59 protein-coding genes and 1 pseudogene (1 of these 60 cut by a window edge) are annotated in these 54,592 nt (G+C 67.0%); 27 read left to right on the top strand and 33 right to left on the bottom strand.

Annotated features, from left to right (window positions below; genetic code table 11):
* From ABZ824_RS00005 to ABZ824_RS00025, 5 genes and pseudogenes are all read right to left on the bottom strand, one after another.
* Positions 1-392: pseudogene (locus tag ABZ824_RS00005) on the bottom strand (DNA-directed RNA polymerase subunit beta); the annotation flags it as partial.
* A 332-nt stretch (positions 393-724) separates the two neighbouring features.
* A complete protein-coding gene (locus ABZ824_RS00010) occupies positions 725-1,924 on the bottom strand; it encodes a Cmx/CmrA family chloramphenicol efflux MFS transporter (protein ID WP_356960702.1) in 1,200 nt (399 codons plus the stop codon).
* Between the two features lie 251 nt (positions 1,925-2,175).
* Positions 2,176-2,802: a hypothetical protein gene (locus ABZ824_RS00015; protein ID WP_356960703.1), complete on the bottom strand. Its 627-nt coding sequence runs from the start codon at positions 2,800-2,802 to the stop codon at positions 2,176-2,178.
* Positions 2,803-2,832: 30 nt separating this feature from the next.
* Entirely contained in the window at positions 2,833-3,099 is a 267-nt protein-coding gene (locus ABZ824_RS00020) for a hypothetical protein (RefSeq protein ID WP_356960705.1), read from the bottom strand.
* Between the two features lie 71 nt (positions 3,100-3,170).
* Positions 3,171-3,614, bottom strand: a complete 444-nt coding sequence (locus ABZ824_RS00025) for a hypothetical protein (RefSeq protein WP_356960706.1) — start codon at positions 3,612-3,614, stop codon at positions 3,171-3,173.
* A gap of 161 nt (positions 3,615-3,775) precedes the next feature.
* Here ABZ824_RS00025 and ABZ824_RS00030 point away from each other — a divergent pair, with 161 nt between their 5' ends.
* The gene (locus ABZ824_RS00030) at positions 3,776-4,651 is read left to right on the top strand and encodes a helix-turn-helix transcriptional regulator (RefSeq protein ID WP_356960707.1); all 876 of its coding nucleotides are present in this window, start codon (positions 3,776-3,778) and stop codon (positions 4,649-4,651) included.
* Positions 4,648-4,860 (top strand): DUF397 domain-containing protein, encoded by a 213-nt coding sequence (locus tag ABZ824_RS00035; protein WP_356960708.1) that lies wholly within the window; start codon positions 4,648-4,650, stop codon positions 4,858-4,860. Before ABZ824_RS00030 ends, ABZ824_RS00035 begins: the two co-directional genes overlap by 4 nt.
* Positions 4,861-4,955: 95 nt before the next feature.
* Here ABZ824_RS00035 and ABZ824_RS00040 read toward each other — a convergent pair whose 3' ends face one another.
* Entirely contained in the window at positions 4,956-5,375 is a 420-nt protein-coding gene (locus tag ABZ824_RS00040; RefSeq protein ID WP_356960710.1) for a hypothetical protein, read from the bottom strand.
* 255 nt (positions 5,376-5,630) lie between these two features.
* On the opposite strand from ABZ824_RS00040, the gene ABZ824_RS00045 reads away from it, so the two are divergent.
* From ABZ824_RS00045 to ABZ824_RS00065, 5 genes are all read left to right on the top strand, one after another.
* Complete coding sequence (locus ABZ824_RS00045; protein WP_356960712.1) at positions 5,631-6,161, top strand: DUF3558 domain-containing protein; 531 nt, start codon at positions 5,631-5,633, stop codon at positions 6,159-6,161.
* Between the two features lie 16 nt (positions 6,162-6,177).
* Positions 6,178-6,561 (top strand): hypothetical protein, encoded by a 384-nt coding sequence (locus tag ABZ824_RS00050; RefSeq protein WP_356960714.1) that lies wholly within the window; start codon positions 6,178-6,180, stop codon positions 6,559-6,561.
* Positions 6,561-7,901 carry a hypothetical protein gene (locus ABZ824_RS00055; protein WP_356960716.1) on the top strand — a complete coding sequence of 447 codons (1,341 nt, stop codon included), beginning with the start codon at positions 6,561-6,563 and terminating at the stop codon, positions 7,899-7,901. The genes ABZ824_RS00050 and ABZ824_RS00055 overlap by 1 nt, the downstream gene beginning before the upstream one ends.
* Before the next feature lie 8 nt (positions 7,902-7,909).
* Positions 7,910-8,683 (top strand): ESX secretion-associated protein EspG, encoded by a 774-nt coding sequence (locus tag ABZ824_RS00060; RefSeq protein ID WP_356960717.1) that lies wholly within the window; start codon positions 7,910-7,912, stop codon positions 8,681-8,683.
* 191 nt (positions 8,684-8,874) lie between these two features.
* Positions 8,875-9,528: a Uma2 family endonuclease gene (locus ABZ824_RS00065; RefSeq protein WP_356960718.1), complete on the top strand. Its 654-nt coding sequence runs from the start codon at positions 8,875-8,877 to the stop codon at positions 9,526-9,528.
* A gap of 232 nt (positions 9,529-9,760) precedes the next feature.
* On the opposite strand, the gene ABZ824_RS00070 is transcribed toward ABZ824_RS00065, so the two are convergent.
* Positions 9,761-11,242, bottom strand: coding sequence for a nitrate/nitrite transporter (locus ABZ824_RS00070; RefSeq protein WP_356960720.1), 1,482 nt, complete (start codon positions 11,240-11,242; stop codon positions 9,761-9,763).
* 194 nt (positions 11,243-11,436) lie between these two features.
* The gene (locus ABZ824_RS00075; RefSeq protein ID WP_356960722.1) at positions 11,437-12,108 is read right to left on the bottom strand and encodes a FadR/GntR family transcriptional regulator; all 672 of its coding nucleotides are present in this window, start codon (positions 12,106-12,108) and stop codon (positions 11,437-11,439) included.
* 65 nt (positions 12,109-12,173) lie between these two features.
* On the opposite strand from ABZ824_RS00075, the gene ABZ824_RS00080 reads away from it, so the two are divergent.
* The gene (locus ABZ824_RS00080) at positions 12,174-13,430 is read left to right on the top strand and encodes an MFS transporter (RefSeq protein ID WP_356960723.1); all 1,257 of its coding nucleotides are present in this window, start codon (positions 12,174-12,176) and stop codon (positions 13,428-13,430) included.
* A gap of 105 nt (positions 13,431-13,535) precedes the next feature.
* Here the strand turns inward: ABZ824_RS00080 and ABZ824_RS00085 are convergent, their stop codons facing one another.
* Entirely contained in the window at positions 13,536-13,694 is a 159-nt protein-coding gene (locus ABZ824_RS00085; RefSeq protein WP_356960725.1) for a hypothetical protein, read from the bottom strand.
* Between the two features lie 85 nt (positions 13,695-13,779).
* On the opposite strand from ABZ824_RS00085, the gene ABZ824_RS00090 reads away from it, so the two are divergent.
* From ABZ824_RS00090 to ABZ824_RS00145, 12 genes are all read left to right on the top strand, one after another.
* On the top strand, positions 13,780-15,237 hold the full coding sequence (locus tag ABZ824_RS00090; protein WP_356962397.1) for a nitrate/nitrite transporter: 1,458 nt from the start codon (positions 13,780-13,782) through the stop codon (positions 15,235-15,237).
* A gap of 29 nt (positions 15,238-15,266) precedes the next feature.
* Positions 15,267-17,792, top strand: coding sequence for a nitrite reductase large subunit NirB (gene nirB, locus ABZ824_RS00095; RefSeq protein WP_355079809.1), 2,526 nt, complete (start codon positions 15,267-15,269; stop codon positions 17,790-17,792).
* A gap of 64 nt (positions 17,793-17,856) precedes the next feature.
* Positions 17,857-18,258, top strand: a complete 402-nt coding sequence (gene nirD / locus ABZ824_RS00100; protein WP_355079807.1) for a nitrite reductase small subunit NirD — start codon at positions 17,857-17,859, stop codon at positions 18,256-18,258.
* Positions 18,259-18,263: 5 nt separating this feature from the next.
* Positions 18,264-19,505 carry a uroporphyrinogen-III synthase gene (locus tag ABZ824_RS00105; protein ID WP_355079805.1) on the top strand — a complete coding sequence of 414 codons (1,242 nt, stop codon included), beginning with the start codon at positions 18,264-18,266 and terminating at the stop codon, positions 19,503-19,505.
* Positions 19,502-20,251: a sirohydrochlorin chelatase gene (locus tag ABZ824_RS00110; RefSeq protein ID WP_356960727.1), complete on the top strand. Its 750-nt coding sequence runs from the start codon at positions 19,502-19,504 to the stop codon at positions 20,249-20,251. The genes ABZ824_RS00105 and ABZ824_RS00110 overlap by 4 nt, the downstream gene beginning before the upstream one ends.
* A gap of 295 nt (positions 20,252-20,546) precedes the next feature.
* On the top strand, positions 20,547-20,678 hold the full coding sequence (locus ABZ824_RS00115) for a hypothetical protein (protein WP_356960729.1): 132 nt from the start codon (positions 20,547-20,549) through the stop codon (positions 20,676-20,678).
* Between the two features lie 144 nt (positions 20,679-20,822).
* On the top strand, positions 20,823-21,320 hold the full coding sequence (locus tag ABZ824_RS00120; protein WP_355079802.1) for a pyridoxamine 5'-phosphate oxidase family protein: 498 nt from the start codon (positions 20,823-20,825) through the stop codon (positions 21,318-21,320).
* A gap of 45 nt (positions 21,321-21,365) precedes the next feature.
* On the top strand, positions 21,366-21,773 hold the full coding sequence (locus ABZ824_RS00125) for a YciI family protein (RefSeq protein WP_356960731.1): 408 nt from the start codon (positions 21,366-21,368) through the stop codon (positions 21,771-21,773).
* Positions 21,770-22,915 carry a DUF6596 domain-containing protein gene (locus tag ABZ824_RS00130; RefSeq protein ID WP_356960732.1) on the top strand — a complete coding sequence of 382 codons (1,146 nt, stop codon included), beginning with the start codon at positions 21,770-21,772 and terminating at the stop codon, positions 22,913-22,915. The genes ABZ824_RS00125 and ABZ824_RS00130 overlap by 4 nt, the downstream gene beginning before the upstream one ends.
* A 199-nt stretch (positions 22,916-23,114) precedes the next feature.
* Positions 23,115-25,307, top strand: a complete 2,193-nt coding sequence (locus ABZ824_RS00135; protein WP_356962399.1) for an MMPL family transporter — start codon at positions 23,115-23,117, stop codon at positions 25,305-25,307.
* Between the two features lie 16 nt (positions 25,308-25,323).
* The gene (locus ABZ824_RS00140; protein ID WP_355079796.1) at positions 25,324-25,593 is read left to right on the top strand and encodes a metal-sensitive transcriptional regulator; all 270 of its coding nucleotides are present in this window, start codon (positions 25,324-25,326) and stop codon (positions 25,591-25,593) included.
* 42 nt (positions 25,594-25,635) lie between these two features.
* A complete protein-coding gene (locus ABZ824_RS00145) occupies positions 25,636-25,872 on the top strand; it encodes a DUF2892 domain-containing protein (protein WP_356960733.1) in 237 nt (78 codons plus the stop codon).
* Between the two features lie 181 nt (positions 25,873-26,053).
* Here ABZ824_RS00145 and ABZ824_RS00150 read toward each other — a convergent pair whose 3' ends face one another.
* Positions 26,054-26,830: an SDR family oxidoreductase gene (locus ABZ824_RS00150; RefSeq protein ID WP_356960734.1), complete on the bottom strand. Its 777-nt coding sequence runs from the start codon at positions 26,828-26,830 to the stop codon at positions 26,054-26,056.
* 298 nt (positions 26,831-27,128) lie between these two features.
* On the opposite strand from ABZ824_RS00150, the gene ABZ824_RS00155 reads away from it, so the two are divergent.
* A complete protein-coding gene (locus ABZ824_RS00155) occupies positions 27,129-30,008 on the top strand; it encodes a hypothetical protein (protein WP_356960735.1) in 2,880 nt (959 codons plus the stop codon).
* A 50-nt stretch (positions 30,009-30,058) separates the two neighbouring features.
* Here ABZ824_RS00155 and ABZ824_RS00160 read toward each other — a convergent pair whose 3' ends face one another.
* Positions 30,059-31,060, bottom strand: coding sequence for a helix-turn-helix domain-containing protein (locus tag ABZ824_RS00160; protein ID WP_356960737.1), 1,002 nt, complete (start codon positions 31,058-31,060; stop codon positions 30,059-30,061).
* A gap of 141 nt (positions 31,061-31,201) precedes the next feature.
* Here ABZ824_RS00160 and ABZ824_RS00165 point away from each other — a divergent pair, with 141 nt between their 5' ends.
* Positions 31,202-32,119, top strand: a complete 918-nt coding sequence (locus tag ABZ824_RS00165; protein WP_356960738.1) for an NAD-dependent epimerase/dehydratase family protein — start codon at positions 31,202-31,204, stop codon at positions 32,117-32,119.
* Between the two features lie 88 nt (positions 32,120-32,207).
* On the opposite strand, the gene ABZ824_RS00170 is transcribed toward ABZ824_RS00165, so the two are convergent.
* Positions 32,208-32,825 (bottom strand): chloramphenicol phosphotransferase, encoded by a 618-nt coding sequence (locus ABZ824_RS00170; protein ID WP_356960739.1) that lies wholly within the window; start codon positions 32,823-32,825, stop codon positions 32,208-32,210.
* Between the two features lie 37 nt (positions 32,826-32,862).
* Entirely contained in the window at positions 32,863-35,088 is a 2,226-nt protein-coding gene (locus ABZ824_RS00175) for a hypothetical protein (protein WP_356960741.1), read from the bottom strand.
* Positions 35,089-35,544: 456 nt separating this feature from the next.
* Here ABZ824_RS00175 and ABZ824_RS00180 point away from each other — a divergent pair, with 456 nt between their 5' ends.
* Entirely contained in the window at positions 35,545-35,877 is a 333-nt protein-coding gene (locus ABZ824_RS00180) for a TfoX/Sxy family protein (protein WP_355079783.1), read from the top strand.
* 6 nt (positions 35,878-35,883) lie between these two features.
* Here ABZ824_RS00180 and ABZ824_RS00185 read toward each other — a convergent pair whose 3' ends face one another.
* Positions 35,884-37,587, bottom strand: a complete 1,704-nt coding sequence (locus tag ABZ824_RS00185) for a metallophosphoesterase (RefSeq protein ID WP_356960742.1) — start codon at positions 37,585-37,587, stop codon at positions 35,884-35,886.
* A gap of 226 nt (positions 37,588-37,813) precedes the next feature.
* Positions 37,814-38,509 (bottom strand): TetR family transcriptional regulator, encoded by a 696-nt coding sequence (locus ABZ824_RS00190; RefSeq protein WP_356960743.1) that lies wholly within the window; start codon positions 38,507-38,509, stop codon positions 37,814-37,816.
* Between the two features lie 100 nt (positions 38,510-38,609).
* On the opposite strand from ABZ824_RS00190, the gene ABZ824_RS00195 reads away from it, so the two are divergent.
* Positions 38,610-39,056, top strand: coding sequence for a cupin domain-containing protein (locus ABZ824_RS00195; RefSeq protein WP_355079778.1), 447 nt, complete (start codon positions 38,610-38,612; stop codon positions 39,054-39,056).
* A gap of 139 nt (positions 39,057-39,195) precedes the next feature.
* Here the strand turns inward: ABZ824_RS00195 and ABZ824_RS00200 are convergent, their stop codons facing one another.
* The 4 genes from ABZ824_RS00200 to ABZ824_RS00215 all read right to left on the bottom strand — a co-directional run bounded on the left by ABZ824_RS00200 (position 39,196) and on the right by ABZ824_RS00215 (position 42,633).
* On the bottom strand, positions 39,196-39,594 hold the full coding sequence (locus ABZ824_RS00200; RefSeq protein WP_356960744.1) for a hypothetical protein: 399 nt from the start codon (positions 39,592-39,594) through the stop codon (positions 39,196-39,198).
* A gap of 68 nt (positions 39,595-39,662) precedes the next feature.
* Positions 39,663-40,280: a DUF1109 domain-containing protein gene (locus ABZ824_RS00205; protein WP_356960746.1), complete on the bottom strand. Its 618-nt coding sequence runs from the start codon at positions 40,278-40,280 to the stop codon at positions 39,663-39,665.
* Between the two features lie 72 nt (positions 40,281-40,352).
* Positions 40,353-41,654 (bottom strand): glycosyltransferase 87 family protein, encoded by a 1,302-nt coding sequence (locus ABZ824_RS00210; protein ID WP_356960747.1) that lies wholly within the window; start codon positions 41,652-41,654, stop codon positions 40,353-40,355.
* Between the two features lie 256 nt (positions 41,655-41,910).
* Entirely contained in the window at positions 41,911-42,633 is a 723-nt protein-coding gene (locus tag ABZ824_RS00215; protein ID WP_356960749.1) for a TVP38/TMEM64 family protein, read from the bottom strand.
* 251 nt (positions 42,634-42,884) lie between these two features.
* Between ABZ824_RS00215 and ABZ824_RS00220 the strand changes: the two genes are divergently transcribed.
* The gene (locus tag ABZ824_RS00220; protein ID WP_356960750.1) at positions 42,885-43,670 is read left to right on the top strand and encodes an SMI1/KNR4 family protein; all 786 of its coding nucleotides are present in this window, start codon (positions 42,885-42,887) and stop codon (positions 43,668-43,670) included.
* A gap of 18 nt (positions 43,671-43,688) precedes the next feature.
* Here ABZ824_RS00220 and ABZ824_RS00225 read toward each other — a convergent pair whose 3' ends face one another.
* Positions 43,689-44,090, bottom strand: coding sequence for a PPOX class F420-dependent oxidoreductase (locus ABZ824_RS00225; protein WP_356960752.1), 402 nt, complete (start codon positions 44,088-44,090; stop codon positions 43,689-43,691).
* Positions 44,091-44,369: 279 nt separating this feature from the next.
* Here ABZ824_RS00225 and ABZ824_RS00230 point away from each other — a divergent pair, with 279 nt between their 5' ends.
* Positions 44,370-45,200 (top strand): hypothetical protein, encoded by an 831-nt coding sequence (locus ABZ824_RS00230; protein WP_356960753.1) that lies wholly within the window; start codon positions 44,370-44,372, stop codon positions 45,198-45,200.
* Positions 45,201-45,481: 281 nt separating this feature from the next.
* Here the strand turns inward: ABZ824_RS00230 and ABZ824_RS00235 are convergent, their stop codons facing one another.
* The 10 genes from ABZ824_RS00235 to ABZ824_RS00280 are packed head-to-tail and all read right to left on the bottom strand — an operon-like array spanning position 45,482 to position 50,878.
* Positions 45,482-45,781 carry a gas vesicle protein K gene (locus tag ABZ824_RS00235; protein ID WP_355079762.1) on the bottom strand — a complete coding sequence of 100 codons (300 nt, stop codon included), beginning with the start codon at positions 45,779-45,781 and terminating at the stop codon, positions 45,482-45,484.
* Positions 45,774-45,989: a gas vesicle protein gene (locus ABZ824_RS00240; protein ID WP_356960754.1), complete on the bottom strand. Its 216-nt coding sequence runs from the start codon at positions 45,987-45,989 to the stop codon at positions 45,774-45,776. The genes ABZ824_RS00235 and ABZ824_RS00240 overlap by 8 nt, the downstream gene beginning before the upstream one ends.
* Positions 45,986-46,771 carry a GvpL/GvpF family gas vesicle protein gene (locus ABZ824_RS00245; RefSeq protein WP_356960756.1) on the bottom strand — a complete coding sequence of 262 codons (786 nt, stop codon included), beginning with the start codon at positions 46,769-46,771 and terminating at the stop codon, positions 45,986-45,988. Before ABZ824_RS00245 ends, ABZ824_RS00240 begins: the two co-directional genes overlap by 4 nt.
* Positions 46,768-47,151 (bottom strand): gas vesicle protein, encoded by a 384-nt coding sequence (locus ABZ824_RS00250; RefSeq protein WP_356960757.1) that lies wholly within the window; start codon positions 47,149-47,151, stop codon positions 46,768-46,770. Before ABZ824_RS00250 ends, ABZ824_RS00245 begins: the two co-directional genes overlap by 4 nt.
* The gene (gene gvpO, locus ABZ824_RS00255) at positions 47,148-47,471 is read right to left on the bottom strand and encodes a gas vesicle protein GvpO (RefSeq protein WP_356960759.1); all 324 of its coding nucleotides are present in this window, start codon (positions 47,469-47,471) and stop codon (positions 47,148-47,150) included. The genes ABZ824_RS00250 and gvpO overlap by 4 nt, the downstream gene beginning before the upstream one ends.
* Positions 47,472-47,499: 28 nt before the next feature.
* Positions 47,500-47,733, bottom strand: coding sequence for a gas vesicle protein GvpG (locus tag ABZ824_RS00260; protein WP_356960761.1), 234 nt, complete (start codon positions 47,731-47,733; stop codon positions 47,500-47,502).
* Between the two features lie 3 nt (positions 47,734-47,736).
* A complete protein-coding gene (locus ABZ824_RS00265) occupies positions 47,737-48,495 on the bottom strand; it encodes a GvpL/GvpF family gas vesicle protein (RefSeq protein ID WP_356960762.1) in 759 nt (252 codons plus the stop codon).
* Positions 48,495-48,902 (bottom strand): gas vesicle protein GvpJ, encoded by a 408-nt coding sequence (gvpJ, locus tag ABZ824_RS00270; RefSeq protein WP_355079748.1) that lies wholly within the window; start codon positions 48,900-48,902, stop codon positions 48,495-48,497. The genes ABZ824_RS00265 and gvpJ overlap by 1 nt, the downstream gene beginning before the upstream one ends.
* Positions 48,899-50,104: an SRPBCC family protein gene (locus ABZ824_RS00275; RefSeq protein ID WP_356960763.1), complete on the bottom strand. Its 1,206-nt coding sequence runs from the start codon at positions 50,102-50,104 to the stop codon at positions 48,899-48,901. Before ABZ824_RS00275 ends, gvpJ begins: the two co-directional genes overlap by 4 nt.
* A 6-nt stretch (positions 50,105-50,110) precedes the next feature.
* Positions 50,111-50,878 carry a hypothetical protein gene (locus tag ABZ824_RS00280; RefSeq protein ID WP_356960765.1) on the bottom strand — a complete coding sequence of 256 codons (768 nt, stop codon included), beginning with the start codon at positions 50,876-50,878 and terminating at the stop codon, positions 50,111-50,113.
* Between the two features lie 310 nt (positions 50,879-51,188).
* Between ABZ824_RS00280 and ABZ824_RS00285 the strand changes: the two genes are divergently transcribed.
* Positions 51,189-51,644, top strand: a complete 456-nt coding sequence (locus tag ABZ824_RS00285; RefSeq protein WP_356960766.1) for a VOC family protein — start codon at positions 51,189-51,191, stop codon at positions 51,642-51,644.
* Between the two features lie 71 nt (positions 51,645-51,715).
* Here ABZ824_RS00285 and narI read toward each other — a convergent pair whose 3' ends face one another.
* The 3 genes in view from narI to narH are tightly spaced (each overlapping or abutting the next) and all read right to left on the bottom strand, a layout consistent with a single transcriptional unit that may run on beyond the window.
* A complete protein-coding gene (gene narI, locus ABZ824_RS00290; protein ID WP_355079740.1) occupies positions 51,716-52,474 on the bottom strand; it encodes a respiratory nitrate reductase subunit gamma in 759 nt (252 codons plus the stop codon).
* Entirely contained in the window at positions 52,471-53,151 is a 681-nt protein-coding gene (narJ, locus tag ABZ824_RS00295) for a nitrate reductase molybdenum cofactor assembly chaperone (RefSeq protein WP_355079738.1), read from the bottom strand. The genes narI and narJ overlap by 4 nt, the downstream gene beginning before the upstream one ends.
* Positions 53,148-54,592, bottom strand: partial view of a nitrate reductase subunit beta gene (gene narH, locus ABZ824_RS00300; RefSeq protein WP_356962401.1) — the 3' portion only. Its footprint extends 316 nt past the window's final position; 1,445 of the gene's 1,761 nt are visible here — the last part of the coding sequence; the start codon falls outside the window, past its right edge — the gene reads right to left on this strand; its stop codon occupies positions 53,148-53,150. The genes narJ and narH overlap by 4 nt, the downstream gene beginning before the upstream one ends.

The raw sequence follows: 54,592 nt of genomic DNA on the forward strand, positions 1-54,592 counted from the left end.
AACTCCGCCGTCACGAACAACGGAGCCGCATACGTCATGTCCTTGTCCTTGCACTCATCGATCGAGGCCTTGACCTCTTCGAAGCGCGGATCGGATAGCGTCAGCGCCATCGAGCCGGAGAAGTCCTCGATCGGGCTGATCTCCGCGAGCACCTCCGCCAATCCACCGGCGCCGGATTCGCCGCGCGCGGTGGCCCGTTCGCGCCAGGCGGGCGTGCCGATCAACCACTCGAACGAATCGGTCTGGACTTCCAGCAAGCCCGGAACTTCGAGGGGCTCACGGATCTTCGCGAACGAGAGCCGTTTCGGCGAGGGGGAGACTCCGGAATCGGCGGGCGTTGCGGCATAGACGTCGGTCTGACTCGAGACTGTCAAGATGCGTCCTTCCAGCACCTCATGACGCCCATACGTTCGCGTGGGCGTCACGGTATCTGCTTGTCCTGTGGGCGGTAATTCACATGGCGCACCGTGCTGGACCGTGTCCGAACATGACTCGACAACAACGGGTAGAAGGTGGCACGCAGACTGTGCCACTTTCCACGGTCAATTCGTATTTCGAGAGTTGGACAGCACGCGACCCGGCGCGAAGCCCTAAATTACACCCGATTTCGACCGATGTCGAGAGACAACAAGAAAGAAGACACACCATTTCCTGTGTCTTCCCATATTTATAGTGACATCTCGATCCTTCGTTCGTCAAGTCTATTAGCGGTAATTCGCCAGCATTACTCGAGCGGGTCTCCTGCCGCGGCGGTCGCCGCCGGTGATGCGACCGGTTGCCTCGCCGCCCGCACGACCGTGGCCGCGGCGAGTGTGAGAACCGTGCCACACCACAACGCCTTCGCGGGCTGACCGGTGTGGTCGACGACCACGGCGGCGGTGACAGGGCCGAGCACGGCGCCGATATTGAACGCCGTGGTGGCCAGCGCACCCGCGATCCGCGGCGCGCCGGGCGCCGCGGTCTGCACGATCGTCGTGATCAGTGTCGATCCCACTCCGAACGCGACCGCCCCGGACACCGTCGCCATGATCGCCACGCCGGGCAGTGCGTGCGCGGTCAGAGCGGCCAGTAACCACACCCCGACGAGCCCACTCGTTCCTACGGTGACGATCCGCTCGCGATGACGGTCGCTGTGGCGGCCGCAGACCGTCACGCCGACGAACGAACCGATGCCGAACAAGGCCAGCACGATCGGAACCCAGCGGCTGTCCGCTGTGGAGAGCCCTGCGGTGATCGAACCGAGGAACGTGAACCCCGCGAACGTCGCCGCGTTGACCAGCACGGCGACCAGCACCGAGGTGAGTACCGGCCGTTCGCCGAGTACCGCCCACTCCCGCAGCAAAAAGGACTCAGCTGTGGCCGGGCGATCACCGGTGCGAGCCGTACGGGGCACCATCGCCCACACCGGAATCACCGCTGCCCCGCTGACGATCGCGACAGTCCAGAACGCGATACGCCAATCCCAGATCTGCCCCAGCACAGTGCCGGCCGGTACCCCCGCGATACACGCCACGGTCACCCCGGACACCACCACCGAGGTCGCACGCCCCACCATCGCCGAGCCGACCAAGTGCGGCAGAGCGGCCAGCGCGATTGCCAGGAATCCCGCGTTGGCGACGGCGGCGACGACCCGCGTCATCAGCAGTACCGTGAACTCGCTGGTCACAGCGCCGACGACATGAGCAGCGCAGAACACCGCCAAGAACGCCGCTATCGAGTGCCGGACCGGCAACCTGCCCGCCGCCATCGCCATCACCGGCGCCCCGAGCACCATGCCCGCCGCGAACAGTGAGGTCAGCAGACCGGCGGTGCCGAGCGAGACTCCGACATCGACGGCGATCGCCTCCAGCAACCCCGACACCATGAACTCGGACGTGCCCTGCGCGAACACCGCGACAGCCAGCACGAACACCACAATGGGCATAAAAGGAACTCCCCGGATACAGGGCGCGACAAAGCGCCCGAGATGGTCGCGGAAATCGGGTGAACCGTCACCCTCCGCGGAGAGACCAGCTTCGTCCGGCGTTGCGAAATAACCACTCGGTCGCGCTACGACCAGCGGTTTCGCATTCACAACGCCGCCCGGCGCGTATGCCGGGCGGCTACCGTCTGGACGACTCCGGGGAATTCACGACCACACCATAACAACGCGTGCAGGCGCGGCCAACGCGATTTTCAGTGACCCCGTAGGCGGGCTATGGCGGCGCGGTTCGCGGACGGATCGAGCGTTATGGCCGCCGCCCACACGTGCGCCGCTACGGCGCGCTGGTCGAAGAGGGCTATCCAGGCGTCGATGCACTGGCGGGTGTCGCCCACCGAGGTGGGCGTCGGTCCGAGTTCGGGCAGGTGGGTGTACGTCAGCGACGTGTAGGTGCGTCCTCGGGCGTCGAATATCGTTGCCGCGCAGATGGGATCGGCGGTGGCGCGTTCGCTCGATCGGCCCGCGGCCACGGCCTGTATCGCCTCGTGCGGGCTGGTGAATATCTCGCCCACCGTCAGGTAGGCGAGCCCGAACGCCCACAGGCGGCCGGTGAATCGTCGGATCAGCCATTCGGCCGAATCCAGGACGGGTGAGCGTTCGGCGTCGGGGTCGAGGACTATCGGGGTGTGGGCCGCGTCGTGCGCGGTGGCGCTTCCGGTGCGGGCGAATCCCCAGAAATGCACGGTGTCGCTGTCGGCGGCGTCTGCGCGACGCTCGGCCAGCATGGCCGCGAGTAGCGAGTCGATCGTGGCGTTGGGCGGGATGGCGGAACTCGTCGGCTTGCGCGACTTGTCCTGTGGTCGATTTCGTCGATCGGGCATTTTCGCTCTCTGGAGGGGGCGTGGAATCGGTCAGGCGAACTCACTCGGCTGGGGCGGTCCGGGAGGATCCGTGGTGCGTGCTCCGTGTGCGGGCAGCAGAATGTCCCAGAACTCGATGCGCACCGCGTCCCACAGCCGGAAGTGGCGCGGGAACCATTCGCGGACCTGCGCCAGATCCGGCAGTGCGCGCTCATCGAAGGCGACGAATCCATTCTCGCCCAGCGGGATCGGCACGGCGTCGCCGTTGTTGCGCAGCCGGTAGGCGGGTGTGGGATCGGCTTCGTCACGCAAGAACACGATTTCGATGCGACTGCCCAACACTCGCCAGCCGGCCTGTGCGGTTCCCGTTGTGGTCCGATGCAATCGGCTCACCCCCGGAAGGATTCCGGTGGGGCCGCCAACGCCGACAATTGCTCCAGCACAGCTTGAATCGTGCGCACGTCGACAGCGCGGTCGGCGTTGTCGTGTCCGTCATGGGACGGGAACCGGAGTCCTCGGGCGGCGGCGCGTTCCCGGTGGCTCACCGCCTGCGGTATCAGCCGACCGGTGATGACGAGTGTGCGATACGCCGCGGCCTTCCACGCGCACCGCTCGATCCGGCAGGCCAGGTGCGCCCGCATCTGCTCGTGCGCCAACTGCACATCGGCGCGACGGCAGATTCCGGGCGGAACGAGGAGGCCGTCCGTGGCCTCGCGACGCCCAGGCCGGTGCGGCCCGATGCCGTGACTCGTCGGCTGTTGATCGCACGTAATAGGCGCCGGTGCGCGGGAATTCGTGACGAAATCGAGTTCTGTTCCGTGTTGTTCGGCCATGTGCATATGCTGCGAACGTGCTCACGACGGGGAGCTCGAATCGACCGGTGCCCGGCAATCGGCGCATACGCGCTGAGCGCTTCCCGAGTGCGCGGATGTCGATTCTCGCCGTGGGAAAAAGCAGGTCACACCGTGGGACAGCAGGGGAGGACGCAACGGAAATGGTCGGTACCAAGTCGGACGTCAGCCGGACGACGCTGCCGCGTCGCCAGTTGGGCCGCGCACTGCGCGACGCACGTCAGGCCAACGGCTACACCCTCGAGCAGGTAGCCGAGGTCCTGGAGATCAGCCGATCCGCGCTGGGACGGCTGGAACTGGGGCAGAACGAGAAGATCAAGGTTCGTGACATCGAGTTCATCTGCCAGTACTACGGGCTGCCGGAGGAGCGGACGGAGTACCTGAAATTGCTTGCCGAGCAGGCGCGTGTGAGACCGTGGTGGGAGGACTTCCGGAATCTGGTACGTCCCGGCTTCAACACGTATCTGCAATTGGAGGCCGCGGCAACAGAATTGCACTTCTTCCAAGCACTCATCATACCGGGCCTGTTGCAGACTCCCGACTATGCCCGCAGTGTGCGATCGTCTGCGCCGATGGGCTCCTCCGCAGATGCTGACTGGCTCGTGGAACGGAGAATCCAACGATCAGCGATTCTTACCCGCAGGCACAAACCGATGCGGGCCGAATTCCTGGTGCATGAGTCGGCTTTGCGTACTGTTGTCGGTTCTATGCGAATCATGTCTTCGCAATACCGTCATCTTGCTGACATGGGTAGGCGAGAGAACGTCTCGATCCGAGTCGTTCCCTTTACTGCTGGCTTCCCAGGAGGATTGGCGGTACCGCCGTTCATCATTATCGACTTCCCTCATGGCGAGCCGTCCGTTGTCTACACCGAGGGCGCGATAGGGACCATGATTTTCGAGGATGCGGACGATGTGAACCGCTTCCGGGTGATCCACGAAGCCCTCAATGGTGCGGCACTCGAAGAGCAAGGATCGAGAGACCTGCTCAGGACTATGGCCAGGAGATACGAACAATGATCATCGACCTATCCGGAGCGGAGTGGTTCAAGTCTGTCCACAGCGGTGAGGCTGATGCGTGCGTCGAAGTCGCGTGGCTCGAGGCTGGTTACGTCGGCGTCCGTGATTCGAAGAACCCGACCGGCCCGGCGCTGATCTTCGCGCCGGGCCAATGGGACTCTTTCACCGCGTGCGTTATGACTGGCGCTCTGATCTGCGGATCGGCGTAGACAACAGACAGCCCGGACCTCGGCCCTTCAGCCGATGTCCGGGCCGTATCCATCACGGACACTGACGCAAGTCAAGCGCTTTTGGTGCGTCCGATTCAACGGCGGCTGAGCCAGACTGCTGCCAGCGGGTACGGGGCAATAATCGGAGTCCCGGCGATATTCACGGTTCCGCTCCAAAGTCCTTGCCGGGGGTCGATGTCATGCAGGTCGAGCCCGAAGGGCACGAAGTCGAACGAAACATACGTCTCGTCCGAGCCGACCGGCGTCTGATGCCCTCCCCGGCTGGACCCGCCACAGACCAACTCCACCGTCCTGCCATCCACAAAGACTTGCAGATCGCAGTTCTCGATCGGCGACCCGATCACATTGGAGGGACCCCGCCCGATGTGATAGGTACCAGGCGGGATAACACCGTTGCGCGGAAACTCCGGATCGTCGGCGGAGGCGACGGCGGGAGCAACAGAGAACGCCGCGGCAGCCAACGCAAAACCGGCCACGATCTTGCCGAACTTCATGATTCCAACCCCTTCGAAATTTGTCGAACTCAGTCGTATGTCCTAGCTTTCGTCGAACTTGATACTGCTCTGCCACCATAGATCCGGCCCCCGACCTCCCTGCCCCCCAACGTGGAGAGCGTCTCCAGACCCGGTCCGCTACCGAGTGACGCGGCCACGCACAGAGCACCTCTCGACCAGCGCAGGCAGGGAGCGTCAGACAGGTCGTCTGCTACTGTTGGCGCACTTGAGTCGTCACGGGTCGAGAGGGTGGGGATGAGTCGTCGAATCCTGTTGGCACTGCTCATCGGAGCGCTGGCGACCGGCGCTGTGGCATGCGGGGATGCCACGAGCGGATCGCCCACGGCGAGTTCCGGCACCACTGCGGCCCAGGCTCTGTTCAACCCCTGCACGGGGATCCCCGATGATGCGCTGCGGTCGGCGGGTGTTGATCCGGCCACCGAGGAGGCTGGCATCGCGGGAGTTCCTCAGTCCGGCTGGGAGATCTGCAATTGGGAGGGGCCCAAGTACTTCGTCTCAGTGTTTTCTACTGCACGTACAGTTGCCGAGTTCGAGAAGAAGCCCGGCAACATTGAATTCCGCGACGTGACAATTGCTGGTCGAGTTGGTCGGCAATTCAAGGTAGAAGGTGCATCGAAGAACCTGCTCTGCGATGTAGTTTTCGCTGCTCGGCAGGGAGCGGTTCAACTGCGGGTCTCCAACAAGGCAACGATCAGCAGTCCTGAAGATCCTTGTGTGATCTTGAATCGGGTCGGCGATTCTACTGTGCCGCTATTTCCGCATTAATTGGGGAGGGAGTCGTATGAGCGAGGCTAACGCAGCGACCTGGCGTGTACTGGCCGACCAGGCTCGTGCGGGCGAGTTGTATCTCGACGATGAGAACGCCGCATATCTCTGCGCCAAGGCATGCGACGAGCGCCTCGTTGATTTGAATAGGCTCCTCTTCTCGGCGCAAGGTGCTCAGAACGTCTCTGGCTTCGGCGATTTCACCATGGCAGAGGGCTTGGCGAAAAAGTTCCTGAAACAGGCCAGCGGTGAGCCTCATTCAATCGACCAAGTCCTCCAAGAACACATCGAGACCGTGAAGAACATGCGTGAGGTCATGGCGATCTCGTTCAAGCGCATCACCGGACAGGACATCGAGAACGCGACGCAGTTCACGAACACCACCGAGCAGGTGCGCTGATGGGCAACCCGTTCGACTCTCTGCGAGTCTTCGATATGGGGGAACTCGGTTCGACGATGCTTCGCAACGTCACCAATTGGATATCGGGTGAGGAGTTGCAGCCGGACGTCGATGTGGCCGGGGTGCAGGACAAGTACAACCGGCAGCGCGACGGTGTGCGAGGCCGGGCCTCCGATGTCGGGTTCCAGGGCGAATTCCGGCCGAGGGAGGTTCTCGACGCGGATGAGTTCGAGCGGCACGATATCGCGACGCTGCGTGGCAAGGTCGATCAGATCGATTTGAAAGCGGTCGGTGACCTGGTGACCGCGTGGAACACCATCGCCGATCGGCACCAAACCTCTTTGGACACCTTTACGAAAGCCATGGCGCGGGCTACCGACGACAGTGTGTGGCGGGGTGAGGCGCGCAATGCCGCAGCGAGTGCGGTCGGCGACTATGCCGCACAAGGTGCCCAGGTTTCGAACGCGGCCCGGCTGACCGGCAACAAGCTGGCCGAATTGCTGACCGGGCTGGAGCCGACCAAGCAATTGGTCCCGCACGCGCCGGAACATCGCAGCGGAATCGGCAACGCTCTCGCCTTCGTCGCCGGGCGGGGATGGCGCAATGACGATGTCGCCGAGTACAACACGAAGACCGAGGCAGTTCGCGTGTTGAGAACCGTCTACGCTCCGGTCGTGATGGAGTCCGATACCAATGTGCCGGTGATTCCGCGTCCGGCGACCACCGCGAATCCGGGTGGCATCGGTGACGGCAGCGGCCCGCGAGGCACGAACACTGGCACCAGTAACCCGTCGGGAACTTCGTCGCCCAGCTCGGATCCCTCCGGCACGAACTCCACCGAGGACCCGACGGCTCAGTCGAGCAACCATTCCTCGGACGACGCCTCGAAAACATCGGAGTCGACCGGTGCCGACCCGGCGTCCACTACGCAGGACTCGACCACACCGGCTTCCACCATGCCCTCTTCGACAACACCCGCCTCGACGACTCCTACGCCGAGCGCATCGCCGACCAGTCCCGGCAGCCCGCACTCGAGCACGCAAGGCAGTCCGGGAAGCCCGACCGGTCCGGGTGCGCCCGGTGTCTCGGTGCCGTCGAAAGGCACACCGAACAGCACCAACGCGGTCCCGACCGCCGCGCGGACCGGCACCTCTCCCGGCCGCGCCGGTGCGAGCGGAATGGGCGGAATGGCTCCGGGTGCGCGCGGCGGCAAGTCGGATGAGGAATCCACCAAGGGCATTCCGGATTACCTGATCACTCAGGAACACGGCAATGAGCTCATCGGCCTGGACGAGTTGCCCGGGACGGTGCCGCCGGTCATCGGGGACAACCCGCGATAAGGACACCCATGCCCGAGGTGCAGAACTGGCGGTTCACCGCGCTCGAATTCCGGACTCTGTGGGAGTCCACCGGTCGGGACGTGCTGCCGTATCCCCTGCAGCACCAGTACACGACGGAATTCCGGTCGGAGAGTCTGCGGTTGCGGCAGGCGGCGGCGCAGTCACTGCGCCCGCGCATCGATGACGAGTTGCTGCGCGCGGTGGAAGTGCTGCTGGCGCCGGAGGCTCGGGTGGAAGTGGCCGGATTCGTCGGTAAACGCCGCAACCGGAGGCTGCGGGCCCACGTGGGGGTGCACTACGAGCACGGCGCGGTCGCGGTGCAGGAACCGGGACCGGACCCCGAACACGGCGGTGATGTGGTGCTGACGTTGCTGCCCGCCAGTGCGGTGGCGCGGGCCGTGGTCGACGTTTTCCCCGTCTGCGGCCCGGGGCAGGGGAAACAGTTGCAGGCTTCCGCAGAGGAGTTGGCGCGGCCGAGGCCGCCGGTCCGCGACGCTTGGCGACCGACGCCGCGGGAGGAGTTCGAGCGGTTCTTCACCCGGGCAATGACGTTGATCGGTCACGTCGGCGTTTACGCGATGGGTAGCGTAGACAACCGGCATACGCACGGCCGCAAAGATTTCCAGCTCAACGACGTCGAAAATGACGGCCGTTACGTCACGTTCGGCGCGGATCTGCTGACGATCAAACCCACCACCGCCGAGCGCGTCGCCGCCACCTTGCAGCAAATGATCAGCAGAACTGTCAAGGAAGTGCGCGACGGGGTCCACCTACCGTATTGACCGGAGTGGCCGGGCGCCCCCAACCCTCCGCAGACGCAGTGGCCTGCGGGATCAACTGAACACGGTACGGACATCACCTGGTTCTACTCCCGGGTGGTCTCGTCACCGGGGACCGCGCAACCTGCCCGAGCGCCGTGTCGACCGCTGCTCGGTAGCCCCTCCTGGATGGGCAGGTCATCTACTATTGCGGCATGCCCGTTCCGCGTATCGAGCGGCCCGGCCTCCCCGAGTACATGACCTGGGAGGAGCTGGAGCGACTCCCGGAGGAGATCGCGAGTCAGATCGAGTTGTGGAACGGCCGCGTGGTCTGGGTGGGCCGTGGTCCCTCCGAACATCAAACGTTCACGAATTTGATATGGAGCGCCTTGCGCCGCTGTGCCGGGCAAGACATGTCAAAGCACACACAGCATTGCTGGCGCGTCACGACGGAGACGAATGTCTTTCTGGGCCGCACTGGCAAGTCCGATTTCCTTACTCCCGACTTCCTCGTCCACAGGTGTCTCGAAACCCCGTATCAGGATGTGCGTGGCGACGACACCTTGCTGGTCGGGGAGGTCCTGTCGCCATCCAACACCCAGGCTGATATCGAGGCGAAGAAGGTTCGGTACGCGAGCGCCGGAATTCCGTGGTACTGGGAAGTGACTCTGGCCCGAGAAGCGAGCGCCATCGCCATTGTCCGTGCCTACGCGGTCGAGACCGGGCATGCTCAGCTTCCGGAGGGGGTTCATCCACTCCACCCGTCCAACTACCTTATGGTCGGCGAATGGACACCCGGTGATTCGGGCGGCATCGAGATCGACTTTCCATTCCCGATCGCCATTCCCTGGTCCGAACTCGAATTCTGAACCAGGTCAGAGGGGTCCGGTGGCCTATGTGAGTCGATCACTGCCGGGTTGCGCGACGAAACCGAACGCCCGCGCGTCGTCCCGGTGCAGGCCGGGACCCGTTGCCGGACCCGGGATCTGGCCCCGGGTGACGAGCGGACGTTCGGTTGTGGGGTGGGCGGCTCCGCCGGAGGGGGCGGCGGAGATGACGCCCGTGTCCCGCGGGGTCCGGACCGCGGGACAGGCGGAGCGGTCAGACGTTCGCGTAGGCCAGCGAGGGGACGCGCTGGATGGCGAACGAGGACCGCAGGTAGAACCACCAGGTGATGGCCGCCATCACCAGGAACGCACCGGCGTAGGCCCAGAACGCGGGGGCCATGCTGTGCAGGTGGGTGTTGGACAACCGCAGCGCCTGCTGCAACAGCCAGCCACCGGAGGCGCCGACCGCGCCGATGACGCCGATCGCCGCGCCCGCCTGACGTTTGGCCGAGGCCGCGGCTTCGGTGAGGTCGAGGCCGTGCTCGGCGGCGTACTTCTTGGATTCCGCGCTGAAGATGGTCGGGATCATCCGGTAGGTCGAGCCGTTGCCGATGCCGGTGAGCACGAACAGCAGCAGGAACGCGATCAGGTACAGCGGGAAGCTCTTCAGTTCCAGCCCGGCCATGATCAGCGCGACCGCGACCGCCATGCCGCCGAAGACGTACAGGGTGATCTTCGCGCCGCCGACCTTGTCCGACACCCAGCCGCCGAACGGACGGCTGAACGACCCGACCAGTGCGCCGAGGAACGCGAGGTTACCGAGCGTGGTGATCCAGCCGATCTTCGCCAGGTCCGGGAAGTTGGCCTTGATCAGGGTCGGGAAGGCGAAGGAGAAGCCGATGAACGAGCCGAAGGTGCCGATGTAGAGGATCGCCATCACCCAGGTGTGCCGGTTGGTGAGCGCCCGCCGGTAGGACTTCCCATCGGACTTGGCGGTGCCGATGCTGTCCATGTAACGCAGCGCGCCGAATGCGGCGGCCAGGATGAACGGCACCCAGACCAGCACCGACAGCGTGATGCCGAAGCGATAGCCGCCCGGATCCTTGGCCATGATGTGCGTGCCGAGGGTGATCAGCAACGGCAGGACCAGCTGGGTCTGGGCGACGCCCAGGTTGCCGCCCGCCGCGTTGATGCCCAGCGCCGCCCCCTTCTTGCCCTCGGGGAAGAAGAAGTTGATGTTGGCCATCGAGGAGGAGAAGTTGCCGCCTCCTACGCCCGCGAGCGCCGCGAGCAACAGGAACACCCACATCGGCGTGCCCGGCTGGTTGACGAAGTAGGCCAGGCCGAGTGTGGGAAGCAGCAGCATCCCCGCGCTGAACACGGTGAACGCCCGGCCGCCGAACCGGGGAACGGCGAAGGTGTACGGGATGCGCAGCGCGGCGCCGACCAGGGTGGGGGTGGAGGTCAGCAGCAGCGCGTTGCTCACCGCGGTGGGGTTGCCCTTGCCGAGCCCGGCGAGGAAGTCGAATCCGGCGGCGCCCATGCTGGTCACCACGGTGCCCCAGATGACCCAGATGCTGAAGCCGAGATTCTCGGCGAACACGGAGAAGATGAGATTCTTGCGCGCGGTTTTCGCACCGCCGGATGCCCAGAACGTCGGATTGTCGGGATCCCAGTGGTCGAGCCACCGGCCACGTTTCTGATATTCGAAAGTCGTTGGCTGCGACTGCTGGCCGGTGGCTGCTACGGCGGTCATCGGCTTCCTCTCGATTCGGCTCGACCGGCCCTCATCGCGGCGCAGTGCCGCCGGCGGCTGTCGAGTGCCTAGCTACGGTCGAGACAAAGGTATGAGCCGCTTGTTGCGTCCCCGTGGCCCTCGATGACGTTCCCGGCAAATCCGACTCACATTGCGCGGCCGGGAATGGTGACCACTTGGTTACCTGACGCCGTTTATCGCGCGTCCGGATATTCCGCGATGAGAGAGTTGAGGAAGCAGCGTGTCGCGGAGGCGGCCCGTTCGGGATCGCCGTCGATCACGGCGTGCACGAGCGCCGCGTGTTCGTCGGTATAGGAGTCATCCGATTTGGCGGTCCGCGCGCGGATCACCTGTTCGATGATGGGCAGCAGCGAATCGTAGAACTCGAGATACACCGCGTTGTGGCTCGCGACGACGATCGCGCGGTGCAACTGGACGTCCGCCTCGATCGCGGAGGCGGGGTCGTCTTCCCATTTCTTGTCGCGTTCGGCCAGCAGGCGCAGCAGGTTCGCGATGTCGGAGTCGTCGCGGCGGCGCGCGGCCAGGCCCGCGGCGGTGACGTCCAGCGCGAGGCGCAGCTCCAGCACGTCGCGTTCCTCGGCGTCGGCGAAGTACTTGCCGAGCGTCCCGCCGAGGTCGGAGGCCGCGATCACGTAGGTTCCCGACCCTTGGCGACGCTCCAGCATGCCGGCGTGCACGAGGGCCTGGACGGCCTCGCGCACGGTGTTGCGGCCGGTGCCGGTGAGCTCGGTGAGCTCCGGCTCCGTGGGAATGCGGGAGCCGATCGACCAACGGCCGGAACGGATTTCGGCACGCAGCTGCTCGGTGACCTGGGCGATGAGGCTGGTGCGCCGGACGGGTTGCACCTCGACAGAGTACCGCCCATCACAAATCGTTGCCGCTCTTCATCCGGTCATCCTATGATTTCTCGGTGTCTGCGACCCTTCCCGAAACCGAGGCTCGCCAGGAATCCGTCCTGGTAGAGCGCCGTCGACGTGCGCTGATCGAGGGCCGGGCGCTGGTCCTGGCAGCCATCGTGATGTCGGCGCTCACCCTACGAGTCGCGGTCACCGCGTTCAGCCCGCTCGCCGAGCGGATCGGCACCGAAATCGGTTACGGCACCGCCGTTGTCGGCGTCTTCGGGATGCTCCCCACCGCCATGTTCGCGCTGTCCGGGCTGCTCACCCCGGTCTTGGCGGTCCGGCTCGGGCTGGAGCGCACCGCGCTGACGGCCATGCTGATGGCGGGCGCGGGCATGTCGATCCGGGTGCTGATGTCGGGCACCGCCGAACTGCTGGTGTTCTCCGCGCTCGCCCTCGCGGGCATGGGTATCGGCAACGTGGTGATCCCGCCGCTGGTGAAGCGGTACTTCCCGGATCGCCTGGCCGGGATCAGCTCGCTGTACATAGTGATGGTGCAACTCGGCACGGTCGTGCCCGCCGTCACCGCGGTCCCGGTGGCGGACGCGCACGGCTGGCGCGTCTCGCTCGGCGTGTGGGGTCTGCTCGGGTTCGCCGCTGCGGTGCCGTGGTTGGCGGTGCTGCGTGGCCGTCGCGGGCACGACGGCGCGGATCGCACGGCCGTGCCGGTGCGGGAGCCGCACGGCGGGCGGGTGTGGCGTTCGCCGATCGCCTGGGGCATGGCGGGCATGTTCGGCATGACCTCGCTCACCACCTACGCGATGTTCGCCTGGTTGCCGAAGATCCTGAGCGAGGCCGGTGCGAGCGCGGCGTACGGCGGAGCCATGGTCGGTCTGTTCGCCGTGGTCGGCCTGGTCGCGGCGCTCAGCGCGCCGACCGTGGTGGCCCGATTCCGTAATCCGTTCCCCGTGGTGGTGGGTTGCGCGGCGCTGTTCTTCATCGCGTTCGCCGGGCTGCTGATCGCGCCGATGGCGGCGCCGATCCTGTGGGTGGTCGTGCTCGGCCTCGGTCCGAGCACCTTCCCGATGGCGCTGACGCTGATCAATCTGCGCACCCGCACGCCTGCCGGGTCGGCCGCGCTGTCCGGCTTCACCCAGGGCGTCGGCTACGCGGTGGCCTGCGTGGGTCCGCTGTTGTTCGGCGTGCTGCACACGGCCACGGGCGGCTGGCTGGCTCCGTTCGCGATGCTCGGCCTCGCCGTGCTGGTGCTGCTGGCCGGTGCGTGGCAGGCGTGCAAGCCGCGCGTGCTCGAGGACACCTGGAATTGACGCGCGCGGCCGTCGGCCGGAAATCTCACAGTTCGGGTTGCGCGGCTGTGCGAACGGGGTCAGGATGGGCGCATTCGAATTGCACGGAGTAGCGCGCGTCACACCTCACCGGTCGGCGAATTCGAGATAAGCCTTTTCGTGACGCACGGAAACTGTTGTGTCACATGCCTGAAACATTCGGTCGAAACTCACCTCGCGGAACCGGTAATCGTGAGCAACCGTTGATTTGACGGTCATTTCGCGCAGCATTTCGGCAATACCCATTTCCTACCGTGGGGCCAACCGACTTTGGGAGGCCCCGTTGAGCACGCTGACGCATAACCGTCTGGAAGCGCTGGGACGGACGAAGATCCGCAGGCCGCATCTCGATCATTGGGATGCGGAGGACGTCGCCGCATGGGAAGCGGGCGGCAAGGACATCGCCCGCCGCAACCTGATCTGGTCGGTCTTCGCCGAGCACGTCGGCTTCTCGGTCTGGTCGATCTGGTCGGTGATGGTGCTGTTCATGCCGACCGACAAGTTCGGCATCGACCCGGCGGGCAAGTTCTTCCTGGTCGCGATGCCGACCCTGGTCGGCGCGTTCCTGCGGATTCCCTACACCGTGGCGACCGCGCGCTTCGGTGGACGCAACTGGACGGTCTTCAGCGCGGCGATGCTGCTGATCCCGACGCTGCTCACGCTGTACTTCGTCAACCAGCCCGGCACCTCGTACACGACGTTCCTCGTGATCGCCGCGTTCGCCGGCTTCGGCGGCGGCAACTTCGCCTCCTCGATGACCAACATCAACGCTTTCTACCCGCAGCGGCTCAAGGGCTGGGCGCTGGGTCTGAACGCGGGTGGCGGCAATATCGGCGTTCCGGTGATCCAGCTGATCGGCCTGCTGGTCATCGCGACCCTCGGCAATGGCTACGCCTCGCTGATCTGCGCGGTCTACCTGGTGCTCATCGCGATCGCCGGCTTGGGCGCCGCGCTGTTCATGGACAACCTGCCCAACCAGAAGGCCGACCTGTCCTACATGCTGACGGCGCTGAAGGTGCCGCAGTCCTGGGCCATCGCGTTCCTCTACATCGGCACCTTCGGCTCGTTCATCGGCTACAGCTTCGCCTTCGGCCAGATCCTGCAGATCAGCTTCCGCGCTGGCGGCGACACCGTCGCGCAGGCCACGCTGCACGCCGCGCAGATCGCGTTCATCGGTCCGCTGCTCGGCTCGCTGGCCCGGCCCTACGGCGGCAAGTGGGCCGACCGTATCGGCGGTAGCCGGGTCACCCTCTATGTCTTCGGCGCCATGATGGCGGCGGCCGTGCTGGTCACGGTGGCCAGCACGCGGGCCGACAACAACAACGGCGTAGCGGGCGGCGGTGTGATGACCGCCCTGGTCGTCGGCTTCATCGCCCTGTTCGTGCTCTCCGGCATCGGCAACGGGTCGGTCACCAAGATCATCCCGTCGGTGTTCGAGGCGAAATCCAAGAGCCTGGACGCCACGCCCGCCGCGCGGGCGGCCTGGTCGCAGAACACCTCCGGCGCGCTCATCGGTTTCGTCGGCGCCATCGGCGCACTCGGCGGCGTGGGCATCAACCTGGTGCTGCGCACCTCCTACGCGTCCACCAAGTCCGCGACCACCGCGTTCTGGGTGTTCATGGCCTTCTACGTGGTCTGCGCCCTGGTGGTCTGGGCGGTGTTCTTGCGCCGTCCCAGCCTGCGCGGCCTGACCGCCGATTCCGAGGTCGTGACCGAAGCCGAGACCTTCGTCCTCGAAGCCGAGGCCGGTCACTCCCAGTCCCCGTCCGCCGGCTCGGCCCGCGCCTGACACCCGATCCAGTCCAGGAGGACCCACAGATGAACCCCACAGTCGCTCGCAAGACCGCGGTGGTCGTCGGCCACGGGATGGTCGGGCACCGGTTCGTCGAGGCGCTGCGCTCGCGCGACACCGAAGGCCAGTGGCAGGTGATCATCCTCAGCGAGGAGCAGCTGCCCGCCTACGACCGCGTCGGCCTGTCGTCCTACGTCGGCGCCTGGGACCCGAGCGCGCTCGCGCTGCCCGGCAACGAGTACGCCGGTGACGAACTGGTCGAGCTGCGGCTGGGCCAGAGCGCCGAGTCCATCGACCGGGCCGCGCGCAAGGTGACCACGTCCTCGGGCGACATCCTCGCCTACGACGCGCTCGTGCTGGCCACCGGTTCCTACCCGTTCGTGCCGCCGGTGCCCGGCCACGACAGCCCGGAATGCTTCGTCTATCGCACCCTCGACGACCTGGACGGTATCCGCGCGGCCGCCGAAGCCGCCGGTTCCGGCGCGGTGGGCGTGGTGGTCGGCGGCGGCTTGCTCGGTCTGGAGGCCGCGAACGCGCTGCGCCTGCTCGGGCTCACCCCGCACGTGGTGGAGTACAACACCCGGCTGATGCCCGCCCAGGTCGACGAGGGCGGCGGCGCCATCCTGGAGCGCCTGGTCACCGACCTCGGCTTGTACGTGCACACCGGTGTGGGCACCTCCTCGATCGAGGCGGCCGACAAGGGAGTGAAGGTCACCCTGTCCGACGAGACGGTGATCGATGCCGGGTTGGTCGTGTTCTCCGCCGGTGTCCGCCCGCGCGACCAGATCGCCCGGGACGCGGGCCTGGAGGTCGGTCCCCGCGGCGGCATCGTCACCGACTTGGGCCTGCAGACCTCCGACCCGAACATCTGGGCCATCGGCGAATGCGCCGCGGTGGAGGGCGTGTGCTACGGCCTCGTCGCGCCGGGCTACACCACCGCGGAGATCGTGGCCGACCGCCTGTTGGGCGGCGCGGGCGAGTTCCCCGGTGCGGACATGTCGACCAAGCTCAAGCTGCTCGGTGTCGACGTGGCCAGTTTCGGTGACGCGCACGGCGTCACCGAGGGCGCGCTGTCGGTGGTGCTGCACGACGCGGCCAAGGGCACCTACGCCAAGCTGGTCGTCTCCGATGACGCGAAGACCCTGCTCGGCGGCATCCTGGTCGGCGACGCCACCGCCTATTCGGCGCTGCGTCCGCTGGTCGGCCGCCCGCTGCCCGCCGAACCGGCCGCGCTGATCTCGCCCGCGGGCGCCGAACTCGGGGCCGACGCGCTGCCCGACGACGCGCAGATCTGCTCCTGCAACAACGTGTCGAAGGGCGCGATCTGCGGGGCGATCGCCGAAGGCGCCTGCGACATCCCCGGGATCAAGAGCTGCACCAGCGCCGGAACCTCTTGCGGCGGTTGCGTTCCCATGCTCAAGAAGCTGCTCGAGCAGTCCGGCGTGGAGATGTCCAAGGCGCTGTGTGAGCACTTCGAGCAGTCGCGTGCGGAGTTGTTCCAGATCGTCCAGGTCACCGGCATCCGCACCTTCTCCGGCCTGATCACCAAGTACGGCAAGGGAACCGGCTGCGACATCTGCAAGCCGACCGTGGCGTCCATCCTCGCCTCCACCTCGAGCGACCACATCCTCGACGGCGAGCAGGCCGGGCTGCAGGACACCAACGACCACTTCCTGGCCAACCTGCAGAAGAACGGCACCTACTCGGTGGTGCCAAGGATGCCCGGCGGTGAGGTCACCGCCGAACAGCTGATCACCATCGGCGAGGTGGCCAAGGAATTCGGCCTGTACGTGAAGGTCACCGGCGGTCAGCGCATCGACCTGTTCGGCGCGCGCGTCGAGCAGTTGCCGCTGATCTGGAAGCGGCTGGTGGACGCGGGCATGGAATCCGGTCACGCCTACGGCAAGTCGCTGCGCACGGTGAAGAGCTGCGTCGGCTCCACCTGGTGCCGCTACGGTCAGCAGGACTCGGTCGGCATGGCCGTGCTGCTGGAGAAGCGTTACCGCGGGCTGCGTTCGCCGCACAAGCTGAAGCTGGCGGTCTCCGGTTGCGCCCGCGAATGCGCCGAGGCGCGTGGCAAGGACGTCGGCGTGATCGCCACGGAGAACGGCTGGAACCTCTATGTCGGCGGCAACGGCGGTCTCACCCCGAAGCACGCCGTCCTGCTGGCCGGTGAACTCGACGACGAGACGCTGATCAAGTACATCGACCGGTACCTGATGTTCTACATCCGCACCGCTGATCGTTTGCAGCGCACCGCTCCGTGGCAGGAGGCGCTGGAAGGCGGTATCGATTACCTCAAGCAGGTGATCTGCGAGGACAGCCTCGGCATCGCCGAGGATTTGGAGGCGGCGATGGCTCAGCACGTCGCCGGCTACCGCGACGAATGGGCCGCGGTGTTGGAAGACGAAGAGAAGCTGTCTCGCTTCGTGTCGTTCGTCAACGCCCCGGAGGAAGCCGATCCGACGATTTCCTTCGACGAATCCGGGGAGCGGAAAGTTCCCGTCCTGCTCGGACTGCCGGAAGTTCCGGTCGCCACGCAGGGGAAATGACCGCTTAACCGCATGGAAACAGAACGTCGGTACCAATGAGTAAGGCGTTTGGAGGATGACACCGATGACCGTGATCGATACCCCCGGCATCGCCGCAGCTACCACCACTGGGTGGACGCAGGCCTGCCGTCTCGACTACCTGATTCCCGGCCGCGGCGTCGCGGTGTTGCTCAAAGGTGGCCGACAGGCCGCCCTTTTCCTGCTGGAGAACGGCATGCTGTATGCCGTCGGCAATATCGATCCGATCGGCCGGGCGGCGGTCATGTCGCGCGGGATCGTCGGCGACCGCGGCGGGGCGCCCGTCGTGGCCTCGCCGCTGCTGAAGCAGGCCTTCTCCCTGGTCGACGGGCGTTGCCTGGACGACGAATCGGCGATGCTGCCGGTGTACGCGGTGCGCGTGGACGACGGCATCGTCTCGATTTCCAACGAGCCGGTGGCCACCGCGCTCGCGTCCTCGGATGGATGAACCCAATGACAACAGTTGACGCGGGCGCGAGCCTGGCCGGATTCACGGTGGGCATCACGGCGGCCCGTCGGGCGGAGGAATTCGCCACACTGCTGGAACGCCGGGGCGCGAACATCGTTTCCGCACCGGCAATCCGCATCATCCCGCTCGCCGACGACAACGAGCTGGAGCGGGTGACCCGGCAGTTGGTCGCCGATCCACCGCAGATCACCGTGGCCACCACGGGAATCGGCTTCCGTGGGTGGATGGAGGCCGCCGAGGGCTGGGGTCTCGCCGAGGACCTGCGCGCGACGCTGGGGACCACCCGGATGCTCGCCCGCGGCCCGAAGGCCAAGGGCGCCATCCGCGCCGCCGAACTGCGCGAAGAGTGGTCGCCGGCCTCCGAGTCGTCCGCCGAAGTGCTCGATCACCTGCTCGCCGAGGGCGTGGAAGGTGTTCGGATCGCCGTGCAGTTGCACGGGGCCACCACCGAGTGGGAGCCGGTGCCCGACTTCTGCGAGGTATTGCGTTGCGCGGGAGCGGATGTCGTTCCGGTGCCGGTGTACCGCTGGGTGCCGCCGGATGATCAGGGGCCGATGGACCACCTGATCGAGGCCATCGTCACTTCGGGCATGGACTGTGTCACCTTCACCAGCGCCCCCGCCGTGGCGTCGATGTTGATGCGCGCCAAGGAGACCGGGCTGCTGGAAGGGCTGCTGTACGCGCTGCGCGGCCGGGTGCTGCCCGCCTGCGTCGGCCCCATCACGGCCGCGCCGCTGGAGGAACTCGGGGTGCCAACCTCGATGCCGGGCCGAGCCAGGCTGGGCGCGCTGGCCCGCCACGTCGCCGAGGAACTGCCCAGGCGAGCCAACCGGATTCACGCCGCAGGCCACATCATCAGCGTGCGCGGCGCGTGCGTAGTGGTCGACGGTGAGGTGCGTCAGCTGGCGCCCGCGCCGATGGCGTTGATGCGTTCGCTGGCCCGCCAGCCCGGCCGGGTCGTCTCGCGCGAGGACCTGTTGGCCGCGCTGCCCGGCGGCGGGGACGACACGCACGCGGTGGAGACCGCCATCGCCAGGCTGCGCGCCGGACTCGGCACGCCGAAAGCGATCCAGACCGTGGTCAAACGTGGGTATCGGCTCGCGCTGGACCCGGCGGAATGTATCGACAACAACCCACGGCCCACCGCGACAGGAGGACCACAGGTGCCCGGTGTCGGAATTCCGACCCGGGCACCTCGGTACATCCAGACTGCGGGGAGCTGGTGACCGCGCCCGCCCTGGTGCTCGTGGCCCACGGGACCCGCAGCACCAAGGGCGTGCAGATGATCGCGGCGCTCGCCGAGGCCGTGACCAAGGAGCTCGGTGCCGGGATTTCGGGGCCCGGCACCGAGACGCCTTGGGTGCGTACGGCATTCGTGGATGTGCTCGGTCCTTCGCCTTCGGAAGTGCTGCGCGATCTGGTGACCCCGGCCGGGGAAACCGTACCCGCCGTGGTGGTTCCGGCGTTCCTGGCCTCGGGCTATCACGTCTACCAGGACGTGCCGCGCGAGGTCGCCGAGAGCGACCATCCCGCGGTGACGGTCACGCCCGCCATGGGACCGGATCCGGCGCTCGCGCGGATCATGGCGATGCGTCTGCGTGCCGCAGGTTGGCGTGAGGGTGACGCGGTGGTCTTCGCCGCCGCGGGCTCCTCGGACGCCCGGGCCCGCCAGGATGTCCGGCGCGCGGCCGCGCTGCTGGCCGAACACCTCGGCGTTCCGGTCCGTATCGGCTACGTCGCGACCGGTGCGCCGCGGGTGCCGGAGGTCGTCGCGGAACTGCGCGCGGCGGGGGCGGACCGGGTGTTCGTCGCCTCCTATCTGCTCGCGCACGGCCTGTTCCAGCAGCGTCTGCACGAGGCGGGCGCGGACGGCGTCGCGGAACCCATCGGCGTGCACCCGGCGGTGGTCCGCTTGATCGCCGAGCGCTATCGGGTCGCAGCCGGCGAGTTGGTGCGGGCGCGGGTTCGCTGAGCATCGGCCGTCCACCGCCCGCTGATCGGCGGCGCGAGCGCGCGAGCCTGCGCGATCGAGTGCCGTCCGATCGATTCGGGATTCCGGTAGTCAACCGGAGACCGTGGTGCGCCAGGTCGTGCACAGCCATGCCAAGGCCAGCGGGAACCTCTGACCGGGTTGGCGCACAAGTTGACGCCGGAGTGATGTGGCGAGCTGGACACGCTGCTGACCGTTGATCCGTCCATCGGGCCCTGGCGGGTGGTCGGCTACCAGGTCCGTTGGAAGTCGAGGTCGAAGAGGCCGAGATTCCCGCGTGAACCGGCAAGTGCTGCCGCCCTCCGCCACCGATCCGCAGATCCGGGACGAGTGGATCGGCAGCCTGTTCCGCGGCGAGCGCATAGGGTGGGCCGCGGCCGCGGGCGGCGATCGCGCAGGTCAAGCCTAGTTGCGCGGTGTCGTGGCCATCGAGCCCAGAAAATCTCGAGAATTGGTCCGCCTCGGATGTCGAGAACGTCCGGTCGGCTCCGTCCCAGGGATACGAGCGGCTACGGACATGTCGCTCGACCACCCCGACGTAGGAGCGATCACCATGCGAGCGACCGAGATCACCGAGATCCTGAACCGTCCGATCAGCCAGGAGCTGCTGGCCCGCGACCTGACCCGGCTGGCCTATGTCGCCACGGATGGCACACCGCGCAGCATACCGATCGGCTTCACTTGGAACGGCTCGGAGATCGTGCTGTGCACCACGAAGAACGCCCCCAAGTTGTTCGCACTGCGCAAGAACCCGATGGTTGCCCTGACCATCGACACCGAGGTCCACCCGCCCAAGTTGCTGCTCATCCGCGGGCGCGCCGAGCTTGACGTCGTCGACGGCATCCCGGACGAGTATCTCCAGATGAACGGCAGCTACGAGATGACACCCGAGCAGCGCGTCGAGTGGGAGGCCGAGGTCCGCTCGCTCTACGACGGCATGGTCCGGATCGTTGTCACCCCGACTTGGGCGAAACTCATCGACTTTGAAACCACCCTGCCCAGCCCGGTAGAGGAGTTGATTCGGCAACGGGCCGAACGTCAGCATGCCTGAGAGCGACGCGGCAAGAATGGTCCCTACCGATCCGAGGAGAAGATGATGGCCAAGTATCTGCTGCTCAAGCACTACCGAGGCGCACCGGCATCGGTCAACGACGTGCAGATGGACCAGTGGACCCCGGAAGAACTCGCGGCCCACGTCCAGTACATGCAGGACTTCGCCGCGCGGCTCGAGGCCACCGGCGAGTTCGTCGACAGTCAAGCGCTCTCCCCGCAGGGCACGTTCGTCCGCTCGGACGGCGAGGGCCGCCCGCCGGTCACCGATGGACCGTTCGCCGAGACGAAGGACCTGATCGCCGGCTGGATGGTGATCGACGTCGAGACCTACGAGCGCGCGCTCGAGCTGGCCGCGGAGCTGTCCGCCGCACCCGGTGCGGGCGGGAAGCCGGTCCAGGAGTGGCTCGAGGTGCGGCCGTTCCTCACCGCGCTGCCCACGGTCACCGAGTGAACGAGTCGCTGCTGCGGGAACTCGTGCCCACGGTGATCGGTGTCCTCGTCCGGCGCGGAGCCGACTTCGCGTCGGCCGAGGACGCCGTGCAGGAGGCGCTGATCCGCGCGCTGCGAAGCTGGCCCGACGATCCACCGCGCGATGCGAAAGCCTGGCTCGTCGCGGCCGCCTGGCACAAGTTCCTCGATACCGCCCGGGCCGAAACATCGCGGCGCGGGCGGGAACTCGCCGTGGAGGTCGAGCCGCCGACCGGTCCGGTGCCGGGCACGGACGACTCACTGTGGCTCTACTTCCTGTGCGCGCACCCGTCGCTGTCGCCCGGCTCGGCCGTCGCGTTGACGCTGCGCGCGGTCGGCGGCCTGACGACGCGGCAGATCGCGACGGCATACCTGGTGCCCGAAGCGACCATGGCACAACGGATCAGCCGGGCCAAGCGGCGTATCGCGGGGCTGCCGCTCGATCGACCCGGCGATCTGGCGACGGTGCTGCGCGTCCTCTATCTCGTCTTCAACGAGGGTTACGGCGGGGACGTCGATCTGGCAGCCGAAGCGATCCGCCTCACCCGTCAGCTGGCAGGCTCCACCGACGAGCCCGAGGTCGCGGGCCTGTTGGCGCTCATGCTGCTGCACCATGCCCGCCGCGCGTCTCGCCTCGGCCCTGGCGGTCGCCTGGTGCCGCTCGGTGCACAGGACCGATCACGTTGGGACACCGGCCTGATCGCCGAAGGAGTGACGATTCTGCAAGCCGCGCTGGCTCGCGACCGCTTGGGCGAATACCAAGCGCAGGCCGCGATCGCCGCCCTGCACGCGGATGCGCCGAGCGCCGCCGAGACGGACTGGGTGCAGATCGTGGAGTGGTACGACGAACTACTGCGCCTCACGGGTAGCCCGGTGGTGCGACTCAACCGCGCGGTCGCCGTCGGCGAGGCCGACGGACCGCAAGCCGGCTTGGCAGAGCTGAGCGAGGTGGATTCCGATTTGCCCCGGTACACCGCCGTTCGCGCCTATCTCCTCGAACGCGCCGGCGACCTCGAGCAGGCGGCCGAGCTGTACGCCGAGGCATCCCGAGCAGCCACCAGTGCGCCGGAACGCGACCACCTCACCCGTGAGGCGGCGCGGGTGAGGCAGTCACTGCGTTCGTGAGCACGGGTTGCTCACCCACACGGAGTCTGCTCCCCTCGCTGCTGTCATCGGGAGTCTCCGAACCCTGTGGGGTATGCCACTACACCTCATATACCCCCATGGGTATAGTCGATTATGCCCCCAGGGGTATGCTAGAGCAGGTTGAGTGCTGCGATTCGTACCGCAAGGAAAGGAAGCGCCGATGCGGCCGACGACATTCATGGGGCAGGACCGGGTCGCCGCCGGCAAGTCGGTGCGGCCCGGCGGCCTGCTGGCGCGATGGGGCGCGATGATGGCAGGGCGGGCCCGGATCGTGTTCGCGGTGTGGCTGTTGTCGCTGGTGGCGCTCGGGGCGGCGGCGCCCGGCGTGTTCACCTCGCTGGCCGGAGCCGGATGGCAGGCCGATGGTTCGGAGTCGGTGCGGGTCCGTGAGCTGGCCCAGCAACACTTCGGCGGGAATTCGTCGGCGGCGGTGCAGGTAGTGGTGCATTCCGACACCGAGACCGTCGCCGATCCGACGATGCGGCAGACATTGGGCCGGATCTCGGCGATCTTCGCGGACGATTCCCGCTTCGGTGCCGTCGTCCCGCCGCAGCCGGGCACGACGATCAGCCCGGACGGCCACACCGGCATCCTGATCGCGGGTGCGAACGCCTCCACCGACGACATGGTGAAGGCCGTCGACGAGCACAAGGCGGCGCTGACCGCGCTGTCCGGGGACGGAGTCGAGGTCTATCCCACCGGTGCGTCGGCGTTGTGGAGCGATTTCAACAAGGCCAACCACGAGGCGATGCTCGAGGCCGAGCTGTTCTCCTGGCCGGTCACGCTGGCGATCATGGTGCTGGCCTTCGGCTCGCTGGTCGCTGCCGGGCTTCCGCTGCTGCTGACGGTGGCCGGGCTGGTCGCCTCGGCCGGTGGTCTGGTGCTGCTCAACCACCTCACGCCGATCTCGGTGTGGGCGATGAACTTCGCCATGATGTTCGCTCTCGCGTTGGGCATCGACTACGCGCTGTTCTTGGTCGCCCGCTTCCGTGACGCGCTCACCAAGTCCGCCGATTCCCGTTCGGCGGTGGCCGAGACCATGGCCACCGCGGGCAAGGCTGTCGTGCTCTCCGGGTTGACCGTGCTGGTCAGCCTGTCGGCGGTGCTGCTGGTTCCGGCGCCCGCGGTGCGCACCATGGCCGTGGGAATCATGCTCGCGGTGGCGTTCGTGCTCGCCGCCACGCTGACGTTGCTGCCGGCGGCGCTAGGCGCGCTGGGTGGCCGGATCAACGCCGCGGCACTGCCGTACGCGACCCGTCAGCAGCATCGCTCGCCGCGATTCGCCCGCTGGGGGCAGCTACTGCACGATCACCCGTGGCCGTTCGCGCTCGCGGGGCTCGGTGTGCTGGCGGCGCTGGCGTTGCCTGCCACCGGATTGCAGGTCGCGATGCCCTCGATCCAGGTCGTGCCCGCCGACGCGCCCGTGCGCCAGGGCTACGAACTGGTCCAGCGTCAACTCGGCGAGGGCGCGCCAGGCGCATTGCAGATCGTCGTCCCCGAGGCCGAGGCCGCCCGCAGCGCCGAGTCGGCAGCCACGACCGACGGCATCGCTACAGTCACGCCGCCCGCGCCCGCCGCGGATGATTCCGGCCTGGTCATGATGCAGGCGCTGCCCGCCGTCGATCCTTCCGACGACCGGCTGGGCGGCATCCTCGACAACCTGCGTGAGCGACTGCCTGCCGATGCCCTCGTCGGCGGCGCGCCGGCGGAAAACCTCGACTTGCAACAGGCGCTCGACGACTATCTGCCGATCGTCGTCGGGGTGATCCTCGTCCTGGGCTTCGTCCTGCTGTTGGTGGCGTTGCAAGCGCCGCTCATCGCCGCGCTGGGCACCTTGGTCAGCCTTTTGTCGACCGCAGCCGCGTTCGGTGTGGCGAAGCTGATCTTCCAGGACGGTCACGGCGCGGGCCTGCTCGGCTTCAGTCCGCAGGGATTCCTCGACGGTTGGGGACCGGTGTTCTTCTTCGCGATGATCTTCGCCATCGCCATGGACTACACCGTGTTCCTGTTGGCCACGGCCAAGGAGCACTACGAGCGCTCGCGAGATCCCCGGACGGCGGGCATCGACGGGCTGGCCCATTCCGGCCGGGTCATCTTCGCCGCAGCGGCGGTCATGGTCGCGGTGTTCTTCACCTTCGCGCTGGCCGATCCGCTTCCGCCGAAAGAGATGGGCATCATCCTCGGCGTCGCGGTGCTGCTGGACGCGGTGGTGGTGCGCTTGGTGTTGCTGCCCGTCGCGCTGCGCTTGACCGGTAGGGCCGCGTGGTGGTCCCCGGCTTGGCTGCGCCGGATTCTGCCCACCGTCAGTTTCGCCCACGAGCGGACGGAGTCGGCGGGTGATACCCCAAGGGGTATTGTGAAGACTAAGTGAGAGAAGGAGAAACATCATGGTCGGCGACGAAGACGCCATCGCCTCGGTACTCAATCGGCTGCGCCGCGCGCACGGCCAGCTCGCCGGAGTGATCGCGATGATCGAGCAGGGCCGGGACTGCAAAGACGTGGTCACCCAGCTCGCCGCGGTCTCCAAGGCACTGGACCGAGCGGGTTTCAAGATCGTCGCCACCGGGCTGCGGGAATGCCTCGCGAACCCCGACGCCGAGACCGCCGATCCGATGACGGTGGATCAACTGGAGAAACTGTTCCTTGCCCTCGCGTGACGCACGCGTTCCGCGAGGGCGTGATCTGGAGAAGGATGACCGATGATCGAATCCAGCTGGACAGGTGAATGGACCATCGCACGCCTGGTTCCGCTGCTGGCCGGAACGTTCGTGCTGCTCGGCACCGTACTCGCCGCGACGATCTCGGCGTGGTGGCTGTTGCTTCCCGCCCTGGCCGGGGTCAATCTGCTGCTCTACAGCGCCGTGGGCTGGTGCCCGGCCACCCTGCTCATGCGCCGCGCCGGCATTCCCGCGGGCGCCAGCCCGAATGCGCGCTGACCGACATCGACGCACTCGGCCCCCGCCGAATCGGCGGCGGCCGACCGAGCCTGAGCGGCGCTGAACCGGCCGCGGTTCGCGGGCGGGCCGGGCGTCGGATCGCGTGCGCCCGGACGATTGGGCCCGCCCCGTTCGATCTCGGACGCGTCGGCAATGAGTCGGTGCGGTCGAAGTTTCGCGGTCAGGAAGGCTTCTTCCGACCGGTGTAGGGATTCGCCGGATTCGACGCGACGAACTGTGACCAGGTCTGCGTGCCGTCGGGATGATCCGGGCATGTGTTCAGCCCGGCCCGGAACGTGCTCCCGACTCGTCCCGGAACGGGGAGCGGGACGATACGCCGGGGCCGATGTCGGACACCCTGCCAAACCCGCGCCAACTGTGCCATCGTCAGCACCTCCGGACCGCCGAAGTCGGGTGCCCGGCCGAGCGGCTCGCCCACGGCCAACTCGGCCACCCGCCGCGCCACGTCGGCGGCGGCGACCGGCTGGAAACGAAAGGTCGTGGGCAACGGCGCCACCGGCCATTTCTCGACGGTCCGCAACAGCGCCGCGATCAGCTCGTGAAACTGCGTCGCCCGCAGGATCGTGTGCGGGACGCCGCTGTCGACGACGGCTTGCTCGCAGGCCAGCTTGTTGCGGTAGTACCGGAACGGGATCCGGTCGATCCCGACGATCGACACGTAGAGCAGGTGCCGAACCTCCCGTGCATGCCGCAGCAGGTTCTCGGTTTGCTCGAGGTCCGCGCCACCCGCGCGACGAAAATCCGAAGCCGCGTGCACGATCACTTCGGTTCCCGCCACCGCCTCCGCCACGCCGACACCGGTCCGCAGGTCGCCGGCGTGCGTGCCCGCGCCAGGGCGACGGGACAGTACCCGTACGTCATGGCCCGCTTCCCGCAACCGATCGACCACTTGCCTGCCCAGCGCGCCGGTTCCGCCCGTGACGAGAATCTTGGTCATGGACCACTTCTACCGCCGAAGTCCGCGGGAACGTGCGAGGCCGTCGTCACACGGTGCGTCGCCCACGACATTCGCGGCATGACGTGGCGACCGAACGCCGAATCCGCCTGTCCTCGTCTCATATCGGCGAAAATGATTGCAGGACTGATCTTCTGGTATCGAGCTCCGAACGCTGACGCGGTGGTTGAATCGATGTCGAGGCGAGTGCAGGAGCCTCTACGATCGGGAGAGGGGACCTGATGCCGGTGGGAGGCGTGGCTCGTGGTGGCGCGAACGCGGTAGGACGCGAGGAGCGGTTGTGCGTGCGGGGCTGAGGCGCCGCACCACCCGTGCGGACACCGGATACGGCGCGTTCCTGTCCTACAGCGGCGAGCGGGACCGTGCGGTGCTTCCGCTGGTCCAGAACGCGATCGAGAAGCTGCCACGACCCTGGTACCGCTTCCCGCGAACGCGCATCTTCCTCGACTACAGCGGTGTCCCGATCGGTGCCGAACTGTGGGGCAAGATCGTCGCGGGCCTGTCGCGTTCCGAGTGGCTCGTCGTGGTGGCTTCACCCGAGGCCGCCGGCTCCAAATGGGTGGACCGCGAAATCGAGTGGTGGCTGGCGAATCGGTCTCCCGAGACGATATTGCTGGTCCTCAGTGCCGGGTCCCTGTTCTGGGACGAAGAAGCCGGGGATTGGGACCGGGCGCGCTCGACCGCCCTACCGCCACGCCTGTTCGGTGTTTTCGCGTCCGAACCCGTATACAAAACGCTCAAATGGCGTGCGGACGCGAACGGAGTCCCGCGTCCGGACATCGACGCCATCGCGGTCGGGATCGCCGCGGTGATTCGCGGCGTCTCCGAGGCCGACGTCAAATCCGAGGGTTACCAGCAGACCAAGCGGAACTTGCGCTGGGCGAGAACCGCCATCGGCGCGTTGGTCATCTTGCTCGTCGTGGCGCTGATCGCGGCGGTCGTGGCTCGGGTGCAGAGCAATCGCGCCGAGGAGCAGGCCAAGATCGCCACGGCGCGGCTCATGGCCTCCGTCGCCGACACCAAGATGGCCACGGATGTCCGCGCGGCCCTGCTGCTGGCCGTGGCGGCGTACCGTCTCGACCCGAGTCCACGTCACCATGCCGCCCTGCTGCGCGCGAATCTGGCCAGTCCGAAAGTCGCTCGTTACGTTGCGGCACCTGCGGAGGTCACGGCCTTGCAGAGTAGTGCCGACGGTCGAACCGTCGTTGCCGGGCTCGCCGATGGACAAGTCGTGACATGGGCGCCGGGAGGCTCGGTGACGACCTCGGTCGCGCGTTTGCCCGGCGAGATCCGCTCGCTGGCCGTCGCCGCGGACGGCCGGACGGTTCTCGCCACGGATGGCGCCTCGATCACACTGTGGGGCAGCAACTCCGGTCGGCCGGACTTCGGCGTGCCCGGCGCGAGCGAAGTCGATGTCGTCGCCGTATCCGCGTCCGGGAAGTTCGGTGCGGTCCATCGCAGGCAGACCAAGGCGGCGGAAGGCACCCCGGGGACGGTCGACATCATCGACAATGCCGCTGGACGGGTTCTCTCGTCGCATCCGATCGACCGAGCGGTGACGAGCATGGTGTTCACCGACGACACGGCGTTGCGTCTGCTCGAAACCGACGGCAAGGTACGGCAGATCTCGCTTCGCGGCGGCGCCGACCGGGATCTTTCACCTCTCGACACCGGCAACGCCTGCGGCGACGGCCAATACGTCGGGGAATTGTCGCCCGACGGGTCCTCGTTCGCCTGCGCCGTCTTGCCCGGTATTCCGGCGCCGGTTTTCCGGCTGCGTCCGACTCCGAGCGCTGTGCGCCCGGAGCCCGGATATGTGGGCGTCGCGATGCCGAGGCGATCGGCTCCCGCCGTGCTCAGCCGCTCGGCGCGGATAGCGGCGGTACCCAGTGCCGACGCCGGGTTCTACGTCGGGCCCGTCACCGGCGAGCCGAGGCCTCCTGAGCCGCCACCGCTGATCACCGGTACCGCCGTCGATTTCGACCGGAAGCTACTGCGTTTCCTCGGAACCTCCGAAACGCAGCTGGTTTCGGCGTCCGGGCGACTGATCACCCTGTGGGATCTCGCGCAGCGCGACCGGCTGGCGAAATCCTTTGCGGTGCCGATCGTCAAAGGTTGCAATAATTGTCCGCCCAGCTTGTCGCTGTCCCCGGACGGGCGCACCGCGGTGATCACCGGCCAGGACAAAGATCCGGGAGAATCGGCGCTCAACAGTGACGTGGTGATCATCCAACAGCTCGGGCCGAACCCCTCCCGGCAGCTCTCCATCCCGGGACTATCCGGGAAACTCGCCTGGCGCGCGGATGGCACCATGCTGGCAATCGCCGCGAATCCGGCATCCGGCTACGAGCGACGTGTATCCCCGCCCAAACCCCACGTGGAGACTCCGTTCGAGGTGACGGTCCTGTCCTCGCCACCACCGCAGATCAGCGTCGAGGCGGCCGGTGTGTCGTCCGTATCACCCACCGCTGTTTCTCTCGACAGCAGGGGACGGGCGTATCTGCACGATCTGGCCACCGGCGGCATCAGTTCAGAATTCATCCCGCTGGGCGGCGCGGTCGACACAGACCATGTCGTCGAAGCGGGAATCGACGCGGCCGGAGAGTTCCTGGTCATGCGCGATGCCGAGCACATATCGGTCTATGACTTGGCGCGAGAGCAAAACGCGCACGACATCGACGGCAAGGACGCGCAGTCGGTGTTGTTCGCCGGACGGCATCTGCTGATCCGCCGGAAAGACAGCATCGAGATCTGGGATCGGACCGGCTCGCATCGAGAGCGGACGATCCCCTTCCGCAGTACTCGGAACTCGGCCGCGCAACTCGCCGCCGCTGCGGACGCGAACGTGGTCGTCGCGAAAGACGAGGCAGGCTATCTGACTGTCTTCGCCGCCGACGGCACGAATCTGGGCGAACTCGAGCCTGATTCCGTTTGGCACGTCCCATCCGCCGTCGCCTTGTCCGCTGATGGACGGCATCTCGTGACGGTGAATCCCGGTCCCGCGTTCTCCGGCGGCGTCGATGGGACGCTGATCGAACGGGACATCTCACCGGACGGCCTGATCCGGGCCGCTTGTGCGCATGCTGGTCCGGATCTCACCGGCGCCGAGTGGAACGCCTTGATGGGAGTTGCGCGTCCCGCGCAAGCCCGCTGCCCGTAGGGCGCGTTCGACTGCCGCCGGCGTTTCGCTCAGTCGGCGTGACGGCTCCTTCATGGGCTGGTCCGTCTTCCGGCGCCGACCGCCGTGTCCGTGAAGTCCGGGTGTGCCGGCGACCGGGTGAACGACGCCCGATAGCTGCTCGGTGGCACTCCGACGTGCCGGATCATGTGCTGGCGCAGCGACTCCGCCGAGCCGATGCCGCTGTGCCTGGCCACCTGGTCCATGGGCAGCGTCGTGGATTCCAGTAGCTCCCTGGCGCGTTGCAGGCGCTGGTGCAGCAGCCATTTCTGCGGGCTGAGGCCGGTCTCCTCGTGGAAGCGGCGGGTGAGCGTGCGCACGCTGGTGCGGGCGTGGGCGGCCAGGTCGTCCAGCGACAACGGTAGGTCCAGACGTCGCAGCGCCCAGGCGCGGGTGTCGGCGAGCGTCACGCCGTTCTCGGCGGGCAAGGGCGCGTCCACGAACTGGGCTTGGCCGCCGGGCCGGACCGGGGTGACGACGGCCGTGCGCGCGGCTGCGTTCGCGACGGTCGCGCCGTAGTCGGCGCGGATCAGATGCAGGCACAGGTCGATTCCGGCCGCCGCGCCCGCGGCCGTGGTGATCGGGCCGTCTTCGATGAACAGCGCGTCACTGCGGACCGACACGTCCGGGTGGTTCGCCGCCAGTTCGTCGGCGAGAGCCCAGTGGGTGGTGGCGGTGCGGCCGGACAGCAGGCCCGCTTGCGCCAGCACGAAGGCGCCGCTGCAGATCGAGGTGACGCGCTTGCCCGCGGCCACCGCGCGACGCAGCGCGGTCAGCGTGGCGGCGTCCGCGTCGGCGCGGCTTCCGGTGCTCGGCACGATGACGATGTCCGCCTCCTCGATCGCCGCCAAGCCCCGGGAGACGACCACGTCGAATCCACCAAGCCCTGCGGGCAGCACGCCGGGCACGGCGGTGCACACCACGATGCGGTAGCCGGGCTCGCCGTCGACCATCGCCGCGCCCAGCACCGTTTCCGGCATGGCCAGGTCGAAAGCTTTCACCGGAGGCACCGCGACGACGGCGACAGTCTGCATGGCCTGATCCTTGGGATAGTTGGCAATCCAGCCAGTAGCTTACCTGTCGCCGCACCGGCAGGCTGAGTAGCGCACGACCGGCGAACGGCACCCCGAATGCCGCAGGTCGTGTGGAAACATCTGTCGCAGAAAGGAATACGCATGCCTTCGCATGTCATCGTCGGACGTGGCGCCACCGCTTCGGCCACCGCGGCGCTACTGGCCGGGTCCGGCGACCGGGTACGCATGGTCAGCCGCAGCGGCGCGGGGCCCGAGCACCCGAACATCGAACGAATCGCCCTCGACGCCTCGGACGCGGACGCGCTGACCGCTGTTGCCGAAGGCGCCGAAACCCTGTTCAACATGGCCATGCCCGCGTATCACACCTGGCCGGAGACCATCCCGCCGCTGTTCGGGTCCATTCGCTCCGCCGCCGAGCGGTCCGGTGCGAATTACGTGATGCTCGGCAACCTGTACGGCTACGGTCCCGCCGACGGGCCGGTCACCGAGCAGTCACCGCTGGCGGCCACCGGGCCGAAAGGGCGGGTTCGCGCCCGCATGTGGCGGGAAGCGGAAGAGGCGCACCGGGCGGGCCGAGTGCGCGTCACCGAGGTCAGGGCATCACAATTCATCGGTCCCGGCGCGATCTCGGTGTTCTCGCTCCTCGCACAGCCGAAGATCTCGGCGGGGCAGTTGGCGCTGCTGCCGCAGGAACTCGACCTGCCGCACGCATACACCGCGGTCGGCGACGCGGCGGCGGCAGCGGTCGCCGTCGCCCGCGACGAGCGCGCGTGGGGCAGGCCGTGGCATGCGCCGAGCATCACCGCGACCGCGCGGGAGCTGGCCGGACGATTCGCCGCGGCGGCCGGGGCGCCCGAGCCGCGGCTGGCGGTCATGAGCGATCGCGAACTGACGCTGCTCGGCCTCACCGACCCGTTCTGGCCGGAGTTGTTCGAGACCTACCACATGTCGCACGCGGCCTTCACGGTCGACGACTCGGCCATTCGCGACACCTTCGGCCTGAAGGCATCCGACCCGGACGAGGTGTTCGCACAGGTCGTGCACGCGGCTCGAGCGTGATCCGGACCGCACAGCGTGGCGGCGCGGTGAGGTCGAGATCTTCGCCGACAGATGAGGACCCGCTGGCGGACGCTCGCGCGGACATCGGTCAGGAAGACGTCGCCTTTCCCGCGAACTGCTGTCGTCGCAGGACAATTCTGGCCAGTTCGGCCGGGGTGCCCGTGCTGGTGTCAACGGTCGTGTCGTAAGTGGCGCCGTGTTCGTGCACCAGGTGGAAATGGCCGCGCGCCAAGCCTTTTTTGATGTCGCGTCCGCGCGCCTGTTCACGCCGCTCCGCCACGGCCAGCGGGCAGGTGACGCGCACCAGCTGCACGTCCAGCCCGGCCAGCGCGGCCATCCAGATCGGCAGTAGATCCGCGCTCAGCAACATCTCGTCGATCACCAGGTGGTCCCCGCCGTGGGCGAAGGCGGCGGCCGCGGCGCAGGCGGAACGCAGCATCCGCCGCCCGACCTCGCCGTAGCGGATGACCACCATCGGGCTGCCGTCCGCGTCCCGGCGGCGGTCGTACCAGAATCCCTCTCGGCTGAGCGGACCGTCACGTCCTCCGCCCCAGTTCGGCGGTATGAGCTGGAACAACGTGTCGATGCCCCAGTAGACGAAGGGGATGTCGCTCTCGTCCTGGATGGCTCGCGCCAAGGTCGTCTTACCCGAGCTCGACGTTCCGTTGAGGAAGATGACGCGGCTGGGCGGTTCGACGCTGCGCATCCCGCCACGCTACCGGGTCATGGTCCAGCCCGGCTCGCTACGGATTCCAGGGGTCGAGGCCGCCGTCGGGATCCAGGTGATCGAGGTTGGCGACGCGCCTGGCCGATCGCATCAGGGCTTCACGGTTGATGTCGTTCGGGTTCGCGTAGTACTCCCTGGCCGCTTCCTGGTGCATGGTCGCGACTCGGTGGCCGATCGCCCAACGGGTGTCACGGCCCGCGCCGTCCCACTCGTCCGGGGTGATCGCCGCGCGCAGCGCCCGGTCCGAATGCCAATTCTGCTCGACCCGCTGCACGAACGCCTGATCGATGTTCGCGTTGGGGGCGGGCGCGTTGCTGTGCCGGACGAAGCTGTCGGCGGCGATCACCGCCTGGGCGGCGAAGGCATCGTGCGCCTCGTGGCCGACGTGGTTGTCCACTGCCCACGCCGCCGCGATCGCCTTCTGCAACGGCGCGAAGCTGTACGGGTTCTGCGATGCCGTCGACTCCTGGACGGAGTATGCCGTCAGCGCATTGGTGACCCGCTCGTGGCTCGCGCCGGAGGAGAGCAGGACAGCATGGATGCGGGAATCGGGAACCTTGTTGTCGCGCAATACTTTCAAGGCCCGCGACACGCCGATTTGGGTGTGTATGCCCCCGACCTGCTCGGCCGCGTCGACCGCCACACCACGCCAGTTGGTGCGGGACAGCTGATGCTCGACGTACCCCGCTTCGCGGCTGGCCAGAATCCTTCTGGTGGAGCGTTCGATCGTCCGTCGCGTGCTGGAGAGCGGATTGAACGGATTGACCCGCCCGCCCGCCAGCCAGGCCGTCACCGGCGAGGAGTTGATGGTGTTGAGCGTGGAGAGTGGGGTCACCCATCCCATACCGGGCGCGGACTTCCCACCGCCACCGCCGCCCATGCCGAGGGCGGTGTCGCCGCTGCTCCCGGACTTGCTCGTACTGCCCTGCGTCGCGAGCGCGAATCGGTTGGCGATCCAGTCGTTGCCCCGGCTGAAACCGCTGCTGAGGCGTTTGAGCTGGAGGACTGCGACGATCTCGACGGTGCCCGCGATGATGATCACCGCCATGACCTGTCCGCGCGCCTGCGCGAACAGATTGCCCATGAACAAGACGTAGACCCCGAGGAAGATGGTGTACGCCGTCATTCGTGCCGCCGCGACGAAACTGTCGACGACATTGCGCACCAGGAACGTCTGCGTCGGGCCGTACACGAATCCGCCTGCGGCGAAGCCGAATAGCGACATGAACCCGTGATAGATCGTGTCCAGCGCGGCCTTGATGACCTTCATGCCGAGGTACATCGCGAAGGCCAGCAGGATGCCGCCGCAGACCAACAGCATCAGACCCGTGGCGACCTGCCCCATGGAGGGATTCTCGGCCTTCGCGCGCGCGGCGCTGTCTCCACAGGACTTCAGGCCGCTGATCACCCGGGAGTCGTCACCCGCCGCCACCCCCGACGACCACGCCGATCGGCAGGCGGGCCGCTGGTCCACGGTGTGCCCGAAATTCCACACCTGTAGCGGCTTCCGGGCGAAATTGTCGGCCAGGTCGCTCTGCATCGTCGCCACCAACTGGGTCGGATTCGGGTCGGCGTTCCCGTTCAGACCGGCGGCCACCGAGATCCCGAGATCGCGGCCCTGGGCGAGCAACCCGTGCGAGGACAGCACATCCGCGAGAGGCTCGGCGAGGAACAACGGGCCCAGCAGCGCGACGCCCACCATCGTCACCACCTGCATGGTGGCCTTCGCGTGGTAGCCGCGCGCGATGAACCACGCCACGCAGACCGCGCCGATGGTCGCCGCGGTGACCAGCATGATCGGGGTCGCGATCTGACCGGTGAGCGCGTCGGCCACGCCGTGCAACGCCGCACTGAACATGTCCAGCCACCGGAAGCTCAACGCGTAACCGATCAACCAAATCGCCGTCGTCACGATGGCGATGTAGCCGATGAACTCCAAGCCCAGCACGGCCCACAGAATGGTGGCGCGCGGCTTGAACAGGCTCTCGTCGCCGGTCGCGAATCGGTAGTCCGACAGCGGGATGCCCGACGAGTCGTGGATGTTCATCCAGCTGAGCCCGTCGATGCCGGAAGTTCCGGAAGTGCTGCCCGCCGCGTCTTGGGCGACGGCCAGCGCACCGAGGAAGCCCGGGAACACGAAGAGCGCGAAGAGAGTGAGGGTGGTCCAGATCGCCCGCCGCCGCCAAACGCCCGGCCGAGAACCCGGCCAACAGTTCGGCGCACCGGCGAGCAACGCGGTCACGGCTGTGGGAAACTCGCGGGGGACTCCGATCGAATGCCGCTCGGTCGAACTGAGGCGGACAGTGCGTGATCGCACCGCCTGGGGGCAGATGTGCACGAAAGAGTCCTTCGTCCCGTCTCTGGGGGCGCAGTCGACTGCGAATTCCGAAACGGGTTGCACGCGAACGTCAATGGCAACTCGCCCCCGTCTCACGTCCTGTATTACAGACAGGGACGGAAACATCCGCCTGAACGTCCAATGACATCCAGGCGGCTCGGGAGTGTACGTACGCACCTCGGCCGTCTACTTACGCAGTGCGTCAAATCGACTGGTGTACAGAGCGTTTCAGCGCAACCAGCCGCCTTCGGCGCAGGCCGCGTCATCGGTGTACGCGATATTCGCCCCGGACGGCGACCGGGGGAGGACACGCGGTCGCCGATCGTCCGACTTGTCGTACACCAGGTGAACAATGCCGTCATGGCATACGACGAGGAGCTGGCCGAGCGAATCCGGGAACTGATCGCACCCGGCCCCGAACTCACCGAGCGGAAGATGTTCGGCGGCCTGGCCTTCTTGATCGGCGGCAATATGGCGGTGGCCGCCAGCAGGCAGGGCGGTCTGCTGGTGCGGGTCGATCCCGACGAGGGCGAGCGGCTCCTCGGTGACACGGTGGAGCCAATGGTCATGGGCGGGCGCGAAATGGTCGGCTGGCTGCGGGTCACCGCCGTCGACGACGACGAAGTACTGCGGGAATGGGTCGAGCGCGGCGTCGCCTACGCCCGGACCCTCCCACCCAAAACGAAGAAGTAGCCCCGCTCAGGCCCTGACCTGCCGCCGGAACAGCACACGGTCGAATTCGCGTCCGTACTCGTCGACCGCGACCACGTCCATCTCGCTGGCGAACACGCCCGGCCGGACGTCGACGCGCAGGAACGAGTAATTCCGGAAGCGGACCCGCGACCACGGCGCGGCTTCGTCCTGCTTACCGCCGCCCGGGGTCCACACGTAACTGTTCGGCACCGAGGTGTCGGCCAGCTCGCTGCCGCGGAAGGTTTCCCGCGACCCGGGCTGGAATTCGTAGCGCGGGCGTCCGCCGCCGCCCACGGTGTAGTACACGGTGCCGTCGGTCTCCGGGTAGACGATCGAGTTGTCGCCCGCGACCTTCGTCGCCTGCCCGCCACGCAGCGGATCGGTGCGCTCGTAGACGTGATTGTGACCCTGCAACACCAGGTCGACTTGGTAGCGGTCGAAAAGCCCGACCCACGCGTCGCGCACACCGCCGTCGCTGGCGTGCGATTCGGTGGTCGAATACGCGCAGTGGTGGAAGAAGCAGACGATGAAATCGATGTCGGGGTCGGCGCGGTGGGCGGCCAGGGTGCGTTCCACCCAACTCGTCTGTGCCCCGCTGGAGTAGCCGCTGTTCGCCCGGATCTCGTAGGAGACGTCGTTGGCGTCCAGCGAGAGCACCGCGACATTGCCGTAGGTGAACGTGTACGCCGACGGGCAGCCCGCCGGACCGTTGCCGGGGAAGTCCAGGCGCGCCAGATGCCCGCCGTAGCCGTGGTCTCCGTAGGTCGCCTCCATATCGTGGTTGCCGGTGGCGAACATCCACGGTGTCTGGGCGGCGCTGGGCTCGATGGCGTTGAAGTAGACGTCCCAGACGTAGGGGTTGTACTTGTCGAAACCGCTCGCCTGCTGCGCTCCGTGCGCCGCGAACTGCCCCGGCTTGCCCGCGCCGGACGGGTCGGCGTAGGCGATGTCGCCTGCGAGGATGTGGAAGTCCGGCCGCGCGGCGGCGATCTGGCGCAGCACGTTGCTCGCGTGCGGCGCGGCCGGATCGTTGTCGGCCTTGTAGTACTTGTCGTCGTAGTCGCCGGGAGCGACGCCCTCCGGCAGCGCGGGCGTTTCGTCGGTGCCCTGATCGCCCATCATGGTGAACCGGAACGGAAGGACCGCGGGGCGTGCGCTGGGCATCGCGGGTGCGGCGGCGCGGATGTCGCCGACGAATCCGTCGGAGGTCCGCCAGCGATAGAAGTGCGGCACCCGTTCGGGCAGGCCGTCCACCGGTGCGTGGACGTAGAACTGTTCGGCCGCGAGCACGCCGCCGTCGGCGGTGGGCAGCTGGGTGAGCAGGTTGCGCACCTCGGCTTGGACCGTCGCGCCCAACGCCGGTGTCGGTCCGTGGTCGAGATACACCGTGGCGCCCGCCGGACGCCGCGAGAGCTGCGCCGCGAAACGCAACTGGCTGGCCGCGTCCGGCCCGAAGGCGACGCGCCGTCCACCCACCGCGAGCTGGGCCTCGTCGGCGTAGGCGCGCTTGCCGAACGGCGTCGTGCCGACGGCGGCCACCGCTGCCGCCGCGGCGGCGCCGCGCAGCACGTTGCGCCGCGACACAGGGCGACGGCGCAGGTAGGCGCGGTGCCATTCGTGCTGCTCGGGCATGGTCATGTGGGCAGCGAGATGGCCGGGAATTCCGGTGTCCGGAATGTCGCCTGCTGGATTCAGCGGTGTGGACGGCATACCGCAGATGCTGTACCGGCACGGCGCACGGAGCAACTCGACATCGCACCGCACGCGGGAATACCTCGTGAACAGACGGTTTCGCCGTTCGGGTTTGTTCCATTTGTCGGAAATGTGTGAAATACGTAATACCCGAACGTATTTCAGCGGCGACCCGCCTGGGTTTCGAGTCGGATGGTCGACGGCCAACGGTCCGCGCTTCTCGGCAGGGTTGCGGCCGACGCGTCTACGCCGACGGCCGATCCGTCGCGTCCGACGACTGTTCTGTATCCGTGGAAGTGCCGGGGGAGAACGGGAAGACCAGCGAAGCGCTCCACGGGAACCCCGGCGCACCCGGCCGCGTGGACCCGGCGGCGGCCGCCAGCGGTTCGTTGTTGCCGGTCAGCCTGCGGACAGTGCGCTCCATCGCGGGCAGGATCTCGGCGATATCGAGATCGGCGTTCGCGAAACGGCCGATCAGCGCGTAGATCATGTTGGTCAGCACGAGCGCGATGTCGGCGGTGTAGTCGGGATCGACATCGGCCAGCAGGGCGCTCGCGGCGGGCAGCACGGCGTCGAAGCCTTGCGCGTCGAGTCGCCGGCCGCCGGGGCCGGACCGCGCGCGATAGTAGGCCTCGAGCATCCGGGGATTCCGTTCCCACGGCTCGAACACGTAACGCATCAACCGCACCAGGCCGTCGGCCAGCGTCTCGCCCTCGACGGACGGGGCAGGGGCGGCGTAGGTGTTGGTCGCCATCCATTGCTCGACGGCGGCGAGCATCAGATCGTCGCGGGTGGGGTACCGCTTGTAGACCGTGGCCAGCGAGACGTGCGCGTTGCGGGCGACCGCACGCAGTTGGACCGCGTCGTAGCCGTGCGATTCGAGCATCGACACGACGGCGTCGATGATCTTCGCCGTCGAATCTTCGTCTGTCCGGGCCACGTACGTACGGTAATCCAGGATCGCGGCGCGGGTGCTCGTCACCACGGCGGCGTTGAGCGAACGCGTGTTCCGATACCGCCGCCGTGGCTAAGCTGCCAGGATGACGCTCTTTCTCCGCGTCGCCGCAGTGCCGGTTGCGCTCGCCGGTGCGCTGGTGAGCGCGGCGCCCGCCGAAGCAACGCCCGGTAGCGACATCACCGCCGTCACCCTCGGCCAGGCGCAGATTCCCGCCGGGCTGGTGCCATTCGTCGCGGGCACCGATCTGGTTGTTCGCGAGATCACCATCGGCCCCGGCGGCTCCACCGGTTGGCACTACCATCTCGGTCCGGTCTTCGGTTTCGTCCGCTCGGGCACGCTCACCCACCCCGGACCCGACTGCGACGCTCCGGTCTTCCGGACCGGCGAGTTCATCTACGAGCCCGCGGGTGAATGGAACGTGCACATCGGCCGGAACCTCGGCGCGGAGCCGCTCGTCCTCGACGTCGTCTACGCCCCGCCCACGGGCGAACCGCTGTTCGTCGACGCACCCGCCCCGGCCTGCGCATAGGGCCGTTCGGTCGCATGGGCGGTGGTTGCCGAGCCCGATGGCGTCCGGATGTCGGCGGTCGCTGTCGGGCGATCCGGCGGCGCGGGCACCGTAACGGTATCGGCATCATGCAGGAATTCGACCGGTGTCGGTCCTAGGGTCACCGACCGGCGGCACGGGTCGGTGCCCCGAGTAGCCAGCGCCAACGTGGCAGTTCGGTGATTGCCGTGACGACCGTCAACGTGGTGACGGCGACGGCCGCCCACGCCGGCCATATGGCCCAGGACGCGAGTACGGCGGCGGCGAGTTGGAGGACGACGAGACCGATGGTGACTATGCCGGGGACCGGGATGAGGACCTGTCTTTTGTCGCCAGGGGTGGCGAAGAGGGTCGGCAGCCCGATGAGCAGGACCAATGTCGCGACCGCGAGCGCGACCGAGTGATCGGCCAGTGCCCATGGGGTGGCGATCCAGGCAATCAGTTCGGTGGTGAACCGCAGAATCGAGGCAATACGTCCCTGGCCGGTGAGGTTCGGCGAGGTGATGGGCCGAGTGGACATGACGGACAGCGTGTCATACCAGCTGGTCTGGAACGCTCGATGCTCCCAGTGGTGAGCAGGCGGCGGCGTCAGCTACGCCACACAGCAGTGAACTCATACCACGGGCCACCGAGGTGAGTTGCGGTGAAGTCGTCGAATCCAGCCGGTGTGCCATGAGGTGAGTATGCCCACCCACTGCTCACCGTGAGCCCGAGCCCGCCACCCTCGATGAAGTAGACGGTTCCGTCCGGGTCCTTCCTTACATAGCTGATGTCGAACCGGCCGATTTCGAAATGGGAGCGTGAAGATTCCGAACTCGCCTGTAGGTCAAGGGCCACCTGCTCGAACTGCGGACGGGTGTCTTCGAACGACGGGCGGGGCAGGAGCGCGACTGTCCCTGCAACAGTGAGAATCATCGCGGGGGCAGCCGCGATCCACCATGACCATGTCCGGTCCCTACCTACGACATACAGCGTTCGGACCGCCCATACCGCACCGCAGATGAGGAGCACGAGTACGGCCGCAGCGCCGGACAACAGCGGATCAACCCAGGCGAAGGAGCCGTAGCGCGACGGCCACCAGTCGTAGTAGACGCACACCAACACAACGACTGGAAGGAAGGTGAATGCCAGGTGGATCGGCCCCGGAGCCCTGTTCGGCTTATCCTGGTCGATCAATGCCCGGACAAGTGGCTCCCGGTCGCTCACCGGACCAAAAGTACCGCGCCGCGGCGGTCTTGAACACCAGCACAGGGACGATCGGGGATTCTCGAACGTGCCCTAGTTGTGGCTCGAGATCGGGATCGGCGGCTGTGTGCCGACGGTATTCCGGGCTCGGCGCGACCGGAGCCAACAGGCGAGGACAGCGATCACCACCGCGAGATAGACCGCCGGCGCAACACCGCAGACGACAGCCCGGCACCACTGCGGCATTCGTTCCACTGCGGCGTTCATGGCCGGGACGTAACTCGGTGCGCCGGTGAGGTCGAGTCGTTCGATCTCGGCGAAAACGACGGTGGTGAACCACATCGAGGCGGCGGCGGCACTCGTCGCTGTGGCCGCCGCAAGAACTGTTCGGATAGCGGAACGTTCGCGAATCGCATAGTGCGACAGCAGAATCAGCAGCGGCACGAACCATACCCAGTGATGTCCCCATGCCAGTGGCGGGATCGCGCAGCCGATCAGTCCTGTCACGACCAACCCGAGCAGTTCCTGGCGCAGTCGGTGGGCCGCCCACGCGGCGGCGAAACCGATTGCCGCCGTGATCGATACGCACAGCAGCCATATCCAGGTAGGCACCGCGGCCGGTGCCCAGATGTTCGCCATGACCCCGTTGACCGATTGGTTGCCCGGATGAGTCACCGGCCCGATCCGATCGGTATCGCGCACCGCGTGCAACCAATACTCACGGGAGTCGGACGGCGCGACCAGCCAGGCGAACAGCACGGTAGCCGCCGTGGTCGTCAGTGCCGTGGTCGCGGCACGCCACTGCCGCGTGATGATCAGATACGGGACGAAGACGATCGCGGTCAATTTCACGCCTGTCGCTACCCCGACCGACCACCCACGCAAACGGGCGGATGTGGGCCGCGTCAGATCCCACACGATGATCGCCATGAGCACCAGATTCACCTGGCCCTGCCACAACGTCCCGCGTACCGCCTCGATATCCACCGCGACCGCCGCCAAGCCGAGGCAGAACACGGCAAGGCGCGCATCGCCGCGATAGCCGAGCACCCGCCAGCATCGCCAGATGGTGGCCCACAAGGCGAAACAGGTTATCGCGAATACTGCGACCCGCGCCGTGCCGAACGAGTGCAGCGCCAGCGGAATGAAACACATCGCCGCGAAGGGCGGATAGGTGAACCAACCACCGGGAGGCACCGGCGCGGCATACAGCGCATCCCGATGCAACAGCTGCAACGCGCCGCTGCGGTAGATCTCCAGATCGCCCTGATTGACCAGCAATCCGAATTGCGGAGCCGCCCACAACGGGACCAGCACCGCCTGCACGATCAGCGCGCAAACGCCGCCCGCGAGCGCGAGCGCCGCCCAGCGAGTCGACACCGCGATTTCATCCACACCGGCACTGCGCAAGCCGCACCCCCGGATCGTCGGCCGGAACGAAACCTTCGCGACAAACGCTAGCAAGCACGCCGACCGCTTCGCAGTAGCACGCGCTTCGAGTCATCGGGGTCGCGTATCCGGAAGCGGCGCTTGCCGTCTCGCGTCAGCGATCGGGGCAGGCGGTGATGGACGTAATCGCGGTGTCCGAGCCGGGTTCGACCGGTACGGCCACATCTAGATCGCACAGTCGGCGCAGGTAGATCTACTTGTCCTAGTCGCCGCAGCGATCCGGCGCAGCTTCTGGCTCGCGGTTCGCGCCGCTACGCCAGCTGCGGTATCCGCGGTGCGCGGCGAAAGTTCCGATGATCGCGGTGGCGCACCAGACCGCGATGGCGGTGTAGGCGAGCGGGGCCGACAGGTCGCCGATCGATGCGCCGAGAGCGGTGTAGACGAATGCCCGTGGAGCCGAGCCGATGAACGCGCCCACGGCCATCTGCCACAGCGGGACTCCGAACGCGCCGAATACATACGACGCCAGTGCATCCGAGATGCCAGGGACGAAGCGCTGGCCGACGACGGCCCACAAGCCGCGCCGCTCGATCTGGGCGTCGATGCGCTCGGCACGCTGCGCGCCGAGCAACTCGCGCGCGCTTTCGCGGCCTGCCCGCCGCCCGAGGAAACTGGTGATGGTCGCCGTGCCCACCGCCGAGCCCAGCGTCACGAACGTCCCGACCAGCGGCCCGAACAGCAGGCCGCTCCCGGCGGCCAGCATCGGGCCGGGCACGAAGATCGCGCCGAGCACCGCCGAGGCCACCAGGTAGGCGAAGGGTGCCGCAGGACCGGTCGCCGCGATCGCGTCGCGCACGCCCTCGATGTCGACCACTCCCGCGACGGCGACCAGATAGAACATCCCGACCAGGAACACCACGAACAGCGACAGCCGCACAATATGCCGCCGTCGACCGGTGGGGAAGGATCCGTCGTTGTCCGTCATGCTGCCCGCAATCCTGCCTCGAGCCGGCCGGACGCTCGTATCGAGGTTGTCTGTGCGTCCGCCGCCGGAGTCGGATGTCGGGTGGTTCATGGCATCGGGTCGGGGTGCCGCCCGTCAGCGCACCGATCAACCTCGGCGGCGGCATCAACGAACCGGGCGTGCGAGAGAGCAGCGTGTTGGAGATATACAACGGTGAGCGGTTTCTCGGCTTTGATTGCACGACTTGCCTACTGCGTCGGTAGGTTCGCGGCATGCACCCGCTTGTAGTGCGACTCGACCAATGGCTCTTGGCGAACAGACCCGCCTATCATGCCGGACTGATGCCCGGCGCTTCGGCTGCCGACATCGATGAGGTCGCACGGCGTGTCGGTGGCAGGCTCCCTCCGCTGCTTCGGGATCTCCTCACCTGGCGTGACGGACAGAGTGAGGATTACTTCGGGAGTCTCGAGTTCTACTGGTCGCTGATGCCGGCTGGAGGCATCGCCTCCACCATGGACGAGATGGCGTGGATCGCAGCGAACGAAGGTCTCGACGATCTGGAGTGGAGTGCCGATTGGGTGCCGTTCCTGCAAAATCCATTCGGCGACTACATGTGCATCGACTTGCAGGGCGCTTTCGGCGGCAGACCCGGACAGCTCGTGAAGTACGGCCACGACGATGAGTTCCGCAACATCATCTGTCCGTCTCTCGAAGCATGGCTGGGAACCCTAGTTGCCGCGTTCGAGGCAGGCATGTTCGAAAGTGAACACGAGGCACGTGATGGCCGCTTCGACCCTGTTGATTGGAAAGCCTATGAGGCGTTCGTCGCCGAACGCCACCCTGGCTACCCCATCGAAGTATGTTTATCCGATTCCCGCCGCGACAGCCGGTCCGATCGCGGCGAGGAATTCCACAGAGAAGAACTAGTCCATGCCGTCGACCCGGACCGGCTGCGTGCTGCGTTGCGACACAACGGCCTGATCAACGAGGTCGTCGATGGCGCATTCGCCCGATTGGCCGAGATACGAACCGATCGCGAAACAACCGGGGAAGAATGACCAGGGCAGATCTCGAATTCAGTTGTCGGGCGTGCGACTGCTGAAATCGAAGGAGCCGCCGTCGATGCCCCAGGAGATGATCCGTTCGGGATGGATCCGAATGACCGCGCGTTCCTGGGGAGGGAACGGCGGCTCCTGGTCGTCGAGCGCCTCGGCCGTGCCGCGCACCTCGATGCCGCGAATAACATACGGCTCCAACGAGACCTGCTGGTCGACGACAAACGACACCCGACTGCCCGCCTCGACATTGCGGTACTTACGGCTGGTGCGCATGCGCATACCGCCGATGTCGATGGTGCCGTCGGCATTCACCCGATAGCTGGTCGGGTTGTTCTGCACAACACCGTCGGGCGATACCGTGGCCAGCCGACCGATCCCGGCCTCCGCGAGGAACTGTTGCTCATTCGGAGTGAAAGTCACCGATGAAGCGTAGCGGGACGCCTCGGCTACCCCATACCACCGACGGGGACGTGGTCGCACCCCAGTCGAGACGTGTCGTGGATCGCGGGGGAGGGTAGCCAGGGGCGAGGCCGAAGTAATCGCGCTGTACTTCGATTGTCGCCTTGTTGAGGACGGCTGCCGTGCTTCGGCAGAATGCCTGTCGGCAAACAAGGAAGCTGTAGTCGGTTGTTCGTTGCGAACTCCGAACCGGGGTGTAAGCAGGGGGATTCGGTGGTCAGAGGCGGTCCGACGCGCGGCATGATGGTTCGGTTCCGAGCCTATCGGGAGTACGAGGAGCGCAAGGCCGAGGCCAACAATGCAATGATGGCGCTCCTCGCCGGAGCCCAGTTGTCGGCGCACCTGCTGCGGCTGACCGAAGGGTCGGATCGGTTGCTACCCGAGGTCTTTCCAGCTGTCGATCACATTCAGCGGTTCAATCTGAAGTCCGACGACGCCCGCCTGATCCTGCTCGCCGCCGACGCGCATCTCGGCAAGATGGCTGTCCCGTACGTCTTGTCCCTGCATGAGGACTACATGAGGACGTGCATCGAACTGCTGGCCGAGAACAAGTTGTGCTCCAAGGCTCTTGCCAAAGGAAATTTGGTCAGCTTGCATCCGGATTTCGAGCGCACGACCGGCCATGCGTTCGACACGGACATGATGTCGTACATGACGGTGCTGAGACTGATGCGCAACTCGGTGATCCACAACGGCGGCACGGTGACACAGGCCCTCGGCGATGAACTGGCCAAGTGGACTTCTTCGCAGGAGAAAGGTTGGTTCGACCTGGCTAAACGCAACCCGCGAACGCTGCGACTCGGTGACCGCATCGACTTCGGACACGGCGAGATGATCGCCGCTCTGGCCATCACCAAGCGTCTCGATCGAGAGACCAATCTCGGCTTGCAGGCTGCCCTCCCCAGAAGCTGCTGGGCAGCGTTGGTGGTCGACGAGATCATTGCCGACCAGCCTATGGTGCTGCGTGACGTCAGAGTCGCCCTGCGAAAGGCGCGGGGAGTCGCGCGGCATCACTACGGTGTCATCGGGCTGACGGATGTCGAGCTCAGCGCCGAGATTGCGGCCAGATAGCAACGGTTGGCGGCCGTAAGGCCGCCAACCGAGTTAACAAAGCGGGGCTCTACTCTTGAGCTATCGGCTGCAGCCGACCGGGGCGTGAATCCCGGATCTCCGCGCTTCTGTGGAAACCCCGGTCATGAACCGGCAGGGCCGAAACCCAGGCTCCCTGCGCACCGGAGCGCGCCCCCAAACTCTACCAGAACACGCGATCCGGCCGCCGATCAACATCAACGGCACATGGCTGTGGCGTTTGCCGAGAAGACCTCTCGCTCATGTGCCGTTGATCTTGATGTTCAGGGTGGGTCGCGGGGGAGGAGGGTGCCGAGGGGGCCCAGGTCGATGTTGAGGTCTTCGGGGGTGAGGCCGAAGTGGTCGCGGAGTTCTTCCATGCGTTGCTCGAGGAGCATGAGGGTGGTGCCGATGCGTTCTATCTGGGTGTCGGTGAGGTCACCCGCGTCTACGCGGCGGAGTGCTTGGCGTTCCATGAGCTGGCGGAGGAGCTCGACCAAGGTGAGGACGAGGCTGACCAGGCCGCGCTCGACGGATTCCGGGTCGGTGTCGATACGCGGTGGGATGCCGCCGAATTCAGTCATCGCCGGGTGCCTCCAGCGCGTGCAGCGGTCCGGAGAGGGTGCTGATCGAGGAGATCAGCGCCCGCAGCGAGATCTGGACCAGGTCGACGTCCGCGATGGCGAGCTTGATGTCGCCGGAGATCACCACGCCGCCGGCCAGCACCCGATCCAGCAGATCGACCAACGAGACCCTGCGCTCGTCGTCGACCTCAGGTGTGGCGCGGCTCATGCCGGTTCTCGTTCCACGCCCGCGAACGAATACGGCGGCCACGGGCCGGTGAGTTCGAGGCGGATGCCAGGGAATTCGTCGCCGAGCGCCGTGACGATGGTGGCGAAGTCGTCGGTGCGGTCGTCGTCCACGAGGTAGGTCCCGTTGAGCACCAACCAATCACGACGGCCACTCAGTGCCGGGTCGGTCAGCGCCTGACGTCGCCCCGCCGCCGCGTGCTGGAGCAGGCGGGTGTGGATCTCCTCGGCGCGCTGGGCCGCGTCGCGTTCGATGGTTTCCTGCGCGGACAGTTGCGCCCGGCGCCGGGCCAGATACGCGGCTCCCGCGCCTTTGCCTTCGCTCGCGGTGCGGGACTCGGCCACGGCGGCGGTCAGGGCGGCGCGGTCGCCGTAGGCCTTCACGCCCCACTCGGTGCGGCCGCTCACCAGCTCCAGCGCGGCGGCGAAATCCGCTCGTCGCTCGGCCAGCAGGTCGCGTACCCGGTCGTCGTCGAGGAAGACGGTGGCCAGCCGCAGCGGGACGGTCGGGCCTCGTCGCACCAGGGTCGATACGACGGCGTCGTGCGCACGGGCCGTCCCTTCCAGCCAATCGAGGTCCTCCAGATGCGCCCGCAGCGGCTGCTCCCCGAACACCTCGAGCGGCACCGAGCCGACGATCGCCGTCAGCCCGTCCACGACCACCGTTCGCACCGGCTCGCCCGCGACTCCGGTCAGCTCGCCCAGCTCCTCGCCGCCGCAGCCGGGCGTCACCGCGTACAGCCAGACCCCGAGGCCCTCCGTCACGACCGCTCTTCCCTCGGTTGGCGGCGACGCTCGATGCGTTGCGGTTGTTCCTTCGCGCTCTCCAGTTCCGCGATCCGGTCGCGGAGCTTCTGATTCTCGAGTTCGAGATCGTGATCCTGCCGCTCCAGCGTGCGGGCCTTGCTGTTGAGCCAGGGATCGGTCTCCCACCAATCGATGCCCACCGACTTGGCGGTCTCCAAGGACGCGATCACCAGCCGCAGCTTGATCGTGAGGAGTTCGATGTCGAGCAGGTTCACCTGGATGTCGCCAGCGATCACCAAGCCCTTGTCGAGCACTCGCTCGAGTATGTCGGCGAGGTTCGTCGACGAATGTCCGCTGTACGGCTGCGGTGCGGACGATCCGCCGGGCACCACCGTCATGACCGAGCCCTTCCGATGTCGGTGCTGCCGCGCCCGTAGCGCCTGGTTCTGCGGTAGGCCAGGAGGTTCCCGTCGAGATCGATCTCGACCTCGTAGAGCGCGAGGATGTCCGCCGACGACGGGATCCGGCGGTCCTCGAGCACCTCGATCTCCACCTGCCAGCCGTCCTCCGTCGGTTCCATCGAGGTGACGCCCTGCACCTCTTTCGACGTCAGTTCGACGAGGTTTTCCACCGCCATGGCGGCGGCCTGCGCCGGGGTGCTGGGAGGTGGTTCGTCGGCGGCCGGGTCGACGTCCTCGGAAGTTGTCTTGCGGGCCACGCGCATCACTCCTTCCGGTCGACCGCGGTCACGCCCGACGGCCGGTCATGCGATCCAGGACCGCCTGCTGCGCTTGTTTGCGTTCCTCCTCGGACAGCTGACCGGCTGCCGCGGCCGCATCGATCTCCTCGAGTTCCCGCCGCATGACGGCGGGATCTCGCATCTTCTGGTCCACCTGGTCCTGAATCAGTTCGCCCAGCCAGATCACGCCGCGGACCGGGGCGACGGGCAACGTCAGGATTGATGTGAGCACACCGAACATGCCTTACCCCTCGGGTGCGCGCTTCATGACGAAGTCGTAGGCCGCCATCGGACCGAGCAGGTTCAACTCCACTCGGCCGTCCCAGTCCTCGCCGAGCCGGCGCAGCGTCTCCTCCAGGTCCTTCTGACGGTCCAGTTCGACCAGAACCGCGATGTGGACGGCCTCCTCCTCATGGGTGGGGTCGCGCTGGTTGACGAGTGGTTCGAACTGCTCCAGCTCGGCGACCACTTTGCGCGTGTCCTCGGCCCGCTTGGACTCGATGGCATGGTTGATCATCTCGCCGAGCGCGATTCGTTCGTTACGGGTGGCGTCTTCCGGTTTATCGCGGATCTCGCCGGCCAGCCGGGCGGCCTCGGCGTTCTCGTCGAGCAGCTCCCGGAGGATGGTGTTCTCGACGTAACGGCCTCGGACCACGAATTGCGCACGGCCCTCGAGTTGCTCCAGAGCGGACCGGAATTCGTCTTCGTTCGCTTCGAGTAGTTCGTTCTCCACCGCCTCGGTGTCGGTCATGACCGCGCCGAAGCGCAGCGGCAGCACCGGGGCGACGGCGGCCGATCCGTCCAGCAGTTCAGCGTGGGCGGTGAGGTCGTCGGGCGTGCCCAGCGGCCGATCCGACTCGAGCATGCTGACCAGCGCGGCGATCTCGCCGTGCCGTATCACCGACACCTCACCCGGAGGGTCGCCGACACCGCTGGCGTGCGGCTCGGGCTCCACGTCGGCGGGCACGATGCCGTAGACGTAGACAGATGTCGCGGTAGTCATCAGCCCTCCTTGCGTTTGGGCCTGTTCGCCGTCTGGCGCTTGTCCTGCACGTCGCCGATGAAGTCCATGACTTTCTCACCGGCCGCCTCGAGCGCGCCCTGCGTCTTGTGCTTCGCCAGGCCTTGCGTGCCCTCACCGACGAGGTCGGTCAGTCCCTTCGGCTGGGTGGAGATCTCCAGCCGGTTGACGGCCTCGGCGAAACGCAGATAGGTGTCCACACTGGCCACCACGACGCGGGCGTCGATGGTCACCAGCTCGATGCCGACCAGCGACACGCGCGCGAACGCGTCGATGACCAGGCCTTTGTCCAGAATTGTGTCGATCACGTCGGCCAGGCTGGACGAGTTCGGGCGCGCCATTGTGCCCGCTCCGCCACCGCCGCCGCCTCCTGCGGGTTCGATGGTCATGCGTTTGCTCCTCGCTTCTCACGCGACCGGCGGGACGCCGCGGTGCCGCGGCGGGCGGCGGGTCGACGGCGAGGACGCCGTTCTTCGGCTTGTTCGTCCTCGTCGTGCTCGTCCGTCTCTTGCTCGTCGGTCTCTTCTTCCTCTTCCTCGTCCGGCTCCTGCTCGTCCGGCCCGCGTTTCGTTTCGTCGTCCGCGTGGTCCTCCTCGGCCTTCTCCTCTTCTTCGCGTCGAGCGGTCTCGTCGTCCTTGACGACCTTGCTGTCGTGGATTTCGCCGTGCCAGCCGACGATGTCGTCGGGATGCAGTACGGACTCGGTCATCACGTGCCGCTCGAAGTGCTTCAGTTCCAGGCGGCAGCGGCGGCCGGCCGCGCGCCAGATGTTGGCGGTCTTCTCGAAGACTCCCTTGGGGTGGTACTCCAGCACCACGAGGATGCGGGTGTACTGCGGCGTTATCTCGTGGAAGGTGACCGCGCCGTCGATGTAGCCCTTGTGCCCCTTGGAACGCCAGACGATCCGCTCGAACGGCACCTGCTCGAGAATCGTGGATTCCCAGGTACGCCGCGACCAGAACACTTTGCCGGTCCAGCTGAGCTTCTCGTCGGAGACCTGTTCCACTTGCTCGAGCTTCTTGGTGTACTTCGGGAAATCCGCGAACTGGGTCCACTGGTCGTAGGCCAGGTGGATCGGGACGCCGACGTCGATGTGCTCGACGATGTTCGTCAGCTTGATCTTCTTGCTGCCGCCCTTGCCCTTGCCACCGGTGAGCGATTCCTTCACATTCTCGAACTGCTCGCGTAGTGAGTGACCGAGCTTGGTTTTGCCCATGCTCATGGCCGTGCTCAACGGCGAAGAGCCACCAGCGAGCTTCTGCACGCCGGTCAGCGCCGCCAGCAGGTTCCCCCCGCCGCCGCCCTCGGCGTACTCGTTCAACCGGCCCGCGGTCTTCGACACCTGGTTCGTGAGCCCGGTCACCGCGCGTTCGGTCAGCGCTCCGGTGAGGTTCTGCAACGACTGCTGCAAAATGCCGGTCGGCGTGGGCGGCGGCGCGTTCTTCTTGGCGGAAGATCCGGCCTTCTTGGCGGAGGCTCCCGCCTTCTTCGCGGATGATCCCGTCCCGGTCGCGGCTTTGGCAGCCCGGCCCGCCGTGTCGGCGGCTACCTTGCCGACTCCTTCCGTCGCGTCACGCAAAATCTTCGCCATCGCCGGTCACCTCCTCGTGCGCCGCACGGGGGCCTGGCCGGCCTCGGCGCGAGTACGGCGGCGGCCGGAAGTCCCGGACGGCTTACGATCCGCGGAGTCGGACGAACGGTCGGCGGTGCGCGAGCTCGCTCCGCGCTTGGCGGTGGTGCTCGACCGGCGAGTGCGCGTCCGCGCGGCAGGCCGCTCGGTGTCGTCCTCTTCCTCGCCCCGCTCGGAATCGTCCTCGTCCTCGGGCTCTTGTTCTTCCTCTTCGTGCTCGTCCTCGGGCGTTCGATCTTCGTCCTCGTCCTCGTCCTGGTCCTCGTACTCGTCCTCGGGCTCTTGCTCCTGGTCCTGGTCCTCGTACTCGTCCTCGGGCTCTTGCTCCTCGTACTCGCCCTCTTGCTCTTCGTCCTCGTACTCGTCCTCAGGCTGTTGCTCTTGCTCTTCGTCCTCCTCATCCGCTGCCTGTGAGCCGCGTTGTTCTTCGCCCGCCAGGAGCGTCGTCCCCTGCTGTAACCGGTTGCTGAGCGCGTCCATGCGGTTGCTCGCCGCGGTGACCGCGGCCGAACGCACCGCGCCGAGCAACTCGTCGCGCACGGTGTCGGTGATCTTGGTCAGCTCCGGCGTCGATTTGAGCAGCTCCGTGCCGCGCTCGAGCAGTTCGGCGGGTGTTCCCGCGGATCGTCTCGCCATCGCGGCTCCCGCCAGCGTCATCGCGAAGCGCATTTTCTTCGTGCGGCCGAGCAGGTACCCGAGGCCCACCCCTAACGCGATTCTTGCTCCACCTTTCATTGCTCACTCCTTGCTCGTCTCCGCCGCCACGGCTTTGCGAAGCCGGGGCGCCGAGACTTTGACGTCCCCAGAAGTGGGATAGACCACATGGCAGCGGCCAAACTTCAGCGTATGCCTGGTTACCCGATGGGTCGATGGGTTCTGCCTGCGGAAAGCTGGGAACTCGCAGGCTGGCGAACCTGTTTCAGCGATCACTCGGCGGTAGAGGTCGAAAAAAAATTTCGAGAAACTTCGCGAACTGTGTCGAAGGCGAGCGGGCGGCTCCGACCAGTGGGTGACAGCAAGTCACGCCACAACACAGGAGCACATCATGTCCGTCAACACGTTCCTCTGGTTCGACAACGCCGCCGAGGAAGCCGCCGCCCTGTACGCCGCGGTGATCCCGAACTCGCGCGTGGTCGAGGTCTCCCGCAACTCCGACGGCTCGGCGTTCATCGTCTCGCTGGACCTGGACGGTCATGCGGTCACGCTGATGAACGGCGGACCGGACCACCCGCACACCGATGCCGCATCGCTGCAAGTGGTCGTGGACACCCAGGACGAGGTCGACCGCCTGTGGGACGCGCTCACCGCGGACGGCGGCGAGCCCGGCCCGTGCGGCTGGCTGAAGGACCGCTACGGCCTGTCCTGGCAGGTGGTGCCCTCGGCGCTGCCGAAATTGATGAGCGGTGACGATCCCGCGAAGACCATCGCCGTCGGCACCGCCTTGCGGTCGATGTCCAAGCTCGATGTCGAGGCTCTCCAGAACGCCTACGACAACGCCTGATCAGGCGCCGCGAACGCCGAAGACCCCGCCGGGACGCCGTTGTCCGGGCGGGGTCTCGCGCGACGGCGTCGTCAGCGCCAGCGTTCGGGGGTCACGGGCGCGTCCCACGCGCGGGCGTAGCGGCGCTTGTCGGGGGCGTCGTATTCCTTGCTGCGGTAGACCACGTACGGCCGCACCAGGTAGCCGACCGGCGCACTGAACATGTGCACGAGCCGGGTGTAGGGCCACAGCCCGATCAGGGCGAGCACGACCAGCCCGTGCAATTGGAAGGTCCACGGGGTGTCCACCATGAGCTCGGGTTGCGGGGTGAGCGTGAACAGGCTGCGGAACCAGGGCGAGACAGTCTCGCGATAGTTGTAGGTGCCCCACAGCAGGTTGCTGCCCCAGGTGTTGAGCAGGCCGGTGACCAGTGCGGCGGTCAGCAGCCCGTACATCAGCTTGTCGTTGCCCGTGGTCGCCTTGCGGACGGCGGGCACGGTGAATCGCCGGTAGAGCAGGATGCCGACACCGGCCAGCACGGCCAGCCCGGCCAGCGACCCCGCCGCGACGGCGACTACGTGATAGACGTGCTCGGAGATCCCGACCGCCGAGGTCCACGACTCCGGGATGAGCACGCCGAGCACGTGCCCGCCGAACACCCCGAGCATGCCGAAGTGGAACAGCGGACTGCCCAGCCGCAGCAGGCGGCTCTCGTAGATCTGCGAGGAACGGGTGGTCCAGCCGAACTGGTCGTTGCGGTAGCGCCACAGGTGCCCGAGCACGAAGGAGGTGAACGCGACGTACGGCAGGATCAACCACAGCGCGACCGGCAGATGCGGGGATGCGTTCATCGTCGGCCTTCCGATCCGTCGAACAGGGAGGGGTCCATCGCGAAGGGCTCCAGCCCGACTTCCTCCTCGGGCGGGCCCTGGGCGGCGAGTTCGGCGATGCGCCTGCGGTCGGCGGTGGTGGGCGGCGGCAGCGTCGCCCCGATCGCCGCGAGCACTCCCGCGTAGGGGGAGTTGTTGTCCGACAGCGAAAGTCGCAGCAGCTCCAGCACCGGAACGTGCTCGCCGAGCAGCCGTTCGCCGCCGATCGGGTCGACGGTGGCGGCGAACTCCAGCAGCACCGGCAGATGGTCGGGCAGTTCCTCGTCCCCGAGTTCGACACCCGCGTGCCGGTAGGCGTGCTTGAAACGCAGCAACGCCATTCCGCGCTTGCGCGTGTCGCCGTATGCGTAGAAGGTCAGGTGCAGGCTGGCGCGGCGGCGCATGTCGAAGGTCGCGACGTAGGCGGCCGCGAGTTCCAGCGGCGGGGTGGTTCGCAGGTAGTCGAGGCATCCGCTCAGGTGTGTGCGCACCTCGTCGGGTAGATCGGCTGCGGCGCTGGTCAATTGGTCGATCATGGCCAGTGTCTGCTCGGTGGGGTAGTCCAGCAGCAATGCGGCGATTCGCCACACCAGTTGACGGTCGCGCTGGGCGAGTTCGACCACCGCTTCCGGGCGGCGGCGCAACTTCAGCAGGCTCATCGCCCCGCTCCGCTCGGCGCGGAGGCCGGATCACCCGCGACACTGCCCGAGCCGTCGCCGTTGCCCGCGCCGTGCCCGTTGCCTGCGAGCCCGTCGCCTGCGCCGTTCGCGTGGCCGTTACCCGAGTGCCCGTTGCTCGTGCCGTCGGCGTGCCCGTTGCCGTTCGCGGCGCCATTGCTCGGCACCAGGCCCTCGGTGCTCTTGCCATCCCAGTTCAGCAGGTTGATCCGGGACGACTTCTGCTCCGGCGCGGCGTCGTTGGCGTCGGTGAGGTGGAACTTCTCCACCATCTGATCGAACGCCGTCATGCCCGGACCGCCGTCGGTGTCCAGGCTGCACCCGGTGGCGAGCGAATCCAGTTCGTGCGCACGGGCTCCCGCGCCGCTCGGGATGACATAGCGGTGCTCGTACTTGGCGATGGCCAGCAGCCGGTACATCGCCTCGATCTCCTCGGGCTCCAGCCGCACCGACGGCGCGATCGAGGGATCGGGCTCCTCACCGAGGTTCACCGACCGCATGAACGAGCGCATCGCCGCGAGGCGCTGCAACGAAGCGCGCACCGGCCCGACCTCGCCCGCGGTGAACAGCTCGGCCAGGTACTCCACCGGAATGCGCAGCGCGTCGATCGCGCCGAACAGGTTGGACACGTTCTCGCCGTCGTGGCCGGTCTCGCTGAGCACGTCGACCACGGGCGACAGCGGCGGCACGTACCAGACCATCGGCATGGTGCGGTACTCCGGATGCAGCGGCAGCGCGATCTGATAGTCCACGATCAGCTTGTAGACCGGCGAATCCTGGGCGGCCTGAATCCATTCCGGCGAGATCCCGGCCCGCTCCGCCTCCGCGATCACCCGCGGGTCATGGGGATTGAGGAACACCCCGAGCTGCGACGGGTAGAGATCCTTGTCGTCGGTGACCGACGCGGCCTCGAGCACCGCGTCGGCGTCGTAGAGCATGACGCCGATGTAGCGCAGCCGCCCGACGCAGGTCTCCGAGCACACCGTCGGAATACCGACCTCCACGCGCGGGTAGCAGAAGGTGCACTTCTCCGCCTTGCCCGTCTTGTGGTTGAAGTAGATCTTCTTGTACGGGCAGCCCGACACGCACTGCCGCCAGCCGCGGCACTTGTCCTGATCCACCAGCACGATGCCGTCCTCCGCGCGCTTGTAGATCGCGCCGGAGGGGCAGGACGCCGCGCAGGAGGGGTTCAGGCAGTGCTCGCAGATGCGCGGCAGGTAGAACATGAAGGTCTCTTCGAACTCCAGTTTCACCTGCTCCGACAGCTTCGCCAGCAGCGGGTCCTTGCCGACCTGCTCGGGGCCGGAGCCGAGGTCGTCGTCCCAGTTGGCGCCCCAGGTGACCTGCGTGTCCTGGCCGGTGATCAGTGATTTGGGCCGCGCGACCGGCGTGGTGTCGACCGGCGGCGAGGACAGCAGGTTGT

The organism is Nocardia sp. NPDC047038 (assembly GCF_040644075.1).
Taxonomy (GTDB): Bacteria; Actinomycetota; Actinomycetes; order Mycobacteriales; family Mycobacteriaceae; genus Nocardia; species Nocardia sichangensis.

Excerpts from the sequence above, each read along its gene's own strand:
- ABZ824_RS00010 (WP_356960702.1), bottom strand. The coding sequence starts at position 1,924 with ATGCCCATTGTGGTGTTCGTGCTGGCTGTCGCGGTGTTCGCGCAGGGC.
- ABZ824_RS00015 (WP_356960703.1), bottom strand. The coding sequence starts at position 2,802 with ATGCCCGATCGACGAAATCGACCACAGGACAAGTCGCGCAAGCCGACG.
- ABZ824_RS00025 (WP_356960706.1), bottom strand. The coding sequence starts at position 3,614 with ATGGCCGAACAACACGGAACAGAACTCGATTTCGTCACGAATTCCCGC.
- ABZ824_RS00030 (WP_356960707.1), top strand. The coding sequence starts at position 3,776 with ATGGTCGGTACCAAGTCGGACGTCAGCCGGACGACGCTGCCGCGTCGC.
- ABZ824_RS00035 (WP_356960708.1), top strand. The coding sequence starts at position 4,648 with ATGATCATCGACCTATCCGGAGCGGAGTGGTTCAAGTCTGTCCACAGC.
- ABZ824_RS00040 (WP_356960710.1), bottom strand. The coding sequence starts at position 5,375 with ATGAAGTTCGGCAAGATCGTGGCCGGTTTTGCGTTGGCTGCCGCGGCG.
- ABZ824_RS00045 (WP_356960712.1), top strand. The coding sequence starts at position 5,631 with ATGAGTCGTCGAATCCTGTTGGCACTGCTCATCGGAGCGCTGGCGACC.
- ABZ824_RS00050 (WP_356960714.1), top strand. The coding sequence starts at position 6,178 with ATGAGCGAGGCTAACGCAGCGACCTGGCGTGTACTGGCCGACCAGGCT.
- ABZ824_RS00055 (WP_356960716.1), top strand. The coding sequence starts at position 6,561 with ATGGGCAACCCGTTCGACTCTCTGCGAGTCTTCGATATGGGGGAACTC.
- ABZ824_RS00060 (WP_356960717.1), top strand. The coding sequence starts at position 7,910 with ATGCCCGAGGTGCAGAACTGGCGGTTCACCGCGCTCGAATTCCGGACT.
- ABZ824_RS00065 (WP_356960718.1), top strand. The coding sequence starts at position 8,875 with ATGCCCGTTCCGCGTATCGAGCGGCCCGGCCTCCCCGAGTACATGACC.
- ABZ824_RS00070 (WP_356960720.1), bottom strand. The coding sequence starts at position 11,242 with ATGACCGCCGTAGCAGCCACCGGCCAGCAGTCGCAGCCAACGACTTTC.
- ABZ824_RS00085 (WP_356960725.1), bottom strand. The coding sequence starts at position 13,694 with ATGGGTATTGCCGAAATGCTGCGCGAAATGACCGTCAAATCAACGGTT.
- nirB (WP_355079809.1), top strand. The coding sequence starts at position 15,267 with ATGAACCCCACAGTCGCTCGCAAGACCGCGGTGGTCGTCGGCCACGGG.
- nirD (WP_355079807.1), top strand. The coding sequence starts at position 17,857 with ATGACCGTGATCGATACCCCCGGCATCGCCGCAGCTACCACCACTGGG.
- ABZ824_RS00105 (WP_355079805.1), top strand. The coding sequence starts at position 18,264 with ATGACAACAGTTGACGCGGGCGCGAGCCTGGCCGGATTCACGGTGGGC.
- ABZ824_RS00120 (WP_355079802.1), top strand. The coding sequence starts at position 20,823 with ATGCGAGCGACCGAGATCACCGAGATCCTGAACCGTCCGATCAGCCAG.
- ABZ824_RS00125 (WP_356960731.1), top strand. The coding sequence starts at position 21,366 with ATGGCCAAGTATCTGCTGCTCAAGCACTACCGAGGCGCACCGGCATCG.
- ABZ824_RS00135 (WP_356962399.1), top strand. The coding sequence starts at position 23,115 with ATGGGGCAGGACCGGGTCGCCGCCGGCAAGTCGGTGCGGCCCGGCGGC.
- ABZ824_RS00140 (WP_355079796.1), top strand. The coding sequence starts at position 25,324 with ATGGTCGGCGACGAAGACGCCATCGCCTCGGTACTCAATCGGCTGCGC.
- ABZ824_RS00145 (WP_356960733.1), top strand. The coding sequence starts at position 25,636 with ATGATCGAATCCAGCTGGACAGGTGAATGGACCATCGCACGCCTGGTT.
- ABZ824_RS00150 (WP_356960734.1), bottom strand. The coding sequence starts at position 26,830 with ATGACCAAGATTCTCGTCACGGGCGGAACCGGCGCGCTGGGCAGGCAA.
- ABZ824_RS00160 (WP_356960737.1), bottom strand. The coding sequence starts at position 31,060 with ATGCAGACTGTCGCCGTCGTCGCGGTGCCTCCGGTGAAAGCTTTCGAC.
- ABZ824_RS00165 (WP_356960738.1), top strand. The coding sequence starts at position 31,202 with ATGCCTTCGCATGTCATCGTCGGACGTGGCGCCACCGCTTCGGCCACC.
- ABZ824_RS00170 (WP_356960739.1), bottom strand. The coding sequence starts at position 32,825 with ATGCGCAGCGTCGAACCGCCCAGCCGCGTCATCTTCCTCAACGGAACG.
- ABZ824_RS00180 (WP_355079783.1), top strand. The coding sequence starts at position 35,545 with ATGGCATACGACGAGGAGCTGGCCGAGCGAATCCGGGAACTGATCGCA.
- ABZ824_RS00185 (WP_356960742.1), bottom strand. The coding sequence starts at position 37,587 with ATGCCGTCCACACCGCTGAATCCAGCAGGCGACATTCCGGACACCGGA.
- ABZ824_RS00195 (WP_355079778.1), top strand. The coding sequence starts at position 38,610 with ATGACGCTCTTTCTCCGCGTCGCCGCAGTGCCGGTTGCGCTCGCCGGT.
- ABZ824_RS00200 (WP_356960744.1), bottom strand. The coding sequence starts at position 39,594 with ATGTCCACTCGGCCCATCACCTCGCCGAACCTCACCGGCCAGGGACGT.
- ABZ824_RS00215 (WP_356960749.1), bottom strand. The coding sequence starts at position 42,633 with ATGACGGACAACGACGGATCCTTCCCCACCGGTCGACGGCGGCATATT.
- ABZ824_RS00220 (WP_356960750.1), top strand. The coding sequence starts at position 42,885 with ATGCACCCGCTTGTAGTGCGACTCGACCAATGGCTCTTGGCGAACAGA.
- ABZ824_RS00230 (WP_356960753.1), top strand. The coding sequence starts at position 44,370 with ATGATGGTTCGGTTCCGAGCCTATCGGGAGTACGAGGAGCGCAAGGCC.
- ABZ824_RS00235 (WP_355079762.1), bottom strand. The coding sequence starts at position 45,781 with ATGACTGAATTCGGCGGCATCCCACCGCGTATCGACACCGACCCGGAA.
- ABZ824_RS00240 (WP_356960754.1), bottom strand. The coding sequence starts at position 45,989 with ATGAGCCGCGCCACACCTGAGGTCGACGACGAGCGCAGGGTCTCGTTG.
- ABZ824_RS00250 (WP_356960757.1), bottom strand. The coding sequence starts at position 47,151 with ATGACGGTGGTGCCCGGCGGATCGTCCGCACCGCAGCCGTACAGCGGA.
- ABZ824_RS00260 (WP_356960761.1), bottom strand. The coding sequence starts at position 47,733 with ATGTTCGGTGTGCTCACATCAATCCTGACGTTGCCCGTCGCCCCGGTC.
- ABZ824_RS00265 (WP_356960762.1), bottom strand. The coding sequence starts at position 48,495 with ATGACTACCGCGACATCTGTCTACGTCTACGGCATCGTGCCCGCCGAC.
- gvpJ (WP_355079748.1), bottom strand. The coding sequence starts at position 48,902 with ATGACCATCGAACCCGCAGGAGGCGGCGGCGGTGGCGGAGCGGGCACA.
- ABZ824_RS00275 (WP_356960763.1), bottom strand. The coding sequence starts at position 50,104 with ATGGCGAAGATTTTGCGTGACGCGACGGAAGGAGTCGGCAAGGTAGCC.
- ABZ824_RS00280 (WP_356960765.1), bottom strand. The coding sequence starts at position 50,878 with ATGAAAGGTGGAGCAAGAATCGCGTTAGGGGTGGGCCTCGGGTACCTG.
- ABZ824_RS00285 (WP_356960766.1), top strand. The coding sequence starts at position 51,189 with ATGTCCGTCAACACGTTCCTCTGGTTCGACAACGCCGCCGAGGAAGCC.
- narI (WP_355079740.1), bottom strand. The coding sequence starts at position 52,474 with ATGAACGCATCCCCGCATCTGCCGGTCGCGCTGTGGTTGATCCTGCCG.
- narJ (WP_355079738.1), bottom strand. The coding sequence starts at position 53,151 with ATGAGCCTGCTGAAGTTGCGCCGCCGCCCGGAAGCGGTGGTCGAACTC.